At 60.6% G+C, this 57217-nt stretch carries 55 protein-coding genes and 1 tRNA gene (1 of these 56 cut by a window edge); 39 read left to right on the plus strand and 17 right to left on the minus strand.

Annotated features, from left to right (window positions below):
• Positions 1–453 precede the first annotated feature (453 nt).
• On the plus strand, positions 454–1929 hold the full coding sequence (locus tag QMG56_RS18105) for a lipopolysaccharide biosynthesis protein (RefSeq protein ID WP_281823830.1): 1476 nt from the start codon (positions 454–456) through the stop codon (positions 1927–1929).
• A 6-nt stretch (positions 1930–1935) separates the two neighbouring features.
• Here QMG56_RS18105 and QMG56_RS18110 read toward each other — a convergent pair whose 3' ends face one another.
• Positions 1936–2364, minus strand: coding sequence for a CBS domain-containing protein (locus tag QMG56_RS18110; RefSeq protein ID WP_230190186.1), 429 nt, complete (start codon positions 2362–2364; stop codon positions 1936–1938).
• An 87-nt stretch (positions 2365–2451) separates the two neighbouring features.
• Here QMG56_RS18110 and QMG56_RS18115 point away from each other — a divergent pair, with 87 nt between their 5' ends.
• Both QMG56_RS18115 and QMG56_RS18120 read left to right on the plus strand, forming a co-directional pair.
• Positions 2452–2751: a hypothetical protein gene (locus tag QMG56_RS18115; protein ID WP_230190187.1), complete on the plus strand. Its 300-nt coding sequence runs from the start codon at positions 2452–2454 to the stop codon at positions 2749–2751.
• Positions 2744–3115 carry an acyl-CoA thioesterase gene (locus QMG56_RS18120; protein ID WP_230190188.1) on the plus strand — a complete coding sequence of 124 codons (372 nt, stop codon included), beginning with the start codon at positions 2744–2746 and terminating at the stop codon, positions 3113–3115. Before QMG56_RS18115 ends, QMG56_RS18120 begins: the two co-directional genes overlap by 8 nt.
• Before the next feature lie 112 nt (positions 3116–3227).
• Here the strand turns inward: QMG56_RS18120 and QMG56_RS18125 are convergent, their stop codons facing one another.
• The 4 genes from QMG56_RS18125 to hisS all read right to left on the minus strand — a co-directional run bounded on the left by QMG56_RS18125 (position 3228) and on the right by hisS (position 7960).
• Positions 3228–4223, minus strand: coding sequence for a DUF4167 domain-containing protein (locus QMG56_RS18125; protein ID WP_230190190.1), 996 nt, complete (start codon positions 4221–4223; stop codon positions 3228–3230).
• A gap of 341 nt (positions 4224–4564) precedes the next feature.
• Positions 4565–5389 carry a peptide chain release factor N(5)-glutamine methyltransferase gene (gene prmC / locus QMG56_RS18130; protein WP_281823834.1) on the minus strand — a complete coding sequence of 275 codons (825 nt, stop codon included), beginning with the start codon at positions 5387–5389 and terminating at the stop codon, positions 4565–4567.
• Positions 5390–5531: 142 nt separating this feature from the next.
• Positions 5532–6629, minus strand: coding sequence for a peptide chain release factor 1 (prfA, locus tag QMG56_RS18135; protein ID WP_281823836.1), 1098 nt, complete (start codon positions 6627–6629; stop codon positions 5532–5534).
• Entirely contained in the window at positions 6626–7960 is a 1335-nt protein-coding gene (hisS, locus tag QMG56_RS18140; RefSeq protein ID WP_281823838.1) for a histidine--tRNA ligase, read from the minus strand. Before hisS ends, prfA begins: the two co-directional genes overlap by 4 nt.
• A 271-nt stretch (positions 7961–8231) precedes the next feature.
• On the opposite strand from hisS, the gene QMG56_RS18145 reads away from it, so the two are divergent.
• Positions 8232–10154: a M61 family metallopeptidase gene (locus QMG56_RS18145; RefSeq protein WP_281823840.1), complete on the plus strand. Its 1923-nt coding sequence runs from the start codon at positions 8232–8234 to the stop codon at positions 10152–10154.
• A gap of 40 nt (positions 10155–10194) precedes the next feature.
• Entirely contained in the window at positions 10195–10743 is a 549-nt protein-coding gene (ppa, locus tag QMG56_RS18150) for an inorganic diphosphatase (protein WP_230190195.1), read from the plus strand.
• Between the two features lie 80 nt (positions 10744–10823).
• Here ppa and QMG56_RS18155 read toward each other — a convergent pair whose 3' ends face one another.
• Together QMG56_RS18155 and QMG56_RS18160 are read right to left on the minus strand one after the other, a co-directional pair.
• Positions 10824–11333 (minus strand): hypothetical protein, encoded by a 510-nt coding sequence (locus QMG56_RS18155; protein WP_230190196.1) that lies wholly within the window; start codon positions 11331–11333, stop codon positions 10824–10826.
• A gap of 61 nt (positions 11334–11394) precedes the next feature.
• Positions 11395–12897: a PLP-dependent aminotransferase family protein gene (locus tag QMG56_RS18160; RefSeq protein ID WP_281823841.1), complete on the minus strand. Its 1503-nt coding sequence runs from the start codon at positions 12895–12897 to the stop codon at positions 11395–11397.
• A 61-nt stretch (positions 12898–12958) separates the two neighbouring features.
• On the opposite strand from QMG56_RS18160, the gene QMG56_RS18165 reads away from it, so the two are divergent.
• Positions 12959–13561: a YitT family protein gene (locus QMG56_RS18165; RefSeq protein WP_281823843.1), complete on the plus strand. Its 603-nt coding sequence runs from the start codon at positions 12959–12961 to the stop codon at positions 13559–13561.
• Positions 13562–13581: 20 nt separating this feature from the next.
• Here the strand turns inward: QMG56_RS18165 and QMG56_RS18170 are convergent, their stop codons facing one another.
• Entirely contained in the window at positions 13582–14091 is a 510-nt protein-coding gene (locus tag QMG56_RS18170; RefSeq protein WP_375713724.1) for an outer membrane protein assembly factor BamE, read from the minus strand.
• Between the two features lie 197 nt (positions 14092–14288).
• Here QMG56_RS18170 and QMG56_RS18175 point away from each other — a divergent pair, with 197 nt between their 5' ends.
• Together QMG56_RS18175 and QMG56_RS18180 are read left to right on the plus strand one after the other, a co-directional pair.
• A complete protein-coding gene (locus QMG56_RS18175) occupies positions 14289–14819 on the plus strand; it encodes a ubiquinol-cytochrome C chaperone family protein (RefSeq protein WP_281823844.1) in 531 nt (176 codons plus the stop codon).
• Positions 14816–15343 (plus strand): DUF177 domain-containing protein, encoded by a 528-nt coding sequence (locus QMG56_RS18180; RefSeq protein WP_230190200.1) that lies wholly within the window; start codon positions 14816–14818, stop codon positions 15341–15343. The genes QMG56_RS18175 and QMG56_RS18180 overlap by 4 nt, the downstream gene beginning before the upstream one ends.
• On the opposite strand, the gene QMG56_RS18185 is transcribed toward QMG56_RS18180, so the two are convergent.
• Positions 15292–16395, minus strand: a complete 1104-nt coding sequence (locus QMG56_RS18185; protein ID WP_281823847.1) for an acyltransferase — start codon at positions 16393–16395, stop codon at positions 15292–15294. The genes QMG56_RS18180 and QMG56_RS18185 overlap by 52 nt on opposite strands.
• A gap of 92 nt (positions 16396–16487) precedes the next feature.
• Here QMG56_RS18185 and QMG56_RS18190 point away from each other — a divergent pair, with 92 nt between their 5' ends.
• A complete protein-coding gene (locus QMG56_RS18190; RefSeq protein WP_281823848.1) occupies positions 16488–17543 on the plus strand; it encodes a glycosyltransferase family 2 protein in 1056 nt (351 codons plus the stop codon).
• Between the two features lie 33 nt (positions 17544–17576).
• Positions 17577–19013: an oligosaccharide flippase family protein gene (locus QMG56_RS18195; RefSeq protein ID WP_281823850.1), complete on the plus strand. Its 1437-nt coding sequence runs from the start codon at positions 17577–17579 to the stop codon at positions 19011–19013.
• A 39-nt stretch (positions 19014–19052) separates the two neighbouring features.
• On the opposite strand, the gene QMG56_RS18200 is transcribed toward QMG56_RS18195, so the two are convergent.
• The gene (locus tag QMG56_RS18200) at positions 19053–20432 is read right to left on the minus strand and encodes an O-antigen ligase (protein ID WP_281823853.1); all 1380 of its coding nucleotides are present in this window, start codon (positions 20430–20432) and stop codon (positions 19053–19055) included.
• 15 nt (positions 20433–20447) lie between these two features.
• On the opposite strand from QMG56_RS18200, the gene QMG56_RS18205 reads away from it, so the two are divergent.
• From QMG56_RS18205 to QMG56_RS18275, 15 genes are all read left to right on the plus strand, one after another.
• Positions 20448–20678 carry a hypothetical protein gene (locus tag QMG56_RS18205; RefSeq protein ID WP_281823855.1) on the plus strand — a complete coding sequence of 77 codons (231 nt, stop codon included), beginning with the start codon at positions 20448–20450 and terminating at the stop codon, positions 20676–20678.
• Between the two features lie 125 nt (positions 20679–20803).
• A complete protein-coding gene (locus QMG56_RS18210) occupies positions 20804–22207 on the plus strand; it encodes a hypothetical protein (RefSeq protein ID WP_281823856.1) in 1404 nt (467 codons plus the stop codon).
• Positions 22208–22297: 90 nt separating this feature from the next.
• Positions 22298–23134, plus strand: coding sequence for an alpha/beta fold hydrolase (locus tag QMG56_RS18215; RefSeq protein ID WP_281823858.1), 837 nt, complete (start codon positions 22298–22300; stop codon positions 23132–23134).
• A gap of 138 nt (positions 23135–23272) precedes the next feature.
• Positions 23273–24496, plus strand: a complete 1224-nt coding sequence (locus tag QMG56_RS18220) for a glycosyltransferase (protein WP_281823860.1) — start codon at positions 23273–23275, stop codon at positions 24494–24496.
• The gene (locus QMG56_RS18225) at positions 24493–25452 is read left to right on the plus strand and encodes a hypothetical protein (RefSeq protein WP_281823862.1); all 960 of its coding nucleotides are present in this window, start codon (positions 24493–24495) and stop codon (positions 25450–25452) included. Before QMG56_RS18220 ends, QMG56_RS18225 begins: the two co-directional genes overlap by 4 nt.
• Positions 25449–25979: a DUF2141 domain-containing protein gene (locus QMG56_RS18230; RefSeq protein ID WP_281823863.1), complete on the plus strand. Its 531-nt coding sequence runs from the start codon at positions 25449–25451 to the stop codon at positions 25977–25979. Before QMG56_RS18225 ends, QMG56_RS18230 begins: the two co-directional genes overlap by 4 nt.
• A gap of 4 nt (positions 25980–25983) precedes the next feature.
• Positions 25984–27153 (plus strand): glycosyltransferase, encoded by a 1170-nt coding sequence (locus tag QMG56_RS18235; RefSeq protein WP_281823864.1) that lies wholly within the window; start codon positions 25984–25986, stop codon positions 27151–27153.
• A 118-nt stretch (positions 27154–27271) separates the two neighbouring features.
• Positions 27272–28360: an endonuclease/exonuclease/phosphatase family protein gene (locus QMG56_RS18240; protein ID WP_281823866.1), complete on the plus strand. Its 1089-nt coding sequence runs from the start codon at positions 27272–27274 to the stop codon at positions 28358–28360.
• A complete protein-coding gene (locus QMG56_RS18245) occupies positions 28357–29511 on the plus strand; it encodes a TonB-dependent receptor domain-containing protein (protein ID WP_281823868.1) in 1155 nt (384 codons plus the stop codon). The genes QMG56_RS18240 and QMG56_RS18245 overlap by 4 nt, the downstream gene beginning before the upstream one ends.
• A complete protein-coding gene (locus QMG56_RS18250) occupies positions 29501–31006 on the plus strand; it encodes a glycosyltransferase family 39 protein (RefSeq protein ID WP_281823870.1) in 1506 nt (501 codons plus the stop codon). The genes QMG56_RS18245 and QMG56_RS18250 overlap by 11 nt, the downstream gene beginning before the upstream one ends.
• A gap of 69 nt (positions 31007–31075) precedes the next feature.
• Complete coding sequence (locus tag QMG56_RS18255; protein WP_230190214.1) at positions 31076–31885, plus strand: hypothetical protein; 810 nt, start codon at positions 31076–31078, stop codon at positions 31883–31885.
• Positions 31886–32012: 127 nt separating this feature from the next.
• Entirely contained in the window at positions 32013–34502 is a 2490-nt protein-coding gene (locus QMG56_RS18260) for a TonB-dependent receptor (protein ID WP_375713725.1), read from the plus strand.
• 50 nt (positions 34503–34552) lie between these two features.
• On the plus strand, positions 34553–35779 hold the full coding sequence (locus tag QMG56_RS18265) for a YdcF family protein (RefSeq protein ID WP_281823871.1): 1227 nt from the start codon (positions 34553–34555) through the stop codon (positions 35777–35779).
• Positions 35776–37728 (plus strand): glycoside hydrolase domain-containing protein, encoded by a 1953-nt coding sequence (locus QMG56_RS18270; RefSeq protein WP_281823873.1) that lies wholly within the window; start codon positions 35776–35778, stop codon positions 37726–37728. Before QMG56_RS18265 ends, QMG56_RS18270 begins: the two co-directional genes overlap by 4 nt.
• Positions 37729–38305: 577 nt before the next feature.
• On the plus strand, positions 38306–39553 hold the full coding sequence (locus tag QMG56_RS18275; RefSeq protein WP_281823875.1) for a site-specific integrase: 1248 nt from the start codon (positions 38306–38308) through the stop codon (positions 39551–39553).
• 48 nt (positions 39554–39601) lie between these two features.
• Here QMG56_RS18275 and QMG56_RS18280 read toward each other — a convergent pair whose 3' ends face one another.
• Positions 39602–40282: a hypothetical protein gene (locus QMG56_RS18280; RefSeq protein WP_281823877.1), complete on the minus strand. Its 681-nt coding sequence runs from the start codon at positions 40280–40282 to the stop codon at positions 39602–39604.
• A gap of 267 nt (positions 40283–40549) precedes the next feature.
• Here QMG56_RS18280 and QMG56_RS18285 point away from each other — a divergent pair, with 267 nt between their 5' ends.
• From QMG56_RS18285 to QMG56_RS18320, 8 genes are all read left to right on the plus strand, one after another.
• Positions 40550–41179: a hypothetical protein gene (locus tag QMG56_RS18285; protein WP_281823879.1), complete on the plus strand. Its 630-nt coding sequence runs from the start codon at positions 40550–40552 to the stop codon at positions 41177–41179.
• Between the two features lie 114 nt (positions 41180–41293).
• Positions 41294–41482, plus strand: coding sequence for a helix-turn-helix domain-containing protein (locus tag QMG56_RS18290; RefSeq protein ID WP_281823880.1), 189 nt, complete (start codon positions 41294–41296; stop codon positions 41480–41482).
• A gap of 3 nt (positions 41483–41485) precedes the next feature.
• Entirely contained in the window at positions 41486–41668 is a 183-nt protein-coding gene (locus tag QMG56_RS18295; RefSeq protein WP_281823882.1) for a hypothetical protein, read from the plus strand.
• The gene (locus QMG56_RS18300; protein WP_281823884.1) at positions 41661–41957 is read left to right on the plus strand and encodes a hypothetical protein; all 297 of its coding nucleotides are present in this window, start codon (positions 41661–41663) and stop codon (positions 41955–41957) included. The genes QMG56_RS18295 and QMG56_RS18300 overlap by 8 nt, the downstream gene beginning before the upstream one ends.
• Positions 41954–42853, plus strand: coding sequence for a CHC2 zinc finger domain-containing protein (locus QMG56_RS18305; RefSeq protein ID WP_281823885.1), 900 nt, complete (start codon positions 41954–41956; stop codon positions 42851–42853). The genes QMG56_RS18300 and QMG56_RS18305 overlap by 4 nt, the downstream gene beginning before the upstream one ends.
• Before the next feature lie 41 nt (positions 42854–42894).
• The gene (locus QMG56_RS18310; RefSeq protein ID WP_281823887.1) at positions 42895–44058 is read left to right on the plus strand and encodes an AAA family ATPase; all 1164 of its coding nucleotides are present in this window, start codon (positions 42895–42897) and stop codon (positions 44056–44058) included.
• Between the two features lie 149 nt (positions 44059–44207).
• Positions 44208–44519: a hypothetical protein gene (locus QMG56_RS18315; RefSeq protein WP_281823889.1), complete on the plus strand. Its 312-nt coding sequence runs from the start codon at positions 44208–44210 to the stop codon at positions 44517–44519.
• Between the two features lie 41 nt (positions 44520–44560).
• Positions 44561–44941, plus strand: coding sequence for an HGGxSTG domain-containing protein (locus tag QMG56_RS18320; RefSeq protein WP_281823891.1), 381 nt, complete (start codon positions 44561–44563; stop codon positions 44939–44941).
• Positions 44942–44997: 56 nt separating this feature from the next.
• On the opposite strand, the gene QMG56_RS18325 is transcribed toward QMG56_RS18320, so the two are convergent.
• The 5 genes from QMG56_RS18325 to QMG56_RS18345 form a co-directional block, all read right to left on the minus strand.
• Positions 44998–45414 (minus strand): hypothetical protein, encoded by a 417-nt coding sequence (locus QMG56_RS18325; RefSeq protein WP_281823892.1) that lies wholly within the window; start codon positions 45412–45414, stop codon positions 44998–45000.
• Between the two features lie 120 nt (positions 45415–45534).
• Entirely contained in the window at positions 45535–46827 is a 1293-nt protein-coding gene (locus tag QMG56_RS18330; protein ID WP_281823894.1) for a hypothetical protein, read from the minus strand.
• A gap of 23 nt (positions 46828–46850) precedes the next feature.
• The gene (locus QMG56_RS18335; protein ID WP_281823896.1) at positions 46851–47288 is read right to left on the minus strand and encodes a DNA-binding transcriptional regulator; all 438 of its coding nucleotides are present in this window, start codon (positions 47286–47288) and stop codon (positions 46851–46853) included.
• 9 nt (positions 47289–47297) lie between these two features.
• Positions 47298–47600 (minus strand): DUF4258 domain-containing protein, encoded by a 303-nt coding sequence (locus tag QMG56_RS18340; RefSeq protein WP_281823898.1) that lies wholly within the window; start codon positions 47598–47600, stop codon positions 47298–47300.
• Between the two features lie 474 nt (positions 47601–48074).
• Positions 48075–48166, minus strand: a tRNA-Ser gene (locus QMG56_RS18345).
• 263 nt (positions 48167–48429) lie between these two features.
• On the opposite strand from QMG56_RS18345, the gene QMG56_RS18350 reads away from it, so the two are divergent.
• On the plus strand, positions 48430–49206 hold the full coding sequence (locus QMG56_RS18350; protein WP_281823899.1) for a DUF1134 domain-containing protein: 777 nt from the start codon (positions 48430–48432) through the stop codon (positions 49204–49206).
• Here the strand turns inward: QMG56_RS18350 and dinB are convergent.
• Complete coding sequence (gene dinB / locus QMG56_RS18355; RefSeq protein ID WP_281823901.1) at positions 49203–50297, minus strand: DNA polymerase IV; 1095 nt, start codon at positions 50295–50297, stop codon at positions 49203–49205. The two genes, QMG56_RS18350 and dinB, sit on opposite strands and share 4 nt — an antisense overlap.
• Before the next feature lie 134 nt (positions 50298–50431).
• Here dinB and QMG56_RS18360 point away from each other — a divergent pair, with 134 nt between their 5' ends.
• The 5 genes from QMG56_RS18360 to QMG56_RS18380 all read left to right on the plus strand — a co-directional run.
• On the plus strand, positions 50432–51616 hold the full coding sequence (locus QMG56_RS18360) for an acetyl-CoA C-acyltransferase (RefSeq protein WP_281823960.1): 1185 nt from the start codon (positions 50432–50434) through the stop codon (positions 51614–51616).
• A 12-nt stretch (positions 51617–51628) separates the two neighbouring features.
• Positions 51629–52390: an SDR family NAD(P)-dependent oxidoreductase gene (locus QMG56_RS18365; RefSeq protein WP_281823962.1), complete on the plus strand. Its 762-nt coding sequence runs from the start codon at positions 51629–51631 to the stop codon at positions 52388–52390.
• Positions 52390–54180 (plus strand): copper resistance system multicopper oxidase, encoded by a 1791-nt coding sequence (locus QMG56_RS18370; RefSeq protein ID WP_281823903.1) that lies wholly within the window; start codon positions 52390–52392, stop codon positions 54178–54180. Before QMG56_RS18365 ends, QMG56_RS18370 begins: the two co-directional genes overlap by 1 nt.
• Entirely contained in the window at positions 54177–55085 is a 909-nt protein-coding gene (locus QMG56_RS18375; RefSeq protein WP_281823905.1) for a copper resistance protein B, read from the plus strand. Before QMG56_RS18370 ends, QMG56_RS18375 begins: the two co-directional genes overlap by 4 nt.
• A 92-nt stretch (positions 55086–55177) precedes the next feature.
• Positions 55178–57217 carry the 5' portion of a TonB-dependent siderophore receptor gene (locus tag QMG56_RS18380; protein WP_281823906.1) on the plus strand. The gene runs 474 nt beyond the window's last position, so only the first 2040 of its 2514 coding nucleotides appear in the window; its start codon is at positions 55178–55180; its stop codon lies beyond the right edge, outside the window.

A 57217-nucleotide genomic window follows, 5' to 3' on the forward strand; every position in this document is an offset into this window, starting at 1 on the left:
CGGAATAAGCCACGTCAAAGGCTGCCATTTCATGGAGCCATTCCTGCACAAATTACATTCACTGTGGATATGTAAATTGAGACATATAGGAACGGCCTAATTTTAACTGATCTCGCACGCCATAAAACCGTACGAAACCAGAGCCGTCGCCCACATGTCCCTTCATCAAACTAACAATGTCAAAGAACCGTTTACACCGACACAAGAGGCGGACAACTAGTGTTCCCCGCTATTGCTATCGGGGGACAGGCTGTCCGTTTATGGTGGCGACCGTAGAGAGCGCTGTCTGTAGGCAGCGCCCCGTCCGGTGAGAGGGCATATATGGGGGAGGCGCCGACCCGTCAAACGGTTTTTGCAATTTTATTTCAAATTAATTTCAGCCACCCCCATTAGGATGGTCTTCAACATAGCTGTGTATACCTCCCCCATCAGTTTACTTTAGTCAGGAAAATCATGAGCTTGGATGACGCCGACGCCACTGATGCCCGCTTTGCTGCGCGCATCCGCAGCGCGGTATTCTGGCGATCCGGGAGCCAGATCGTCGCCCAGATGGTGAGTTGGGCGTCGACTTTGGCGGTCATTCGCCTGCTCGATCCGTCGGATTATGGCCTGTTTGCCATGACCCAAGTCATCCTGAATTTCATGGGTTTTCTTAATGGATACGGCTTGGTGAGCGCGCTTGTGCAGTCCGAGACTCTCGATTCGCATAAGCTGCGTCAGGCTTTTGGCATCATGCTCCTGCTCAATGGTGCGCTCGCGCTGCTGCAATTGGCAATCGCGCCAGTCGCAGCGGACTATTACGAACAGCCGATGATTGCGGATCTCCTGCGCGTGCAGGCCCTCATCTATCTCGCAACGCCCTTTATCGCGATTCCCGAAGCGGTGATGGGACGATCGCTGGACTTCAAACGACCTGCCGTCGTCAATCTTGTTGCCGCAGCCGCAGCAGCAGCGATGGCCATCGGCGGCGCGCTGGCCGGTTGGGGGGTATGGACGCTGGTGTTCGCGCCTCTCGCCCTCTTCTGGGTCAAGGGCATCGGGTACAGTATCGCGACTCGGTTCTTGCCGGTCCCCAGTTTCAATTTCCGCGGTACAGGGGCGATGGTCGCTTTCGGCGCATCCTTGCTGGGGTCACAGCTCTTCTGGATCGTGCAAAGCCAGGCCGACATATTCATCGCCGGACGAGTCCTCTCGCCTCATGCGCTGGGTCTCTACGCCGAAGCGCTCTTCCTGACGCAGATATTCGTGAGCAAGTTCATACCCCCGCTCAACGAGGTCGCCTTTCCCGCTTATGCGCGGATGCAGAAAGACCCGGAGCGAATCGCTGCCTCTTTCTGTAAGGCCGTCCGCCTGCTTCTGCTGGTTTCCTGTCCGATTTATTTCGGCATGGCCGTTGCTGCAGAGCCGCTCGTTGCCACGCTATTCGGTGAAAAGTGGCTGGGGATGGCACCATTCGTCACGGTCCTGGCTTTTGCCATGCCCTTCATGACCCTGCAGGTGATGTTCGCGCCGGTTTCCAATGCGCTGGGCCGACCGGGCGTTACCGCGCAGGTATCCATGGTGGGGGCGATCATCATGCCGGTGGCATTCTGGATCGGGATTCGCTTTGGCGCGATCGGCCTTGCCTGGGCGTGGCTGCTTGCCTTCCCGCTCCTGACATTCGCGACAGTCAGACTTGCCGGAAAGCCAATGGGCCTGCGCTTCCGCGACCTTGGTACAGCCATATTGCCCGCCATTCTTTGCGCAGCCGCAATGGCGTTGGTGGTGGCTGGGATCGACCGGATTTTACCTCCGCTGGCGGCACCCGTTCGCCTCGGCGCACTGGTGAGCGCCGGTGGCGCAAGTTTCGCCGCCATCCTCTTTCTATTCGCGCGTGCCACGATGGACGAACTTATCGGCCTCGTCGTTCATCGCACGGCACCCGCCTGAGCATAATCACGCGCTCTGAATATAGTCCCGCATCGCGGCAGCTTCCGATTCGATGCGATCGATCCGGTATTTTACCAGATCGCCAATAGAAACGAAGCCGACCAGCTTTCCACCATCCACTACAGGCAGATGCCGCATCCGGCGTCGCGTCATGAGCGATAGCGCTGACATAACGGGCGTATCGGACGTGATCGTTACCGCAGGCGACGTCATCGCGCCGCTTACAACGGCATCAAGCATGGCCGGTCCGCCCTGACCGAGCTGGTACACCACATCGCGCTCGGAGAATATTCCGACGACTTCACCGCCGTCGACGACCGGCACACAACCGATCCGTTTCTCCGCAAGCATCGCTACCACCGATAGAACCGTGGCATCGGGTGCCACCTGCAACACGTCATTGCCCTTGGTCTTGAGAATTGCCGCTATCGTCATCGCTCTCTCCCTTCTTGCGGATGCTTTTTCATCCGCTCATTGGTTGGGGGGCTTGATGATCCCATGTCCAGCCGCCAAAGGGAAGAGATGAAGCAGCCTCAAGCGCTCGATAATCCAGAAATTGCCGCAACAGCCTGGGCCCGCTACCGGCGGTTGATGATATGGATGGCGTTGGGCGCACTGCTGTGCGTCGGCGCAGCTATTGCAGCGCTGTGGTATTGGACCGGGCCCATGCCGATCCACATGATCATCGCCACGGCGCTGGGCGTGTTTTTCACCTTCATGCTGGGCACGGCGCTCATGGGCTTGCTCTTTTTATCGAGCGGCACTGGCCACGACGAGCAGGTCGAGGACCGGATGAAAGGGATGATCGACATCGATGACTGACCGAAATCCTATTTTGCGCACGGTGCCCCGACCCGGCGATATCAACGCCAACGGCCACATCTTCGGTGGATGGGTGCTGAGTCAGATGGACATCGCCGGCGGCCTCATCGCGCATCGCGCCGCTGGCGGCCCGGTGGCCACCGTCGCAATCGAAGCCATGGAGTTTCTGGCACCGATCCTCTTGCATGATGTCATATCGGTCTACGCGAATATCGAACGGCGCGGGCGTACCTCTATGGCGATTCGTATCAGCGTAGTGGCAACGCGCGGCCCTGCCGATGAACAGATCCCTGTGACGAGCGGGCTGTTCACCTTTGTTGCGCTGGATGAGAATCATCGGCCCAAGGCGCTACCGTCCGTCTGACGTTGGGGCGCTCGGCCCCAGGGTCATTCGCCATTCGCACGGCAAAGCAATGGCCAAAACGAAAAGGGCGGCACCCTTCGGCGCCGCCCTTTTCGTTTAGTTGCTGCTCGATTTATTCGGCAGCTTCAGTCGCGGCAGGGCGTGCCCGGCGGGTACGCTTGCGCGGTGCTTCTTCGGCCACTTCCGGCACACTGTCATTATCCGCCTGCACCGGTTCAGGGCGTGCAATTGCGGGCGGCAGAACAGCCAGATCGATACCCGCTGGCTCATCCTGATCCACAGCTTCCTCGCGCGGGCGACGCTGACGCTGCGCGCGACGCGGGCGCGGCGCTTCCTCTGCTTCGGTCACCGCTACAGGCGCTTCCGCTTCGAAAGGCGCAGCAGCTTCGGCCTGAGCCGGCACCGCGGTACGATCGCGCGGAGGGCGGCCACGTCCGCGGCGCGGTTCGGCAGCCACCGGAACAGCAGCAACCTCTTCACGCGGCGCAGGCGCGGCTTCCGCCTTCACCTCTTCGCGACGTGGCTGATAAGGCTGCCGGTCGGCGCGACCATTATCGCGGCCATTTTCACGACCGTTCTCACGATTGCCGTCCCGACCATTTTCGCGATTACCATCGCGATTATAGCCTTCGCGACGGTTGTTGTTATCCCGGCTACCCTGCTCACGCTGGGCCTGCTCGCGGTTACCGTCACGATTGCCATCCCGGTTCCCGTTACCCTGCTGGGCATAGGCGTTCCGGTCTTCAAACTCATTGCCGCCTTCGACAGCGTCGAAGTCGTCGCCATCCGATTCGGGGTCCCAGGGGCGCTGCGGCTGCGGCTGACGCTGCTGGCCCTGCGCTTCTTCCTGACGGGCGCGGTTATCGGCCAGCACGCGGAAATAATGGTCGGCAAACTGCAGATAATATTCCGCGTTCACCCGGTCGCCGGACAGTTGCGCATCGCGCGCCATGTTGCGGTATTTTTCCAGCAACTGGGCGGCATTGCCACGCGAGCGGTTATCGATGCGGTTGCCGTTGTCACTGCCGCCGCGGTTCTGGCCACCGGGACGACCATTATTGTTGTTCCGGCCACGATTGCGGCGGCCGGCCTGACGATTATTAATCAATGGTGGTTCCTAGTATCAAAGTAATCCCTAGAAGCGTCCGCGAACGGATACGCCCGATCCCCTGTTCCTTTTACGATTATCGAGCGGGTTATCTATACGCGCCTGAAATCGTTCACTGCACCGCTCCAGTCGTTTCAGGCATAGCTGCGCCGGGCCGGGCTGCTCCAAGATGGAGACCCGAACCCCCAGCCTGCCGACAGCGCGAAATTAACTGCGCCATCATGACTTTGGGAGCAGGTATCGGCCAGTCCCATACGGACCACGGCTTTCCCTGAAGCCACCTCCTAAACGGTCAAACAGGGGAAACCAAGGAAAATCGCATTGCCGCCCTGTAAATAAGGCTATTGTGGCGTAACTTCCAGACAACGGTCGCGCCCAGCCAAATCCTGACGGACGGCCACGTTCAGTCCAGCGTCGCGGAACAGTGCCGCTGCCGTTTCGCCTTGGTCGAACCCTATCTCGATTGCCGCAATCCCGCCGGGTGCAAGCAGTTGGGAAAGTTGCGGGGCAATGCGGCGATAATCGTCGAGCCCGTCCGCACCGGCGAACAGCGCCATATGGGGTTCGTGGTGCAGCACATCGCGCGGCAGCATTGCCGATGTCATGATATAGGGCGGATTGGCCAGAATGAGATCGAACCGCTCGACGATACCCTCCCCCCAATTGCCCAGCCGAAATTCCGAGCGGTCGGCCATAGCGGTGCGCTGCGCATTGTCGGCGGCCACCGCCAGCGCCCGTTCCGACGCATCGACGCCAAGGCCGGTCGCGCTACGCCATTCATCGAGCGCTGCGAGCAACAGAGCGCCCGACCCAGTGCCGAGGTCGAGGATGCGCTCTGGCGGCGGACGATCCTTGAAATGGTCCAGCGCCGCTTCGATCAGCGTTTCGCTGTCAGGGCGGGGAATGAGGACATCCGGCGTCACGCGCAAAGTAAGCGTCCAGAAGTCGCGCGTGCCTACGATATGCGCAACAGGTTCGCCCGACGCCCGGCGGTCGATGAGAGCATCGAAGGTTTCGGGAATAGATATGTCGCGCAGTTTCAGGAGCAAATCGCTGCGTTCGATCCCCAATGTATGAGCCAGGAGCAGTTCAGCATCGAGACGTGGCGTGGCGCTCGCTGCGGTGAGCCGCGCGGTGGCGTCTCGGAGGGATTCTGCGGCAGTCACAACACACTCCTCTCCCTTCTAGGGAGGGGTTGGGGGTGGGTGCGCCGCGTCAGCGGCGCTCCAAGCATCGACATCAGGTGCTCGCTACGCTCGCCACCCACCCCTAGCCACTCCCTTGCAGGGAGGGGAACATAGAGTCGCTTCACGCCGCATCCAGTTGCGCCAGCCGTGCCGCTTCATCCTCAGCGATCAGCGCCGAGATGACTTCGTCCAGCCCCGGCCCCTCCAATATCTCGGGCAAGCGATGCAGCGTCAGGTTGATGCGATGATCGGTCACGCGGCCTTGCGGGAAGTTGTATGTGCGGATGCGTTCGGAGCGGTCGCCCGATCCCACCATTGCCTTGCGCGCGCCAGCCTGCTCGCTTTGGGTGCGCTCGCGCTCCGCCTCATAGAGTCGGGTGCGCAGTATCTTGAGCGCCTTCGCCTTGTTCTTGTGCTGCGACTTTTCGTCCTGCTGCGTCACGACAAGGCCGGTGGGCAAGTGGGTGATGCGCACCGCGCTGTCCGTGGTGTTGACGTGCTGCCCGCCCGAACCCGACGCGCGATACACGTCGATGCGCAGGTCGGTCGCTTCGTTGATCTGGATATCCACATCCTCCGGCTCCGGCAGCACAGCAACCGTCGCGGCGGAGGTGTGGATGCGCCCGCCGCTTTCGGTGGTGGGGACACGCTGGACGCGGTGGACGCCGCTTTCGAACTTCATCCGCGCGAACACACCGGTGCCGGTGACCGACGCCACGACTTCCTTGAAACCGCCGACATCGGGCGCGTTGGCGGAGATCATCTCGACCTTCCACCCCTGCTCCTCGGCATATTTGGTGTACATGCGGAAGAGGTCACCTGCGAACAACGCCGCTTCGTCGCCGCCAGTGCCTGCGCGGATTTCGAGCATCGCGGGACGCGCATCGGCGGAGTCGCGGGGTAGCAGTTGCAGCGCCAACGCCCGTTCGGCGGCCGGAAGCTGCTCTTTTAGGATCTGCATTTCCTCCTGCGCCATTTCGCGCATCAGGGGATCGGCCTCAGGATCGTCCCCGCCCCCCGCCATCGCGTCGAGCGCCATCAGCTCCTGCCGCAACCGGCGAACCTCATGCGCGGCGCGCGCGACCGGCTCCAGCTCGGCATATTGCTTCGACAGGCGGACGAATTCCTCCGGCGGAAGATCGGCACGCGACATATTCGCCTGCACCTCATCGCGCAGCCGCTCAATCTGGGCAATGCGTTCGGGGGAGATGGAGGTCATCTGGTCTGCCGAAAGGAAGCTACAAGTAGATCATCATCGAGTTCTGGATAATCATCGCCCCGGATTATCTTCGCCTTGGAACGCAAAAGGGTATCCAGACGCAGTTGCACTTCTCGCTGCGCATCGCCTTCCCAGTTGGCCATTCGCCTTATCGACAGGCTCACCTCTTCCCGATCAGATTTAGCTTCCAGTAACAACGTAATGGCTGGCTGCTTCGACTTCATGCGATTCCAAGGCTTGGAGAATCCTTCCTTGCTCGAAAGCTCGACGCTCAAACCTCCATGCCTCAACATCGCACATAGAGCATGAGCCTGCATATCCGCATCTGAGCCAGAAAATAGAACTCCTACTTCCGGACGAAAATTGATTGGCGCATCGATCAGCATCCCCAACCGCTCGATACCCGCAGCCCAGCCCACGGCAGGCGTCACCGGCCCACCCATATTCTCAATTAGACCATCATAGCGCCCGCCACCCAGCACGGTGCCTTGCGCGCCCAAGCGATCCGTCACGAACTCGAACGCGGTGTGGCGGTAATAGTCCAGCCCCCGCACCAGCCTTGCATTGCGTTCCCAGGCGACGCCTGCGGCATCCAGACCTTGCGTCACCTTCTCGAAGAAGGCGCGCGCTTCGTCGGTCAGGAACGCGTCGATGTCGGGGGCGCTGTCGGCGATGGGGCGGTCGCGGGGGTCTTTGCTGTCGAGGATGCGGAGCGGATTGCGGGTGAGGCGCGCGCGGCTATCTTCACTAAGGTCGCCCATATGCGCGTTGAAGTGAGCGACCAGCGCCTCGCGCCATGCGTCGCGGCTGGCGGCGTCGCCCAGCGTGTTGAGCGTGAGCGTCACACCTTCGCTGATGCCCAGTTCTTTCAGTAATTGATCGGCAAAAACAAGGAGTTCTACGTCGGCACCCGGCTCCGCCGCGCCGATGATTTCCGCGTCCAACTGATGAAACTGGCGGAAGCGGCCCTTTTGCGGACGCTCATAGCGGAACAGCGGCCCGTGGGTCGCGACTTTGAGCGGCGCATATTGCTGCCACCCCTCGGTGATGTAGGCGCGGGCAATGCCGGCGGTAAATTCGGGGCGCAGGGTCAGGCTGTCGCCGCCGCGATCCTCGAACGTGTACATTTCCTTCGACACGACGTCGGTGCTTTCGCCCAGCGACCGCGCGAAGACGGCGGTGCTTTCAAACACTGGGACTTCGATCCGCTGAAAGCCGTACAAGCGGCGGACCTGGTCGAACGTCGCGACCACATGCGCAAAGCGGTCTGCGCTGTCGCCCAGCATGTCCTGGGTGCCACGGATCGGTCGGGGTGTTTCGATTTTCGCCATGGGGATGGGCGTGTAGCGGCATTTTAGGACGAAGGGAACGGGGTTGAAGGGTCGGAAATTAACCCCGTCGCCAATCCCAATTTTCCGTCATTCCCGCAAAGGCGGGAATCCGTCTCCTACCCTGCCGTCGCGGATCGACGTGGGGAGATGGATTGCCGCTTTCGCGTGAATGACAGGATTTGGACACAGCACTGGACGTCCACACAATCACGCGGCATGTAACACAGCAACACTCTACCGTTTTTCCCCTTCTCTTTCGGAGACTTCCGCCATGCGCCGCAGGTTTGCCGCCGTTCTTCTGTTTTCCACTTTGCTGACCGCCCCCGCCGCTGCGCAGGATGCCAATCGCTCAAAGCCCGTCGCCATCCCCCTGCCGGAAACGACTGCGCCCAAGGACGTTCCCTATCCCGGCGGCACCATCAAGCTGGACGTGGACGCCACCGACACGGTGCAGCGCATTTTCCGCGTGAAGGAAACGATCCCTGTCGCGGCCTCTGGCAAGCTGACGCTGGCAATGCCTGCATGGCTACCCGGCAATCACGCGCCGCGCGGGCAGATCGAAAAGCTCACCGGCCTCATCTTCACCGCCAATGGCAAAGTGCTGCCATGGATTCGCGATCCTCTGGACGTGTTCTCCTTCACCATCGACGTGCCGAGCGGCGTTAAGAATGTCGTCGCGGAATTTCAATTCCTGTCGGCGACCGCAGGCAATCAGGGTCGCGTCGTCGTGACGGACAAGATGCTGAACCTGCAATGGGAAGCCGTGTCGCTCTATCCGGTCGGCTATTATACGCGGCAGATCCCGGTGCAGGCGACCGTGACCTATCCGGACGGCTGGCAGGCGGCGACTGCCTTGCGCGGCAAGAAGACCGGATCGACCATTGCCTATGACACCATCGATTACGAAGCGCTGGTCGATTCGCCGGTGTTTGCGGGGCAGTATTTCAAGGCGGTCGATCTGGGCCAGAACGTCACGCTGAACATGGTCGCGGACAATCCCGGCGAGCTCATTTACACCCCCGACCAGATGGCCAAGCACAAGAAGCTGGTCGACGAGAGCCTCGCGCTGTTCGGCGCCATGCATTTCGATCATTACGACTTCCTGCTGGCGATCACCGACGAAATGGGATCGATCGGGCTGGAACATCACCGCAGCTCGGAAAATGGCGTCGACACCGGATACTTCCCCAAGTGGAACGACGGCGTAGGCGAACGCAACCTGCTCCCCCATGAATTCACGCATAGCTGGGACGGCAAGTTCCGCCGCGGCGAAACGCTGTGGACGCCCGATTTCAAGACGCCGATGCAGGACAATCTGCTGTGGGTCTATGAAGGGCAGACTCAATTCTGGGGCTATGTCCTTGGTGCGCGGTCGGGGCTCTACAGCAAGCAGGAAACGCTCGACGCTTATGCGCACATCGCCGCGCGGCTCGACACCACGCGCGGCCGCGAATGGCGCGCGATGGAGGATACCACCCACGATCCAATCATGTCCGCCCGCCGTCCCAAGGGCTGGTCGAGCTGGCAGCGGTCAGAGGATTATTACAACGAAGGCCTGATGATCTGGCTGGAAGCCGATGCGATCATCCGTCAGCAGACGCGCGGCGCCAAGGGGCTGGACGATTTCGCCAAGGCCTTCTTCGGCATCAAGCCGGGCGACTGGGGTCAGGTGACCTACAACCGGCAGGAAGTCATCGACACGCTGAACGGCATTGCGCCCTATGATTGGGCGGGCTTCTTCAAGACGCGCGTCGATATGCCGACCCGCGAAGTCACCAAGAACGGCCTGACGATGGGCGGCTACCGCCTTGTCTATGGCGACACGCCGGGCGCGCAGACCAAGCAAGCGGAAAAGGCGCTGAAGGGCGTGGATCAGGGCTTTGGCGTTGGATTGCTCGTCAAGAATGACGGCGACGTTGCGGGCGTCATCTGGAACAGCGCGGCGTTCAAGGCAGGATTGACCGTCGGCACGAAGGTTCTGGCCGTCAATGGTCGCGAGTTTTCCGGCGACGCCTTCAAGGAAGCATTGACGCTGGCCAAGGACCCCAAGCGACCAGTCGAACTGATCGTGCGACAGGACAAGAATTTCCGCACTATTAAACTCGATTATTCGGGTGGCTTGCGCTATCCGCGCCTCGAAAAGACGGGCGCGGGCGACGGTAGCCTCGATAAGCTGCTGGTGCCCAGAACATAAGAATTGCCGCATTCACTTTGTGCAGACCTGAGGGAAATCCATGAATATCGAACTGATCCCGGTTGGCGACGATCCGCCAAACAGCTTGAACGTCGTCATCGAAGTCCCTGTCGGCGGTGAGCCGGTGAAGTATGAATTCGACAAGAAGTCGGGCGCATTGTTCGTCGATCGCATTCTGCACACGCCGATGCGTTACCCGGCCAATTATGGCTTCGTGCCGCACACCCTGTCGCCCGATGGCGATCCGCTGGACGCGCTGGTCATCGCCCGCTCGCCCTTCGTGCCGGGCTGCGTCGTGCGCGCACGGCCAATTGCCGTGTTGAACCTGGAAGACGAAGCGGGCGGCGACGAAAAGCTGGTCTGCGTGCCGGACAACAAGACGTTCCCCTATTATTCCGACGTCCATCAGAAGGACGATCTGCCCGGCATCGTGATGGAGCAGATCGAGCATTTCTTCACGCACTACAAGGATCTGGAAAAGACCAAGTGGGTGCGAATCGGCACGTGGGGCGGCGCGGAAGAAGCGCGGCAGATCACGCTGGAAGCGATCGCACGGTACAAGGCTGACAAGGCCGACAAATCCGCCTGAACGCCGGTTTGACCGAATAGAAAAAAAGGGGCGTCGCGGCCATGCTGCGACGCCCCTTTTCGTGTCAGCGGCGGCGCACTCTATTTGGCGCTGAGCGTGATCGCGCCTTGGGTTGTGTTGGCGGCGGCGGGCTTCAGGTCGATGCGGAAAGGGTCGCCATCCTTCTGCGTACCGGTGAGCAGATTGCCGTCGGCAGCGACCGACAGCCCCTCTTCCTTCAGCGCATTCACGAAATATTCGCGGACCGAATCGGGCGACGCGGGCGCCGTGAAGGTCAGCGACACGCGACCTGTATCCTCGGTCTTGCCGGCATTGACGTTGATCGAACGAATGGACGAGCCGGGGTAGAGCTTCACCCCGTCGATATCGAAATTATCGCTATCCAGCCGGATTTTCGGCAAAGCGATCTTGGCATCGAGTCCGGGTATCTGGATGGACATCTTGCCGTCCTTGCCATTGGCGGCGGCAACCACATTGCCCTCGTCATCGCGGATGCTGATATCGGTGCCGGGCTTACCGTCATCCTTGCTATCGCAGGCCGCCAACAGAACAAGCGGTACAATCAAAGCGGACATGGGCAAGCGGATCATCGGCAGTCTCCAAAGAGTATTGCTGATATAATACACCTTGCACGACCTCACGCAAGTCCGGTCAGATAATCCGTTCCGCCTCCATCGCCCATGTCGCTACGTTCGCCATCGGACGGACGCGCGCGTGGAGCCTGTCCGCGGCGCTGGCAAGACGGTCGATCGCAAGCATCAGTTGCGCCGGCGGCAAGGTGAAAGGCAGGCGCACGAACCGCTCGAACGCGCCATCTATGCCAAAGCGCGGCCCCGGCACGATGCGCAGACCGTGCGCCTGCGCCATCGCTGCCAGCGCCGATGCTTCCGCACGGGGCATTTCGACCCAGAGGTTCAGCCCACCGGCAGGCACCGGGACGCGCCAGTCAGGCAAGCGGTCGGTCAGGGCCGCCACCAGCCGGTCGCGCGCATCGCGCATCTCCGCGCGGCGCGCGCCGTCAATCTCAACGCTTCCTTCCAGCAGGGCGGCAACGGCAAGCTGTTCGACCACAGGCGTTGCCATATCGACGGTCGCGCGGATGCGGCCCAGCGCGGCAATCGTCTGTTCGTCCGCGCGAATCCAGCCGATACGCAGCCCGCCCCAATAGCGCTTGCTGGCCGAGCCGATGCTGATGACCGTCCCGTCCGTATCGAAAGTCGCCACTGGCACGACGGCGCCGTCCGCCCCCTGCCCGAACAGATCCGAATCGAGCGCAATGTCCGCCATCGTTTCATCGATGACCAGCGGCGTGCGGGTGCGCGACGCGGCCTCCACCAATTTGCGCCGGGTGTCGCTGTCCATGTGGCGGCCCGTCGGGTTGTGATAATCGGCAATGATATAGGCGAAGCGCGGTGCGGTCTGCCGCATGGCGGCGTCCATCGCCTCCATGTCCCAGCCCTGTGCAGGCAAACTGACCGGCACGGCGCGACAATTGTTGCGGGCGATGGCGGACAGCGCGTTGTGATAGGTGGGGTGATCCACGACGATGCGATCCCCCGGCCCCGTCAGCAAGCGCAGGATCAGCATCAGCGCATGTTGCGCACCGCTGGTGACGAGAATCTGGTCGGGCCGAGTGGGACAGCCGCGACGGGCATAGTCCGCCGCTATGGCTTCGCGCAGACGCGGGATGCCTGACGCTTCATAACCAAGCCCCGAAAGCCAGGCGGGTAGCTGCGTGAGCGCAGCCTCATACGCCTGCCACACCCCCGCCGGCGCAGGCAGCGCAGCGGCGGTCCAGTCGATCATGCCATCCTGATCGACATCGGATTCGACATCCGTCGCAGCCGCACGGCCGCCCGGAACGCGCGTGACTGTCCCCGATCCCTGCCGACTGAGCAAATAGCCTTCGTCGCGCAACTGGTTGAACGCGGCGGCGACGGTCGTGCGGCTGATGCCCAGCGCCAGCGCCAGTTCCCGCTCGCCCGGCACGCGGATGCCCAGCGGAATGCGCCCGTCCATCACAAGGAGTTTCAGCGCGCGAGCAAGCTGCCGATAGGCCGGATCGCCCGCACCCTCGCTACGCCATTGCCCCAGATGCCGCATCAGGGACGCTGCGCCGAGCGCGGATTGGCCAAAAGCGGATTGAAGTGCCATGAGGCCAAATATGCATAAGTGGCCCTAACATTCAATGCCACATTGGCTCATTGGTTCGGGCATGATGCTGACACACCGCCTGTTTCAACTATTCTGGGGCCTTTGCCTCTATGGCTTTTCTATGGCTTTGATGCTGCGTGCCAATCTTGGGTTGGACCCGTGGGACGTGTTGCATCAGGGAATTGCGCCATCGCTGGGCCTCAGCTTCGGCATGACCGTCAATCTGGTCGGGCTGGTCGTGCTGCTGCTGTGGATACCCTTGCGACAGAGGCCCGGCGTCGGCACCGTCCTTAACATCGTCGTCATCGGGACGGCGGTCGACCTGTCGCTGCTGATCCTGCCGACGCCGGAAGGCTATGCGGCGCGCTTCGCGTTTCTGATCGGCGGTATCGTGCTGAACGGCATCGCTGGGGGCGCGTATATCGGCGCGGGGCTTGGGCCGGGGCCGCGTGACGGGCTGATGACCGGACTATGCGCGCGGACTGGCTGGCCAGTGAAGATCGTGCGGACCGCCATCGAACTTGCGGTGCTGACCATCGGATGGATGCTGGGCGGAACCGTCGGTGTGGGCACCGTCCTCTATGCAGTCAGCATCGGGTGGGTGGTGCACCATGCCCTCCCCGCCCTTCAGATCAAGCCGCGCAAAGAGCCTGCCGCCCCTTGATCGCCGTTCTCGTATAAAGATCAGCTACCGTTCGGGCCGGGGCCGGAGCGTGTACCCGGCGCGCCGCCTGCGCCCACCGCACCGATATTGCCAAAGATTTCGTCGAACAGGCTGCGATTGCGGCCAAGCGTCGGTGTCTTGTCACCGCTGGGCGAAATGCGCGCGATCTGATCCAGCCCGGTGCGATCCACCGCGACGACATTGCCCGCAGGATCGAAGCGCACGCGCAGCACTGTCTGTTCGACAGGGCGGGGCGACGCGAACGCAAGCTGCCGCATTTCGCGCGAGACATAATACCAGTCGGCCTGCCCGAACTGCGCGGTAAAGGTCGGACGACCCAGCGTCGCTTCCACCGATGCGCGATTGTCGATACCCGGCTGCACCGAATCGACGAGCAGCTTGTCGACCTGATACCCCTGATGCGTGCGGATGCGCGTGCATCCCGACGCGCCCAGCACCAATGCCAGCGCGCCGACAACCATCGGGACTCGGCCCAGATAACGTGCAGGACCGGGGCGAGTATCGCGCATGAAATTCTCCTGGCGGCAACGTGCCGCGAAACATCACATAAATTGGCAAGGACATTGCCACCGTTTGGCCATTGCATTGCGTGGCCGCGCAATCAATATGGAATTGCACGGCGGCAGACAAGGCCGCTGCGGCAGGCGACCGGCTTTGGTTGCCGATATGACCCGGTTTCACTCCTTTCGTCTGGCCAATATCCTTCATGTCCTTTCTCGATCGCCTCTTCCCATCGCTGTTCAACCGCGACGATCCGCGTAGCCAGATGGCACCGCTCTATACCGCCATCGTCGCGCGCGGGCGGGAGCCGCACTGGTATGCGCAGGGGCAGGTTCCCGATACGCTGGACGGTCGGTTCGACATGATCGCCGCGATTTTATGCGCGGTCCTGCTGCGGCTGGAAGGCGAAGACGCCGCGCGGCAGCAGAGCGTGTGGCTGACCGAAGTGTTCATCAACGACATGGACGGGCAATTGCGGCAAATCGGCATCGGCGACATGATCGTGGGCAAGCATATCGGCAAGATGATGGCGGCGCTGGGCGGGCGCCTCACCGCCTATCGCGAAGGCTTGGCCGAGGGTGGCGATCTTGAAGGCGCGCTGGTGCGCAACCTCTATCGCGGCGAATCGCCTGCGCCCGATGCGCTGGCGCATGTCGCGCAGACCATGCGCGCGCTATGGGCGAAGCTGGGCACCACCCCCACCCCTGCCATCCTTGCCGGAGCGTTGCCGCAATGAGCCTGCCGCCGCCTGAATTTTCGCGCGTCATCCGCCTCGATCAGGCTGTCAGCAATGCCGCTGGCGCACATATCGTCGCCACGCCGCAAGAATGCGCGGCGCTCGCCAAGCGATTCGGCTTTGCCTCGGTGGACCGGCTGGATGCGGACTATACGTTGGCCGACGAGCATGGCAGCCCGATCGCGCGCGGCGTGCTGCGGTCTGCCCTGTCGCAATTCTGCGTGGCGACCGCTGAGCCAGTGGCGGAAAAGATCAACACGCCCTTCGTCATCCGCTTCGAACGCGAAGGCGAAGTGCCCCAGGACGAAGAGTTCGAGCTGAGCGCCGACGAATGCGACACGCATTTTTATGACGGCACCACCATAGATATCGGCGAAGCAGTGGCGCAGACGCTGGCGCTATCGGTCGAACCCTATCCCCGCGCGCCCGATGCCGACGAATGGCTGCGCAAGCGCGGCGTGCTGACCGAGGATCAGGCCGGCCCCTTTGCGGCGCTGGCGGCCCTCAAAGCAAAGAAGGACTGAAGCCGACGCAATATCCAGCGCTCTACAGTCCAGTGCAGCGCGACGGCCACCGCCACGGCGACGACGGCGGACAGAACGAACGCCATCTCCGGCGACAGCGCAGGCAGGCGATTAAGCACGCGCATGATCACCGACAATAAGGGCTGGTGGATCAGGTAAATGAGGTAGGACGCGCCGCCCAGCAGCTTCCACAATGCCGGGAACGGCAAAGTCCAATGCTCCTCCGCTTTCGCAAGTCCGTAGATCAGCACAGCCGACGCGACGAGATAGCCCACATCGCCCAGCGCGCCCAGCACCGACACCGAAAGGTCGGTGTGATGGCCCAAAATCCATTCCATTATGCCAAGCCCAAAGAGCAATCCCCCGCCCAGCAAGACCCATAGCCACGGCGGCGCGACCGAGGGCCGCGCCAGCATTGCGGCGGTCACTATCCCCAGCCCGAAACCCAGGTTGAGCGAACTCGCTACCACCGACCATGCGCCCAGCCCGTTCTGATCGGGCGGCCAGACCAATCCCAGCGCAAAGCTGACCACGATCCACAAAAGCAGGGCCGCAAAGGCGCGCCGCCCCAGCCAGATTGCCAGCGCGAACAGCGCGTAGAACATGATCTCATGCCGCAACGTCCACGATATCGACAGGATCGCATCGCCATGCGGCAACAGCAGCAGATCGCTGACGACGCCCGCCGGAGACAGCGCCCGCTCACCCCCCAGCCCCGGCGCCACCAGAAAAGCCGCAAGCATGGCAAAGGAAATCATCCAGAACATCGGATAGATTCGGATGAACCGGCGAATGGCAAAGCGCCCCAGCGCACCCGGATGGCCGATGTCCCGCCGATGCACATGGAAAATGATGAAGCCGCTCAATACGAAGAAATAAGGGACGCCGACATGGCCGGGGCGGAAGACATCGTCGAACACCACGACGCCCCGGAAATTGGCGACGATGCTGGTCAGGTGATACAACAGCACCGCCAGCGCCGCGAAAAAGCGCCCCGCCTCCAGCGTCAGCAGCTTGCCGCCCGTCCCTTTCGCCGACGCTTCGATAGTCACCCCATGCGTCTCCCGCCCCGGTTCTGGTAAACGCAACTGACACAGGCGCTTATTTTAGTCTATCGGCATGAGGCAGGAAGTGGAGCAAGACTATGGTGCTGCCCGATGGGCCAACGACCGCCGTCACGGCAGGGCAGCCCGCCATGGCGGAACCGCGCGTAGCGGTCGTCATCCTCAACTGGTGCCGCCCGGTCGAAACCATGGCCTGCCTGCGCAGCGTCATGCGCCTTGACCATGGCAATATCGACGTAGTGGTGTGCGACAATGCGTCGGGCGACGGCTCACTGGAGCGCATCCTGAGCGACGCGGCGGAGGCCTTGCCCGGCATCAATGCGGAACGGCAGGCACGCGGCTTTGCACCCTTCGCGCTGCACCAGACGCCCTCATACGAGAATGCCGCGTCAGGCCAGCGGCTCACCATCGTCCCTACGGGCCGCAACGGCGGCTATGCGTTCGGCAACAATGTCGGCATCCGCATTGCCCTGCAAGACCCGCGCATCGAACATGTCTGGGTCCTCAACAACGATACGCAAGTCGATCCCGCGTCGCTGTCGCATCTGGTCACACTGATGACGCAGCGCCCGGATGTCGGCATCTGCGGCGCGAAGGTGCTCTATGCGTCTGAAAACAGCCGGGTGCAGACGCTGGGCGGCGGGCATTTCATGCCCTGGCGCGGGCGCAGTATCCAGATCGGCGAAGGTCTGGCAGCGGATGCGCCGGTCGATGCTGCCAATGTGGAAGCGCAACTCAGCTATGTAAACGGTGCCGCCGCCTTCGTCCGTCGCGCAGTGATCGATAAGGTCGGCTACATGAACGAAGGCTATTTCCTCTATTGGGAGGAAATCGACTGGGCCATGCGGATGCGGACGCACGGCCAATATCGCCTCGGTTTCTGCCCGGATGCGCGTGTCTATCATCAGGTCGGCAGTTCCACCGGATCCAGCGACCATGACATCCCGTCGCTCGGATCGACATATTGGATGACGCGCAGCAAGTTTCGTTTCCTGCGTTTGCATCGTCCACTAACGTTGCTGACTGCCTATCCGCTGCTTTTCAGAACCGTGCTGAAGGAAATGCGCGCCGGTCGCGGGCCGCGTGGCCGTATCATGCTGCGCGCCGCCTTCGGCCTTTCCATGCCGTCCAAGTAACGTTCCCTTTTTCCGTCAACGCTGCCGAGGTTTATGTCGATCAAGAAATCGCTGATGTGGATGGGGGGCGCGCAGGTCTTGTCGCTGGTCCTGCAATTCGCCTCGACCATCGTCCTCGCGCGCTATCTCTCCCTGCATGACGCAGGCATCTATGCCGTCGCGCTGGCGCTCGTTGCGGTGTTGGCGCTGGTCCAGCATCTGGGACTGCAGGCGCTGATCGTGCGCGAGGAAGTGCTGACCCCGGAAATCTCGACGACGGCGTTCACCATCAACGCGCTCATATCGCTGGCGCTTGCGGGGGTCATCGGCGCCATCGCGACTTTCGGCGGTGCGTATCTGGGCGATCCGGGGGTGCAGCGCGCCTTGTCGTTGCTGGCGATCACACCGCTGTTTCAGATTTTCATCTTCCTGCCCGCCGCCACGCTGGAACGGCATGGCCAATTCAAGGAAATCGCGCTGGTCGGCACAGCGGCCACCGTTTGCGGCACCATCGCGACCATCGTCTTCGTGCTGCTCGGCTACAGCTATATGAGCGTCCCCTATGCGCAATGGGTGAACGGCGGCGTCAATGCCGTGCTGATGACCATCGTGGGCTTTCACCATGTCAGCTTCCGCATCGGCTTTCGTGCGTGGCGGCGGATCGGCGATTTCGGGTTGCAGATGCTGGCCGTGTCGGGGATCAATTCGCTGTCGACCCGATTGTCCGACATCATATTGGCCCGCACTTTGGGGCTGTCGGCGCTGGGTCTCTACAGCCGCGCAAGTAGCCTCAACGGCATGATCTGGACCAACGTGCATCTGCTCATCGGCCGCGTGATGCTGGTGGATTACGCCGTTCTCTACCGCAGCGGCACGTCGCTGCGCAGCCGCTATCTGCAGACGGTGGAGATCGTCACGGCGCTATTGTGGCCGCTGTTCATCGGCTTTGCCGTCATCGCCAAGCCGTTCATCTTCACGGTGTACGGCGAACGCTGGGTCGGCGCAGCGGTGCCGCTGGCGCTTATCATGCTGGGCTCGGCGATACAGGTTGCGATCACCATGACGTGGGAGCTGTTTGCCGCGACCGGCCAGTTGCGCACCCAGACGCGCATTGAGTTCATCCGCAGCGGCGTGGCGCTGGGCGCGTTCGCAATAGGCTGCATGATCAGCATAGAGGCAGCAGCAGCGGCGCGAGTAATCGACGCGATCTTCGCGCTCATCCTCTATCGCCCGCATCTCAACCGCATGACCGATACGCAGCTTGCCGACTTTCACGGCATTTATGGGCGTAGCTTGCTGCTGACGCTGCTCGCCTGCGGCCCTGCCGGCGCGCTGAGCATCGCTTATGGCTTTTCCGCCGACATACCGCCTTTATATCTTGGCGCGGCCATCGGCGTAGGCATCGGCTTATGGGGCGGCGGTCTTCTGGTGCTGCGACACCCGATGCTCACTGAACTGCGCAGACGGCCCAAGACACCTGCCGCGTCCTGACGGGCATAGGGGCCGTGCCGCAATGACGAGGAGGCAAGCCTATGTCTTCGGACTCTGATCTCGGTCGCTATCTGTATCTGTATCTGGATCGGTCATGGTCAGTGGGGTGTAGTGATCCGCGCCATAAATGCGGCGATGCCGGATGCTGACAACCGCCATCACGCGCTGCATGACTGTTCCCTGATCGGTGGAGACAGCTTCGAACCATAATTTCTCGAACTGGAATACCCGGAACAGCGGCCCGTCTCTCAACCGCGCCACGATCAGCATCATCAGGAACACCGCATTGGGCTCCAGTAACAGCGAAGGGCTGATGACCCCGAACGCCGCGCAGGTGAACGCCGTCAACTGCACCCCTCGGAAGCCCGACCCGTCATGCCGCCCAAGCGACGGGACCATGCACAGATAGGTTGCCGCGATGAACACCAGCAGGCCGGGAATGCCGAACAGGATCAGCGGGCCCAATATCCCCAGATCGGAGGGATAGAGCGGCAGATACTCGCGGGTTTTGAAGAATATCTGCTGCGCATCGAAATTATTGGCGATGCCGACGCCCAGAAACCAATGGTCCTTGATGACTCGCATCGCCACTTCATATTCCAGCGACCGGGCAAAACCCGACCCGTCCGACGACATCTGCGCAAACGGGTTCCAGCCGGGGACGAGCAGACCCAGCATCACCAATCCGCAAATAATCATGACGATGGAAAACAGCAGCACGCGGGTCGCCATGCCGAACAGCCTGATCGACGACAGGACCAGCACCAGCATGAATATGACGCCGTATGTGCGCGATCCGCTCAGCACGAGAGCATAAAAGGCGACGACGAAGATGATCGCGCGTACCACGATTGGTATCGATTTGTTCGTGACGCTGTAAAACGCGACGAAAGCCACGAACACCGTGGCCAGGTACAGCCGCGCGCCACGAGCGAAATCTCCGTCCTTGATCGCCCGGTTATCGCCAAGCGATCCACTCAGGATGCGGTCATAACCCACAACATAGGTAAATATATAGATCACGCATATCCAGAACAGGATCTTCGAAATCGTGTTGATTGAGACACCACTTTTATACAGCGGTAGAAAACTCAGGAACGGTAGATAGAATAACAGAGAATTAAAGTTATAGGACTCATCCGCCATTACGCAAAATCGGATATGTTCCACTATCAGGAATATCAGTATTATTATCGCTGAACCCACAACCGATGGACGAATACGTGACAGCGGCAGTATCAGATAGAAGAGGAAAACCGCCGCCTGTATCCAATAGCCGACATAGGTTGCCGCAGGCCAGAACAGGTCGAATATCATCGCCGACTGAATGACGATGGCACTCAGCAACGCCGTGATCATGATGTTGTTGAACAGCGGCGACCGGCGCCACCGATGCCTGCGTCTGATGATCACCAACATTGCGCGGTCTTCATCATGGAGCGCAAGCAGGGCAGGATCGAAACTCCCCGCCAGGGCGGTCTGATAAATGGTCTGGCGGCCATCTCTTCTGTGCAAAGGGCCACCGATATCTCGGCGTCATATGCGCGACTTAGCAGCAATCGCCCAATGCACAAATGGCTGGCGTCAAAATGCGGTAAACTGATCGCCGAACATTTTCACGTGTCGACTTATTTGCTCCGGCTGGCGCACCTCACCAAAGCATAGCGCGCTTCGACCTGTCCAAAGTGGAGATACTGTCGTACCCTGCGCCAACGAACGCGGCATATCCCGAAACCAGTTTTTACGTATCGACTTATTTACGCCCGCCCTATGATGACATGGACCATGAAATGCGAAAAAAGCAGGTGCGCAAAGTGGCGCTGATCGGTCTGGCCGCCGCTGCGGGCATCGCGCTGCTGTCCCTCGGTCTGGCAACGACACCCATCGGCTTTTCGGGGTCGCCGCCGGAAGAGGCCAGCGACATCATCGGCGACGGGGCACCGCCGCCATCCGACCTTGCGCCGGTCGCGATCCCACGCCCCCAGCCGCTTGGCACCTTCGCGTCCCGCTCTGCCCTGCTGGTGCCCGACGCTGCAGTGACCGATGTGTCCGGGAAAGCAGGCAAGCGATCAGCGGTGCGGCTCACGACACGAGGGGCAACGGTTTACACCATTGCGCCAAAGGAGGTTCTGGCCACCCCCGTCGATATACGCCGCGGTTTCGTCATCCTCCCGTTCCGGCCAATCTCATATGTCGAACATGCGCTGCGCTGGTCGCTGCAGTTCCATTCCGCAGGTACCCCTGCCTCGCCCACGGGCAATTATCATGAAATGGACGCAGTACGGGACGGCCCCAGCGCGCTACGCAGCGTCCTGACATCGCAGGCGAAGAACGCCGCGCCCGGTCGCTGGCAGAATTTCGGCGTCAGCGCGAACGATCTCTACAAGGTCGGCACCGGCGCAGATCTGGCGCATATCGCCTTCGTGCGCCTGATCGTGCGTGGCGGCGCGGAGCCGATGGTCATCGAACTGGGCAACCCCTATTTCCAGCCCTCGGCGCTCGACAAGGCCAAGGCGATGATCAGTTTCGACGACGGCTATGCCAGCGTCGTAACCAATGCCTTGCCGCTGTTCGAAGCCAAAGGGTTTCGCGGCATGTACAATCTGGGCGCGCTGCAGAATACACTGGGCACGCCCGGCCATCTCGACCTTTCGCAACTGAAGCAGCTACGCAAGGCCGGATGGCAATGGATGCAGCAAGCTTACTCCACTGAAGAAATTGCGCCCTATGTCTTGATGACGCCCGCGCAACGTGACGCCGACATGCGCAAGCAGGTGCAATTTGCAAAGGACGACGATCTGGGCGAACCCGGCTTCGGTTCCTATTTCAGCCAGGTCAATCAGGCGCAACTGGATGTATTCCCGATGTTCGCGCGCAACCAGCGTGCAACCCGTGCCTACTTCACGGCGCGCGGCGTCGATGCGCCGGACTATCCGATATTGTACGGCGAAAATTATCCGTTCATCGACCCGTATCTGGTCAAATCGCTCGCGGGCGATGTCCCCACCGCCAACTTTGCGCGGCTGACGCAACATGCCGAACAGGCCATCGCGACGAACGGTGTCGCGATATACACATTCCACAATACGCTCGATAACTTGCCTGCGCTGCTCGACTGGCTCGATCAGAACCGCGACCGGATCGACGTTGTGACCGAAGCCGATTTGAACGCGGCAAGTAGAAAGCCCAAGTAGCTACGCTGCCCTTCATTCGAGGACAGGGCAGGTAATATCCATGACACGAACTGCATGATAAGATGTAACCACTAACGACGGAGCATGATCATGGCCTATGTCACCACCACCGACGGCGTAGAAATTTTCTTCAAGGACTGGGGGCCAAAAGATGCCCAGCCGGTCATGTTCCATCATGGCTGGCCTTTGTCCTCTGACGACTGGGACGCGCAGATGCTGTTCTTTCTGGCGAACGGCCACCGCGTCGTGGCGCATGATCGCCGCGGTCATGGACGCTCGTCGCAGGTAGATACGGGCCATGATATGGATCATTACGCGGCAGATGCTGCGGCGGTCGTGGAGCATCTGGACCTGCGTAACACGGTGCACATCGGCCATTCGACAGGCGGTGGCGAAGTCGCGCGTTATGTGGCCAAGTTCGGAGAGCCGCAGGGGCGCGTGGCCAAGGCTGTATTGGTCAGCGCTGTGCCGCCATTGATGGTGCAGACAGAGGCAAATCCCGGCGGCATCCCGATCGCCGTGTTCGATGGCTTTCGCAAAGCGCTTGCCGACAACCGTGCCGGCTTTTTCCTCGATGTCGCGTCCGGTCCGTTCTACGGATTCAACCGTCCGCACGAAACTCCATCGGAAGGCGTTATCCGCAATTGGTGGCGTCAGGGGATGATGGGGAGTGCGCTGGCGCATTGTGAAGGCATCAAGGCTTTTTCCGAAACCGATCAGACTGCAGACCTGAAGGCAATTACCGTCCCGACACTCGTAATGCAGGGCGATGACGACCAGATCGTTCCCTATGCCGAAGCGGCGCTGCGCCAGATCGAACTGCTCGCGAACGGCACGTTGAAAATTTACGAAGGCTTTTCGCACGGTATGTTGACCACGCAGGCCGACGTCATCAACCCGGACCTGCTGGCGTTTATACGCGGCTAAACATGAACCAGGCAGCGGCCAACCCGCCGCCGCTGCCTGGTTCAAGCATATCGCTCCGAGCGGTAAATACGCGACCGTCACGAACCCGTCACTGAACTGGCATCAGGATGTTACATTCTGCGCCCATTGGCGATCGCCATGGCGCGCACAGTTGCATCGGTCGGCCCCGATATCGCGGAGGCATCGGACGGCGCGGAAACGCGCGTGTTGTTGTACCTCAAGGGTTTCGGGCCCGGCGGCGTAGAACGCATTGCCCTACGTCTGGTCGATGGCTTGCGGTCGGCGGGGATCGACATCGCGGTCATAGTCGGCGCAGCGACTGGGCCGATGCAGTCCCCATCCGGGCATTGCCGTATCGCAAAGCCTTGGCCGGTCGTTGGAACGCGCCTCCCTATTGTGCGCATTTCGGTGTCGCTCTGGCGGCAGATACGGCGTGCCCCGCCCGCGCTGCTATTCTGTCCGGGCAATGCCTATACGGTTGTTGCCGTCCTGTTGAAGCTCCTACTGGGCAATGCCTGTCCGCCAATCGTCGCCAAGATCAGCAACGACCTTCAGAGGCGCGATTTGCCCCGTGCGGTCCGTCCGCTCTATCGCCTCTGGCTACGAATTCAGGGACGAACCATCGATCATTTCGCCGTGCTGTCGCGCCCGATGGCCGAGGAAGCGATGGCTTTCCTGCATGTCCCTTCGCATCGCGTCCATGTCGTACCCAATCCGGTGCTGGACAGCATGGAGCCTCCTTCCGAACGCTCCCGGCACCGCTTAGAGGTTTCTGGCAGACGCTTCGTCGCTGTCGGACGGCTGGAGCGGCAGAAGAATTATCCGGCCATGCTGCGCGCCTTCGCCAAGGGCGCACGCGATGGCGATAGCCTGACCATTTTCGGCGAAGGGCGTGAACGCGCTGCGCTGGCCGCGCTGGCGACATCCCTTGGCATAAGCGATCGAGTGGCAATGCCGGGGCATTGCTGCGACGTCCGTACGCAATTGCGGGCGTTTGACGTGTTGCTGCTATCCTCGTCTTATGAAGGCTTGCCCGGAGCCGTGATCGAAGCGCTGTCGGCTGGTCTGGGGATCATCGCTACGCGATGCTGCGCAAGCATATCCGACCTGCTCGAACAGGGCGCGTTGGGCAGCCTTGTGGATTGCGGCGACGAAGCAGCCTTTGCTGCAGCCATCGAGACGGTCAGCCCCGGCACGCCGGACCGCCAGACCGCCATGCGCAAGGTTCGAGACTGCACGATAGAGGCAGCCGTACCTGCCTATGCCGCACTCTTTGCCGCCGTCATCGCCGAGCGCCAGATGCCCATAGGTAAACCGCGCCACACGCCCCTATTTGTTCCAGCGACCACGAGGCCCGCATGAGCACTGCCGATATCGCCGCAACACGCCGGATAGAGGCAGCACCGCTGATGGATGGAACGACCATCCGGGATTTGTATGTCACGACCCCACTGATGAAGTCCGGCCGAAACTGGACAGCCTGGTTTGGCCCGCTCATCTCGCTCGCCCTGCTTGCGGCGGTGTTCGTGCAACTGGGCAGCGTGGACTTCCCGATGCTGCTTGGACTGGTCCCGCGCACATTCACGTTCTGGGCGGTTTTCGCGCTGACATATAGCCTGACGCCGCTGTTCGACTGGTTCATTTTCAATCGACTGTGGTCGATCCCGGCGGGTGGACTTGCCGCACTTTTCCGCAAGCGGCTCAGTAATGAGTTGCTGCTGGGCTATGTAGGGGACGTCTATTTCTACGCATGGGCGCGTCGGCATGTGCGGATGGACGGATCGCCTTTCGGTGCCGTCAAGGACTCCGCGATCCTGTCCGGCGTGATGGGTAATGTCGTGACACTGGCGATGCTGTTCTTGACCTTCCCGCTCTTGTCCTCGCTGCAACTGGCCATCGATGGCCGCACACTCGGCATTTCGCTTGGTATCCTCGTTCTGACGTCGCTGGTGCCGATGCTGCTGGGTCGCCGCATCTTCAGTCTACCGGCGGCGAAGCAGCGGTTGGTCGCCGCAGTGCATTTCGCCCGGATCGTCGCCAATCTGCTTCTCTATGCGCTGCTCTGGCACCTGATGCTGCCCGATGTCGCCATTAGCTGGTGGGTGATGCTTTCCACGGTGCGCCTCGTACTGTCGCGCCTTCCTCTGGTCCCCAACAAGGACGTGCTGTTCGCCGGGGTGGCGACGTTCCTCGTCGGTCGCGAAGGAGAGATCGCCGAGATACTCGCGCTGCTCGCCAGCCTGCTGTTGGCAACCCATTTGCTGGTAGGCCTGCTGCTGGGCGCTAGCGGCGTCATCCGGCGGAGGATTGCCGCATGATCTCGCCACTCCTTCTTTCCTCCGCGCTGGCGCTGTTGTCCGTTGTCGGCATTCCATCGACGCCCAATCTGGGCAAGGCGGAAGCGCAATGCCGCGCCAACGAAAGCGGACCGGCCTTCCTGATCGACATCGTCGGCCTGAAGGATCGCAAGGGTAAGCTGAAGCTCGAAGTCTATCCCGCGAACGACACCGATTTCCTTCAGGACGACAATATCCTGATCGCGCAGGGCAAGACCTTTCGCCGGGTCGAAGTGCCTGTGCCCAGCACCAATCCCGTAACGCTTTGCGTCCGCTTGCCCGGCCCGGGACGCTATGCCGTGACCGTTCTTCATGACCGCGACGGCAATCGCAAATTCGGCCTCTCGGTCGACGGCGTCGGCTTCGGCGGCAATCCGAAGCTGGGCCTGAGCAAGCCCAAGGCCATGAAGGCATCGATCGTCGCAGGCGGCAGCCTGACGCGCGAGCGGATCGTAATGAACTATCGCCGGGGTCTGATGTCCTTCGGCCCGACAACGAAGGGGCTGTAGCGGCATGCGCATCGTCGACGTCTGCGCTTTCTATTCCGACCGGGGCGGCGGGGTAAAGACCTACGTCCGGCATAAGATGCTGGCAGGTCCGAAGGAACATCACGAGATCATCATTCTCGCGCCAGCAGCCGAAGCGGGCGTGGAAATCATCAACGACCACGCCCGGATCGAGTTTGTACGCGCACGCCGGTTTCCGTTGGATGGCCGTTACCATTACTTCCACGACGAGCCAGCGCTGCACGCCAAGCTCGACGCGCTACGCCCCGATCTGGTCGAGGCGTCTACGCCTTGGGCCAGCGCCTCGATGGTCGCCAACTGGCGCGGATCTGCGCCGCGCAGTCTCATCATGCATGCCGATCCACTGGGGAATTACGCCTATCGCTGGTTTCGCGCGCTGGCTCCGCGCCCGGTGATCGACCGCGGTTTCGACTGGTTCTGGCGACATTTGCGGCGGATGGATGCACGGTTCGACCATATCGTGTGCGCCAGCGACGATCTTGCCGCGCGGCTGATCGCGGGCGGACTGCGCCATGTCGTGACCAATCATATGGGCGTGCAGCCGGGGATATTTTCCCCGGCCCATCGCGATCCCGAATTGCGCCGGAGCCTGCTGGCGTCCTGCGGATTGCCTGAGGAAGGGGTACTGTTGCTGGGTGCAGGACGTCATGCCCCGGAAAAGCGGTGGCCAATGATCATCGACGCGGCCACAGCCAGCGGCTTTGCCCGACCGGTAGGACTGGTAATTGCAGGCGACGGTCGGGCGCGGGCCAGCGTGCAACGCGCTGCGGCAGGCAATCCCCATGTTCGCCTGATCGCGCCCATCACCGACCGGGCTGCCTTCGCCAATGTCCTCGCCAGTGCGGATGCCCTTGTCCATGGCAGCGAGTCCGAAACATTCTGCATGATCGCGGCGGAAGCGCGCGCCAGCGGCATTCCCATGTTCTTGCCCGATAGCGGCGCAGCAGCCGATCATCTGGTGCCGGGCGCAGGCTATCATTATGCTGCGGCGGATGGCTTGAGTCTGGTCGACCGGCTCAACCGGTTCGTAACCGATGGACCGGCATCGCATCTTGCCACCGCGCGTGCCGCCGCCGCCGGTACGCGGACGATGGACGCGCACTTCGCGGACCTGTTCGCACTATATGCCCTGCACGGTCAGGCCTTGGCAGCATGACAGAGTGGCGTCGGTTCGATGACGCCTATGCAGCGAAAGTTTAACTGCACTGAAGCATAACCGAAACGCTGACGACTCATTGCTCCCTTATGCTCGCGACAAACGGGGGGCCGTCATCATGTACCGACCAATTCGCGCATTGCTTTTCGCCGGGCTTGCTTCGCTTGCTGCAGCGGGATCGACGCAAGGTGGCATACATGCCGCCGCGCAAAGGGAAAATGCGCAATCGATCCCGGCGGACGGCCGCCTGTCGGTGATGACCTACAACGTCAAGGGGCTGCCCTGGCCTGTCACGATGGGACGGGAGGAGGCGCTGGACGCCATCGCCAACCGGTTGGCTATGTTGCGTAAAACCGGGCGCCAACCGCATGTCATTCTGTTGCAGGAGGCCTTCACGCCCGAAGCCATGCGGATCGCGGCGCGCGCAGGCTATGTGCATGTGGCGCAGGGACCGGACGCGATCCAGCTATCCCGCGCGGCGGGCGATCAGGCAGACAGAAGCTATCTCGCGCAGGGGCGCTGGGATCGCGGCGAGGGGATCGGCAAGCAACTGGGCAGCGGCCTGCAAATCCTGTCGGACTATCCCATCGCGCGGGTCGATCGCATGGCTTTTCCCGATTTCGCCTGCGCAGGGTTTGATTGTCTGGCCAACAAAGGCGTGCTGATCGCGCATCTGAAGGTGCCGGGCTTCGACCTGCCTGTCAGCATCGTCAACACGCACCTGAATGCACGTACGGCCGCCGGTGTGTCGGTCGAGCGAACCTACCGCGCCTTTTCCCGGCAAGTCGATTTGATGACGCAGTTCGTTGCGTCCCATGTTCCCGCAACACAACCGATGATCCTGGGCGGCGACATGAATATTGGCAAAGACGCACGCAGGGCGGAGGCCTTCTTTGCTCGCTTTGCGCGCGCGGGAATGCCCTTCATTACGCCGAACCTGGGGAGCGCGCGCCGCGCGCTTGCGCAATCCGCCTGTGCCGATCCGGCGATGCGGCACGACCTGGCCTATTCCAGCGGCAGGGCAAAGGACTGGATGTTCGCCCGTGATGCACGGCAGCAGCCATTGCAGGTCGTGGCGGCACGCGTTCCCTTCGGCTCGGAACCAACGGGCGCGCCCCTTTCCGATCATTTCGGCTATGTCATCGACTACGCACCGCCCAGCCGCACCCATCTTGCCCAACGAACCGAGGCGGGAGAAACGCTGTGAAACGGGGCTACGCGTTGTTTGCGCTGCTAGCATGGGCCACGCAGTCCGCGCAGGCGCAATCCCTTCCACTGGAAGACGGCATTCGCTTCTCGCTGCAACGCCATCCCGGTCTGTCCCCGCGATCGCGCCCGCTCAGCGCCTCCCCCGCCTTTCGCGCGCGCATGGATACGATCGATACGGTGAACGCCGATGACCGCGATCAGGACATCCTGATCGGGGTACAGCGGACTACGCAGCGCTTCTTTGAGGATAGCCGCGCAGCCTCGCTCGCCCCCCACGCGCTCTCGCGCAGTCGGATGACGCGTTACATGATCGAGGATCGCTTGCCCGTCGGCGAACAGGCGATCGTGACCTTCGGCTGGCACGGTATCAAGGTCAGCAATCGCAGCGCCAATGTCACCGTTGGCCCGGAAAGCGACCGCTTGCGGACCCGGGACTGGTTCCTGCCGCGCGCAACTCTTGCCATACAGGCAGGCCGCGATCTGCGTCTTTCGGTCGGCTACGCCGAAAAGCTGCGGGCTTATGGCGACACCGGAACGAACGGACCGATGGGTCTGACGCACGATGCCTATTTGTCACTCCGCCGGACGCTGAAGCCGGAGACGCAGAGCCGGACGCAGGTACGCGGAGACTGGTCCGCCACGTCCGCCATAGATGTGTCGCTTGCCCTGATGAGCGGACGGCTGGACGATCAGTTGAGCTTTGCGGGCCGGGGGGTTTTGCCGATCAGCAGCGGGTCTGCGCGGATCGAAGGGGCAGTGCTGGAAGCGCAACATAGATTGACGCCGCGCCTTTCATGGTCGGTGCGTTATGGCGACGCGCGCGTTCACATATCGGGCGGCGATATGGTACGCGAACGAAGCCTGTCTGTCGGCTCCAAATGGCACAGCGGCCCGTGGAGCGCGGCAGTATCGTTCGCGCGCAACAGCGCCCCGGCGCTCGTTTCTGGCGAGCGCCGGGCGCTGCGGATCGCGGGAGGCATTGATTATGCTCTTGCAGGAATAGGCGGTCGACCCGTTACCCTGTCTTTCCATATGACCGACCCGGATCGTCTGGCGAGCACAAGCTTTGCGCGTGACGATCTGTCCGGCCCGCTCCGTGCGTCCGATCAGGTACGCACCGTGATGGCGAGCGCGCGGTTTGGCTGGTAAATTCGCCGGTTACGGAGGGCGGTTAGGGCTGGTGCTGCTGTGCACCGTCCTCATGCTGGTTTTTGCCCTGTTCGGCCCGGTCGACCATGACGAAGGTCAATATGTCGGTGCCGTGGCGATGATGCGCCATGGCCTGCCCTATCGCGACTTCGCCTATCTCCAGACGCCTTTGCAGCCTCTGCTGTTCGCGCCGTTGGCATGGCTTGCGGAAGGATGGCTCTTCCTCACGCTGCGGGTGACCAACGCGCTGCTGGCGACAGGCGCAACGGCTTGCGTGTGGCTGGCGGCAAAGCGCGCGGGGGCATCGGACCGGGGTGCGGTGATCGCCGCAATTGCCCTGTTTTCCAGCCATGCGCTATTGTTCGCCGGCAGCGTCGCACGCAACGACGCGCTTCCCCTTCTATTGACCACGGCAGGCCTTGCGGCCTTCCTTGACGTCGTGGGCAACAGCCGAAGGCACTGGACGGCGGTGCTGGCGGGCGTGCTGCTGGGCGCGGCAGCGTCAGCGAAGATCAGCTACGGGCTGCCTGCCGCCGCTGTCGGCCTGTTCGCGATGCTGCATTGGCGGAGCCTTGGTGCGAGAGCGGTCTGCGCCCTCGCGGTGGGGGGCGCGCTGGGTGGATTGCCGACCCTATGGCTGGCGCTTCTGGCACCCGATGCTGCGTGGTTCGGGGTCATGGATTACAGCCTGAAGGCGCCCATCGAATGGCGGACTTTGAACGGGCAGGCGTTCATGTTCGACTGGCCGCTGAGCCTCGCTCGGCTCCTGCGCTATCTGGCGCAAGGCTGCGGGCTCATCGCGCTAGTCGCTGTGCTGCTGGTCGCGACACGGCGACGCACGGCCACCGAACGACTGCTCGACATGATGATTGTCGCAGGGCTTTTCGCCGCATGGCTCCCGCGCCCTATCTATGTCCAATATCTTGGACCACTCTTGCCTGCACTGTTCGTTCGCTTTGCTTTGCTGACAGACGCCTCCTTCTGGCGCGCGCATTTCCTCGGTCGCGCGCTGATTGCTGTCGGCGTTATTGCCGGTGTTGCGCAGTCCGTTATCACGACCGGCCCCAATATCTGGGGGCAGATCAGTCCAGTCCTCGCAATCACCGACGATGCCCACGCGCTTAGTGACATAGCCGCTGCTGCCCGCATATCCGGCACCATCGCCACGCTGTCGCCAGAGCGGGCGGTAGACGCCAGTCTTCCAATAGATCGTCGCTTCGTTACCGGGCCTTTCCTCATGCGGACACGCCATGTCCTGACGGCCGATCAGGCGCGCGCCTTTCACGCGACGACATCGGCTACGCTGGTGGCGGATTTGAATGCCGCGCCGCCCGCCGCCATTCTCGTGGGTGGCGAAGCGCAGGCCAGCTTAGCCTATCCGCACGGGCTGGACGCGCCGCTGGTAGAGTGGGCACAGACCAATCGCTATCGCGCGGTCGCTCTGCCTTCCGGTCTGAGCCGGGTTTTCCTTCGGCCAACCAAAACGGAAGAGTGAGCTTGCGCGTTGCCATGTAAAGGTAGCACTCCCGTCTTATCAGTGCCGTCCCTGTTGCATTTTGAGGTCATGATGCCCCGCCTGTTACCGACCATCGCTAGCTTGCTCCTCACTCTGGCTCCGGTGCACGCGCAGGAGAGTGCCCCCGCGCCAGCCCCGATCACGCTCCGCCTATCCGCTGTCGAAGCGCATCAGGGGGTCGCGTCGGACGGCATCCATGCCTACGCCATCGACAACGACCGGATCGGCAAATATGTCATCGCCACGGGCAAGCGGATCGCCCAGTGGCAAGGCGAACGACGCCTGTTCCCGCACATGAACAGTTGCACCGTTGCGGGCGACGATCTCGTCTGCGCTGCATCCAACTATCCCAAGGTACCGCAAACCAGTGCGGTCGAGATTTTCGATACGCGCACAATGCAGCACAGGCGCACGGTCAGTCTGGGCTTCGGTCCCGGTTCATTGACGGCGCTGGACCGGCATGACGGGAAATGGTGGGCGGTTTACGCCAATTATGCAGGCAAGGGTGGCGAACCCGGCCGGGATTATCGTTATACAGTGTTGGCGCGGCTCAATGACGCATTCCAGCAGGAAGCGGCATGGGCATTCCCCGCCGATGTTCTGGCCCGCTTCGCGCCTTTCAGTTGCTCGGGGCTAAGCTGGAGCAACGACGGTCGCCTATACGCGACGGGCCATGACCGCCCGGAAATGTACGAACTGGCGCTTCCCGCTGCAGGGTCGGAGCTAGAACTGCGCCGTACGATCGGCATAGCTACACCGGGGCAGGCAATCGATTGGGATCCGGTGCAGGCCGGTCGTCTCTGGTCCATCGATCGGCAAGCCAGCGCAATGGTTGCAAGCATTATTCCCGATCGCTGATAGTCCGTCGCCAAGCCAATCGACGTTCAAGAAAATACCTGAATTTTCTGCAATCGCATGATCGAACTGTCACGGGTCTGTCGCTAAGCGCCCCTATCCGCCCCTCATCCAACGGGGGAATCGCACAATGCAACGCACATTCAAGAAATCTCATACTGCCATTCTGCTTACGTCGCTAAGCGCGCTGGCGTTATCGATGCCCGGCATGGCTGCCGCTCAGGAAACCGCGCCAGCGGCCGCGCCGGATGCGGACGCAGAACCGCAATTGGACATCGTGGTAACCGGCAGCGCGCGCGCCCAGCGCCGCTTCGACGTATCCTATGCAGTCAATTCACTCAGCGTTGACGAAGTCCAGCGGATCGCGCCCAAGAACTTCGCAGACCTGCTCGGCACCGTTCCGGGTATTCAGGTGGAAGCGACCGGCGGCGAAGTGCAGAACATCACCCGCGTACGCGGCATTCCCACCGATCGCGGTTACTTGATTTTCCAGCAGGACGGCCTGCCGCTGTATCACGAAATTGACGGCGTGTTCTTCAACTCCGGCGATGGCATGAACCGCTACGACCTGATGACGGAGCGGGTTGAAATCGTCCGCGGTGGCCCCGCACCCATTTATGCGAGCAGCGCCGCTGCCATCGCCAACAACATTACTGTGACCGGCGGACCGGAATCACGTGGCAAAGCACAAATCACGCTGGGCGACACCGGGCTGTACAGGCTGGACGCGATGCAGTCCGGGCCGCTTGGCGAGAACACCTATTACGCAGTCGGCGGCTTCCTGCGTCAGCATGACGGGTATCGCGACGCAGGGTTCCCCAACGACAAAGGCGGTCAGATCCGCGCGAACCTGAAGCACGATCTGGACAACGGTTTCGTCAAGGTGACGATGCAGTACACCAACGATCACAACCTGTTCTATCTGCCAATCCCCATCGCCGATCCGCGCAACCCGTCGGTCTCGCTCGATAAGTATATCGACTATCACACCGGCACCATGAACTCGCCGTCGCTTCGCAACGTCAACATCAAATATCGCGATGGCGCAGGCGTGACGCAGGGATTGACCCGCGATCTGGCCGATGGTCGCCACATGCGCTTCTTCAATGCGGGCCTCCAGTATGAAGGCGATTTCGATGGCTGGCTCGTGTCGGCCAAGGGCGGTTTCACGAAGGGCAAGAGCAGCTTCGACGCTTTCTATTCGACGACCAATCCGGTCGACGGCAATGCCTTCATCGCCAGCAATTTGGCCGCAGCTCAGACAGCGTTCGGAACAAGCGTGGCGCGCTTGGGCTACGCCATCGCCGGCACGAACGGCGCGACGGCTTACGATCCCTATTCCGCATCCGGGCTGGTCATGTCCGGCCAGTACCGTGTTTCAGAATCGAAATTCTATTCAGGACAAGCCGATCTGAGTGTTACCCGCAAGTTTGAGACGGGCTTCGGCACGCATGACCTACGCGTCGGCACATATGGATCATTTTACGGCAATACGCTGTTTCAGGTCTATCAGGACATGCTGATCGAAGTACGCAACCGGCCGCGCACGCTGGATCTCGTTGCCTATTCGGGCACGGGTGCTGTTCTTGGATCGGTCACGCAAAATGGCGTGCTTCGCTACACGACCACGCTCAATCAGGGCAAAGCCGACGCAAAGATGATCGCCATCTACGCCAATGACACCTGGGACGTGACCGACGGGTTGAAGATCGATGGCGGCATCCGCAAGGAATGGTATGATTGTGAAGGCTACTCGCTGCTTTCGGGGACCGCCAATCTGGGCGACGCCACCACATTAGCCGACAATAATACCCGCGCCTTCACGGGTGCCATCGTTTCGCGCACTCTAAAGCCTTCTGCGACCAACTGGACGCTTGGTGCCAATTACGACTTTAATGGCAATCTGGGTGCTTACGGACGCATCTCCAATCTGGAAGTGCCACCGCAGATGGGCGTGGTGTCCACGCCTGCGCCTACCATCATCAAGACCAAGGCTCGCCAATATGAAATGGGCGTCAAGGCAAGCTACGGTCCGGCCTATGTCTATGTAACGGGATTTTATACGAAGTTTAACCCGTTCAACGCTTCGTTCATCGCCTTCAATCCGGTAACGGGCCGCAACGATCAATCCGTGCCTTTCATCGGCGAAGCTGTTGTTAAGGGCGTGGAAATCGACGGTAAGATTGCGCCGGTTCGCTGGTTCGAACTGGCGGGGTCGGTCACCTATTCCGATGCGCAATATCGCAACCTCCAGAACTCATCGGGAGCCGACCCCAGCGCCGTGAACGGCAACCAGATCATCCGTGAACCAAAATTCTTCGGCAATGTGCGCCCTTCCGTGCGTTTCCCGGTCGGCGGGAGCGAAGTTGAGATCGCGGGTCGTTATGAATGGGTCGGACGTCGTTATGTCGACCTCTTCAATCTGACGGCGCTGCCCGCCTATCAAACAGTCGGGGCAAGTGCTTCGGTCACTTATGGCAACTGGCGCTTTCAGGTCGCCGGCGACAACCTGACCAACGCGAAGGGATTGACCGAAGGTAATCCGCGCACCGATCAGCTTGCCGGTCAGGGCGCGAGCGATGCGATCTATGGTCGCCCGGTGTTCGGGCTTCATCCTTAGCCGGAGCTGGTAATTTGCGTCTGATGCGTACCTCTGCCTTGGGAACCTGCGTGGCCCTAGCCCTGTCGCTGGCGTCGGGAACGGCGGCGGCGCAGGAACCTGCGGGCTACGCATCGCCTTTTGCCGATACGTTGCCGACCCGTGTCTTTCCGCTGTTCGCCATGATGCGGACAGCGGATGGCTGGGAAAAGGCATTGCGCAACGATAGCGTCCTTCAAACGCTGACGGTCCAGCGCGCGGCACGGATACCCCAAGGCACATGCACGCCGTTGCCGCAATGTCTGGCCGATGCATGGGTCTGGACCGACGCGGACATTGCTTTGGTCCAGACGCGGTTGCGACTGTTGATGGGCGATCCAAAGCTGGCGCAAACGCTGGTGGCGCGGCAGATGCGGCCTTCCGGTCGCTTCGCGCGATATTCGGCTTTGTCCGACGCCGACCTTGTGGCGACGGCCTGGGCAGAAACGGCGGCCGCAACGAATCGGGTTATCGCTGTCTATGCCAAGGGGGTCGCACCGCGCTATCCCGTCATAGACTCGATCATATTCAACACGGCCCTGCCGCAGATGGCTGACATCTTAAGCGCACATGGCGTCGCCACTGCAGCACAGGTAAAAACCGACGACCTGTTTTTCGACCCGTCGCTGCGATATGCGGCAGGTTTGCTGCAAATGAACGAGCGTATCGACGCTGGAAATTTCCGGCCTTTGCTGGACGGAGAAAATGCCCAAGCCGTTCGCGCGGTTGGCAGGATGAACTGGCGTGCCAAGCCCTATACCGCGCTGCTGGTATTTGGGCATGGGCCGGAGGACACGCAATCGCACACCGGCGTGATGGGACATATCCGCTTGTCGATCGCAGCGGACATGTTCGCACGGGGCGTTGCGCCTTTCATCGTCGTGTCGGGCGGGAATGTGCATCCCAACCGCACGCCATTCAACGAAGCGGTGGAGATGAAGCGACTGCTCATTACGCAATATGGCGTGCCCGCCGACCGCATCCTTATCGAACCGCATGCGCGGCACACCACCACCAACCTGCGCAATTGCGCACGCCTTTTGCTGGCGACAAAGTTTCCGACCGACCGACCCGCTTTGGTCGTGTCGGATCATCGCACTATCCAGTATATCGGCAGCGATGTGCTGGCCCAGCGCAATCTTGTGGAAATGGGTGTTCAGCCCGGTCGTTTGGCACCGGGACCGGATCAGTTCACGCTGTCATTTACACCTGACCCAATCGCTTTCCACGTCGAAGCAACCGATCCGCTCGATCCATGAACCGGATGGTGATTGCCCTGCTGGCCGCGTTGGTATTCGGCAACGTTGCACAAGCCGCCCCGGCGCGCGAACCAGCGCGGATGGTCGATCCTTTCGTGGGGACGCTCGCGGATTTCGGACAGCTCAGCCCGGCGGCGGTGGCGCCTTATGGCATGGTGCAGCTTGGCCCCGATACCACGCCAGCCAATCATGCGGGCTATGACTATGCCGCCACGCAACTGACCGGATTTTCGCACACGCGCGGCGTCGGTGTCGGCTGTGGCGGGGCGGGCGGCGATGTGAAGGTGATGCTGGCCTACGGCGATCCTGCGCCTTCGGCGCCCATCGACAAACGGCGCGAGCACGCTCATGCGGGCTACTACAGCGTCCGCTATGGCCCCGGCATCGTAGCCGACATGACCGCCACGCGCGGTGCAGGCAGCTTGCGTTTCACTTTGCCGAAGTCCGGGCAGGTCACCGTGGTCGTAGCTTTCGATCGCGGCTATTCCAAACGCATCGCGGCCCGCTGGCAGGCGCAAACGGACGGCGATCTCCGCGCGAGTTTTTCGGCAGGCACGGTATGCGACGTCGGCACCTATCACCTCCATTCCGCGACCCGCCTGACACATAATGGCAAAGCCGTGGCAGCCGTCTGGCAGGGCGACGCAGCAACGGATGCGCGCGTGATGCTCAACGTGCGCGGCGGCGACATAGTCGAGTTGCGTACGGGTCTTTCGTCGGTCGATCCATCTGCCGCAGCAGCCGTGCGTGACAGCGAATTAGGCAATCGTCCCTTCCAGGCTATCGCCGCCCAGACGGTGGCCGATTGGAACAGGCAATTGTCGCGCGTCACCATTGGCGGCCCGCCGAAGCAGCAGGCGCTGTTCTATACATCGCTGTTCCGCGTAATGCAGTCGCCGGTCGCCATCGCCGATCCCGACGGTCGTTTTCGCGGCAGCGACGGCGTCGTCAAACAGCTTTCTCGCGGCGATCAGCATTATACGAGCTGGGCATTGTGGGACAATTATCGCACGCAGATGCCGCTCCTTGCGCTGATCGATCCGGAGCGCGCCGGACAGATCGCACGCTCCCTCGTTCGGCTTTATCAAAGCGGCAAGAAACGCTGGGCCACGCAGACTGAGCCGTTTCTGACCGTTCGTACCGAACATGCGGGGATTGCCCTGCTGGACTTCCGGCGCAAGGGCATCGTCGATTTCGACGCGAAGGCCGCGCTGGCGGGGATGGTGACCGAAAGCGCAACGCTTGCCCGCAAGACGCCTGACGAACAGATAGAGGCAGCCTATGACGACTGGGCCATTGCTGAACTCGCATCGGACCTGGGTGAAACTGCCATCGCGCAGGATTTCCGGACGAAGGCGCTCAGCTATCGTTCGATGTGGCGCGCAACCTTCCGCGACCTTGGCGATGACGCCGACATCGTTAAGGCGCGAGGGCTTTATCAAGGGACTTTGGCGCAATATCGTTGGGCTCCCGTATTCGACCTGCCGTGGCTGGCACAGACATTGGGACCGAAATTCCAGCCCGAGCTGGAGCGCTTTTTCGCTGATAATCTGTTTAACATGACGAACCAGCCGGACATTCATGTGCCCTATCTCTTTGCGTGGGCCGGCGATAAGGCCGAGACAGAACGGATCGTGCGCCGCTACATCACCCAATCCGTACCCCATCGCTATGTCAATTCGGGCGTCCGACCTCAGCCATGGGTGGGGCATAGCTTTGCGCTATCGCCGCAGGGTTTTGCCGACGGGATGGATGACGACGCCGGCACAATGTCAGCGTGGTACATCTGGGCGATGCTTGGCCTTTATCCCTTGACGCCGGGTGAGCCGCGTTACGTCATCACCACGCCAATTGCGCAAAACATCCGGATCAACGGCAGGGCTTTGGCCGATATGGCCTTTCAGCAATCGATCTTCCTGTCATCGCTCCGTTCTTTAGGTGGTCGATGATAATGAAGTGCGCCGCGGGCCAGATGGTTTAACGCCCAAAACAATGGGGCGGCAGACCTTTAGCGCCGGAATCCATTTCGCAGAGCGCCCCGTCATATTCGGACTTTGATAAGCCCGTGGCAGCGGAAGACACGAACATTTAATCGAGCGTTCAGCCAGCAAAAACAATGTTGGTTATCTGGCGCGCGGGCAAGGTGATGGTCTTTTCCAGTTCCCATTCGGACGTGAATCGGCTGATGCCTTGAGGTTGTCGGAGGTCAGATGGGTATCATTCAATCGAAGTTGCGTCTCCGCCACACATTGCGGGGAAAAGCCGGCGCAAGCTCAGTGCGCACTCAGGGAGCGAAATGGCGGAGACGGAGTCCGCCTAACTAGCGTCCAGCCGCATCCGTATGCCGCCACAATAACAGCTAAAATAGGCGGGTTTAGTGAAGTTCCGGCCCTTTTCCGTCCGAATGCGTCCCGTTGCGTTCCCATAAAACCGCGCTATTATAGGGGAGCGGTTATGGGAACGCTCTGCTCTTGGTGCCATGGTGGCTCCACTTAGGCAGGTTCGGTTCCCGGACAGGGAGCCATAATGCCTAAGAAGCTCAGCAACGCGCTCACCCCCTTGGCGGTGAAGAATGCAAAGCCCGGTCGCCATGCCGATGGTGGCGGGCTGCATTTGCTGGTGAAGGAAAGTGGTGCCCGGTCATGGGTCTATCGCTTCATGCTCAGCGGCAAGTCGCGGGACATTGGCCTTGGCGCGGCTGGACCGGATGGCATTTCCCTAGCCGATGCACGCGACGCCCGCGACGCGCTGCGCCTCAAGGTGAAAGCCGGGATTGATCCCCTTGAGGAACGCCAGCGGGAAGCCGCTGAGACACTGGCTGCGGCTCAGGCGGCTCAGGTCGCCGGAATCACGTTCAAGGCCGTGGCGGAAACCTACATCGGTGCGAATGAGGGAAGCTGGCGCAATGACAAGCACCGGCAGCAATGGAAGAACACGCTGGCCACCTATGTCTATCCAGTGATCGGGGAATTGCCCGTTGCCGAGGTCGGCACTGCCCACGTCCTGCAAATCCTTGAGCCGATCTGGAAAGCCAAGGCCGAGACTGCCAGCCGTGTGCGAGGCCGGATGGAAACGATCCTCGATGCCGCCAAGGCGCGTGGATACCGGGAGGGCGAAAACCCGGCCCGGTGGCGCGGCCATATCGCCCAAATCCTGCCTGTCCGTTCCCGCCTCACACGCGGCCATCACAAGGCTATGGTCTATGATGCGATCCCAGCATTTGTGGGAGAACTGCATAAGCGGGAGGCCGTCGCGGCGCTGGCGCTGGAATTTACCGTCCTGACCGCTGCTCGCACCGGGGAAGTAATCGGCGCGAAGTGGGATGAGGTTGATCTGGACAAGGCGATCTGGAGCATCCCGGCCATCCGCATGAAGGCGGGCAAAGAACATCGCGTGCCCCTGTCGCCGCGCGCCGTGGAGATATTGCAGTCCATGCAAGGACTGGGCAAGGAATGGCTATTTCCGGCAATCAAGGGCGGGAGCATGTCGGGCATGGCAATGTCGATGCTGCTGCGCCGGATGAAAGTTGACGTGACCGTGCATGGCTTCCGTTCGGGTTTCCGCGATTGGTGCGCCGAATGCACCGGCTATGCCCATGAGGTTGCGGAAATGGCCTTAGCGCACACTATCGATAACAAGGTTGAGAGGGCTTATCGGCGCGGCGACCTATTCGACAAACGGCGGCGGCTCATGGACGATTGGGCTAATTATTGCGCCACGATCCCGGCGGCTGGTGCCAACGTGACGCCGATCAGGAAGGTGGAAGCCGGATAACGTTGCACCGAGCAAATAGGCGCGATGAGAGCGGGCCAACTCGGCATATCATTCTCCCGGAAATATCACTTTGATCCTTGTATCGGGAGGAAGGTCGCCATAGTCAGTTTGACTGAACGCCCAAGTGCGCAAAAACTCTGTGACAGTCTTGCGTGCGCTTTCGCGAGCAAAGTCTTTCATTTTCTGGCTCTTAGCCAGCTTTTCCAATTCAGGACTAATCGACTTTAATGCCCGGTCACGCGTGCCCCGATCCGGCATGAACCAACAGCTTTCTTCAGCGCCTTTCCGCAGCTTCGCAGAATTGAAAGCTACTGGCAAAGATGGATCGAGATCAGGAACGCGCGCAATCAAAGTTCCGTCATAGTAGCGAAGGGGCCAACGCTCCCCCAGCCTCAAACGATAGGTGATTTTGTAAGGAGCATCCCAGCTTGCCTTTTCGCGACAATAGGGGATAGCTTGTCCTAGAACAGTCGGGTCAGACGATTTAGGAAATGACCGAATGCTGGTGACTGACGCAACTTCAAGCATCCCCCCTTTGATGCGAACCACAACTGGAAAATCGACGTCGCTTGATTGCCCTTCCGCAGGCACGTCTTTCGAAGAGAAAAGGTCCGGGACTAGGCGCGAGATTGCGAATGGCAGCGCAAGAAGTGCGATAACCCCAATTGCCAAGACAGCGACGAGTCTCTCGAACTTTTTCAAAATGGTGCCCCCAATCTCGCGCGACATAAGTATGCTAGGCCCCTTGGCCTTGGCAACAAAGATTGCGAAAGTGATGCCATGCCCAACCGTGGCGCGGACTATCCGATCACCGATCCCGGCAAATATGAGGATGGTTTCTGCGTGCGGCTGGTAAGCCGCGACATGACGTCATAGATTGAAGGCGGGGATAGGACGGCCATCCGACAAGCACGCTTCCCACGTGCTTCCCCGTCACCTTTCGGGAATCGCTAGGGAGGCGGCTGCATGTTGGACGAGTGGACCCCGATACAGAATGTGCAGATTGAGGGCGGCCCCCAAGCCATCGAACGTCGCCTGCATGACGGCTTGCTAATCGCACGGGCCAAGCTCGCCATGATCTTCTATTATCCGTTGGATGAAGAAAAAGGCGGCATTGATTACGCCAACCCAGTCACAGAACGATATGACGACCACGATTTGCCCGCGAGTGCATGGGGAAGGCCGCCGCTAGATCACAAGTCGAGTTTATGGGCCACGGGAGAGGCAACGTGCACTTGGTCGCTTGATCCTGCGTATGATGTAGAGCGCACCACGTTGTATCAGGTTGAGTTACGCATCGCTGAGGCTGGATCGCTTCCGCCCCCTCCCGCCTTGAGAGTTGCCCCCGCTCCTGCCGCCGATCCCCAGCCGCAAGCCGTAAAGCGCAATGAGGGTGGCCGCCCCCCTTTGTATGATTGGGAGCGAGCCGTTGCGGCCATCGTATTTCAATGGGCAGACGAAGGCAGTTGGCAACCTGTCTCGCAGGCCGACGTAAAGAATAGGCTAGAAGAATGGTTTGCGGCGAAGGGCGGATACCCTTCAGATAGTTTGCTCAAAACCCGCGCTCGGTGGCTTTTTGAGGAATTTCAGCACCGCAAAGGCGAGGCCAATAACTTCGCCACCTGAAGTTTCTGGCCGGATACTGCCCCCTTACAGGCCGACAACCGAGGGCGTTCGCCAGCATCCTTTCGCATATCGCCGGGCATCCCGCCACGGCCAGACTGCGAAAGGAAATGCCCCATGGCGGCCATCCAACACGAGCCTCCCAAGATCGCCTACAGCATCAAGGAGGCCTGCCGGGCCTCCAGCCTTGGCCGGACGACGCTTTACAATCATATTTCGGCTGGTCGCCTTCGCGCCGTTCGCGTCGGTGGACGGACGATCATTCCCGCCGCAGCGCTGCACGCTCTGATCGCTGGGGAGGCATGAGCCATGAAAAACAAAACCCCTTCCATTACTGGAAAGGGCTTTGACGCAAGCTTGGCCGGCACCGCGTTGAAGCCTTCTAACCTGTATCACTATCAAACTCAATTCGTGATGCTGGCTCATGCCATCCGCCCGGAGTTGGCAGCAGTCATTGCCGCGCTCGCTTTCACCGGAGGCGCACATGGCTGAGGACAATTATCCTTTTGCGCCCGGACATCGTGGCGTGGAAACCAGCATGGCTATGGCAGCCGTTATCGCGCCCACGTTGCGACACAAGCAACGTGCTGCGCTGGACTGTATCGAAAATGCAGCCGATGGTCTCAACTCATGGGAATTGGCGAAAGCTATGATGTGCCGGGTCAATCAAATACAGCCGCGCACATCGGAACTGGCGCGCATGAATTTGATCCGGGACAGCGGCAAACGTCGCCCAAATGAATGGGGCAATCTAAGCATCGTTTGGGAGGCGGCGCTATGATCGACCTTCATGCAATTCGCCAAGCCAATCCATTGCCTACCATTGTGGGGGCATCGGTGAAGTTACAGCGTGCCGGGAATGAGTTTAAGGCATGTTGCCCGTTCCATCCTGATCGTTCCCCCAGTTTCACGATCTTTGCGGATGGCGAACGCTTCCATTGCTTCGGCTGTGGCGCGTCGGGTGACGTGTTGGACTATGTGCAGCGCCTGCATGGTGTTGGACTGATTGACGCCGCCGAGATTCTGGGCGAAAGCAATCTGCCCATTGTCACCGTGCGTGTCGCAGATACCGCGCGCGTGAACCGCACAAGCGAGGCAGTCGCCATCTGGAATGGTGCCAAAAATGCCGCAGGGAGTCCCGTAGAACGCTATCTGACGTCGAGGGGCGTAAACCACCTGCCATCGTCAATTCGATTCCAGCGACTCTCCTACGGCAAATCTGAGACTATCCCTTGCCTCATTGCCGCCGTGCAGGATCTTCATGCGCATATCGTCGGTATCCAGCGCACCTATCTGCGTTCCGATGGCAAGGGCAAAGCTGATGTGCCGAAACCAAAACTATCGCTGGGAAAGGTGTCAGGTGGGGCTGTTCGACTTGGCCAGATTGGCGAGAGTGGTATCGTCACAGTCTGCGAAGGGCTTGAGGACGGATGCACCCTTACTCAAGAATTGGGTGGGCCTGTCTGGGTTGCCGCTGGTGCGAGCATGCTGCCTGCCATGCAATTTCCTTCTGGCGTCCGTTCTGTTGTTATCGCTGCGGATAATGACGATGCAGGAACAATTGCTGCGAACAAAGCCGCTGAAGGCTTCATGTCACGCGGGCTTGTGGTGCGGATTATCCGGCCACTGGAGGGCTTCAAGGACTTCAATGCCGAGTTACAGGGGAATAGGTCATGAACACTCTGTCGCTGTCTGACAGGCTGGAAAATGCCCCTGCCATGGTGCTGGATGGCGTTACGATCCGGGCGACACCATACAGGTGGCGCGATCCTACAAGCATTCCCGTGCGCCCATGGGTCTATGGCCGATGGTTCCTACGCGGTACCGTCGCCTGCCTTATTGCTCCCGGTGGTGTTGGCAAATCAACGCTGATTGCCGGAACGGCTTTAGCAATGGCGAGCGGCGATCCATTATTGGGAAAAACCGTGTGGGATGGCCCTAAGCGTGTTTGGCTATGGAACCTTGAGGATGATCTGGACGAACTTTCGCGCTCGATTCAGGCAGCGGCTATCCACCATGACATTGCCGCATCGGTTCTTAACGATAAGTTGTTTGTGGATAGTGGGATGGAAGGCATGGCGCTTTGCACGGCCACCGAGACGAACGGGCAATTCAAGCTCTTGGTTCCAGTTTACGAGGCACTGTCGGCGGAACTGGTAAGGCGTGGAATTGACGTGCTGATCGTCGATCCGTTCGTTTCGTCCCATGAGGTTGAAGAAAACGCTAACAGCAAAATCGACAAGATTGCGAAGGCGTGGGGGCGTGTCGCCAAAGCAGCCAATTGCGTCATCATTCTGGTGCATCACACCAGCAAGGCCGGTTCCAGTGAGGTCACTGCCATGTCAGCACGCGGTGCCGTGGCGCTGATAAACGCGGCACGTACAGCACTCGTCATCAATCGGATGGACGAAAAGCAGGCTGAGCGGCTGGGCATTCCCGACAATGAACGCCGCCGCTATATCATGGTGCAGGACGACAAGCATAACCGAGCACCAGCCGAGAAAGCAGATTGGTATCGCCTCGCCTCCGTCGATCTGGGCAATGGTGGCGGTGGAAACATTTTGCCCGGTGACAATATGGCCGTGGTCGAGCCTTGGTCGTTACCTGATCCATTCGAGAATGTGACATCTCGCCATATCGCGGAAGTACAAGCGCGGGTGGCTGTGGGCGCATGGCGGCAAAGCCCTCAAGCTAAAGATTGGGTGGGCCATGTCGTCGCGGACGTGCTTGGCCTCAATGCCAGTGACAAGGCGGACAAGGCACGCATTTGCGCGCTCATGAAAGCCTGGATTGAAAACGACAAACTCAGAATTGAGCAGATGCCCGATAGCAAAAGGGAAATGCGTCCATTCGTCGTCGTCGGTGAGCCGGTGAAGCTATGAGTTGCCGCACCCAAAACAGGTGGGGCGCGGCAAGGTGGGGCGGCGGAACATACCAGACTGCCCCACTACCCCACCCCCCTTTATAGGGGTGGTGGTGGTGCGGCGGGGCGAAGGCAGAAAAACAGGTGCGGCTAAATCGAGGTACTGACATGACGGCGAAGGTTTATGATCCCGACTTTGGAAAGACCGGCTTTGCGCGCCACCTTTTCCGGCTCCGCTTCCGACGGCTCAAGTTGAGCCAACGCGAATTTTCGGAACGGTTCGCGCTGTCCTATTCAGTCGTCCGCGACGCTGAACAGGGAGCGAAGTCCACGCCATCTCTCAGGCTGATCGTTGCTGCCATAGCACGCGATCCGGTATTCATGGCAGCGACGGCCAATGACGCCCGGCGTCCCTGTACCTGTGGCGAAGGGGAGCCTTACGACTGTTGCGAAGGGACGGGCGATACCGGGGGACGGTAATTTCTACACCCCAACGCGCGTGCGCGCGAGAGGAAGGATATATGGGCAGGCACTACAAGGGCGTGGCCGATATGCTGGCGCTGTTCCATCGGGCTGCTGAGGTAGAGCGCCAATGGGCCGAACACGCGGCCACCTTGCCCGACGATGACAAGCGGCAACTGTTCCGGGAATGGTGGGCCGAGGCCGAGGCAGCGCAAGCGGCTGGCCGATATGTCCGAAGCTGCCCCCGCTACCTTCGCGGGCTGACTTGCGGGGCGCGGAAAAAGGACGGGACGCGCTGCCGGTCGGCCACGCTTTGCGCCAATGGACGATGCAAATTCCACGGCGGCGCATCCACCGGGCCTCGCTCGCCAGAGGGCCGCGCGCGGGCGCAGGAAAACCTCAAATTGGGTCGCTTGAAACGCGGGGACTCATGGAGTTGAAAAAATACAGGGATTGTTTGACGCATCCCGCGCGCGCGTATCTGCGCAACCGACGATCAGAGGCGACGCTTCGGCTGTGGCATCGGTACGTGCTTTAGCCCCGCCAAACCCGGATTTAGCACAAGCGTATCAAGGTCGAACTCTCCGAGTGGGGACATGCCATTATGCTTTAACATAGCTTGGAAATAGTCGGCTTGGTTCTGCCATTCGCCCTTCGCATCGAGGATGACGTAGGGAATCGAACTGCGCGCTTCATCATCGGATATGTGGCGTCCTCTTTCTTCGGCGGAAGCCTTGGCGTGGTCGATTATCTCCCACGATGCTGACTCGGTCATTTCGTCTATTTTCCGGGCGCACCAGTCAGAAAAATGAATGAACAGGTGCCGCACTATCATGTGCTTGCGGTAAATCCGCACCAATCCCGCCAAGGTAATGATCTCCGCGACGGACAGCGCAATTTCCAGATTGGTCATACTGCCCCCATTTCTTCACATTGCCCTAGCAGGCTGGGGCAAGATGCCAACTGTAGGCCGCATCGCCAAGGCTGCGGCCCGATGCCTATTGGAAGTTGCACGACTGGTGCGGGAGACTGACTAGCCCCGCCACATCACTGCCACAGCCAGCGCCCCAATAAGCCACGGCAATAGCGTCGCAGCCTTTTCGACGACTTTCATCCGGTCGGAAAGGTTCCTGAGTTGCTGCTCAATTTTGCTTTCGTGCGTCTCGGTATCCTCGTCCACCATCCATTCGGCTGTCGGGCGCGGATCAAACCATTTCCAACGCTTGTGAAGCTGTTCGCACCGCCGCTGATAGCGGTGCAAGTGACTGCCGTTCAAGCATTCTTCCTCGAAGATTTTCCGCTGCTGCTTGTTCATCAACACATCGTCATTGGTCATCGCGGCGAACACGAATGCCTCTCCGTCCTTTTCATGGCCCTCTGTAATCGCCTTCGCATCAAGCTTCGCATTCCCATAGTATGCGCAGCGCCGCGCAATATCGTCTGCATCAGCCGTTCCGTGGATAACGACTTCTTTCTTGCCGTAACTCTTTCCGTAAAGCGCCGCGATCAGGCACCGAAATTCCGCCCGCTCAGATAGGCCGGTGTCAGTGTACTTGTCCCGGTCGCTTGGCTTCTCTTCCTCCCCGTTCTCGTCGAGAATCCACCGCTCAAGAACCGCATCAATGCTTTCTTCGTTGCTGACTTGATCGGGAGCGAGTTGCTTCAGAAGGTAACTGAGGCTCCATAACCATTTATCCGAAGTGGGAACGGTGCCCAGCATTGCGAAAATGGCCTTGTGGAGGTAGTAATGGCCCATGTCCGGGCCATGCTCATCGTCATTTCGCGTATGCAGACGTTCATTGCGACCGCTCATAGAAACGAGCTGTCGCCGCCGATCCTCGTCCATCCCTTCGCAGAATTTGTCCCCTCGGTAGAGGGCAAGCAGCACATCATCAGCGATAGTCGGATTCAGGATCAAGGTTTCCGCTTCGATCCAATCGCTACTGGTCATTACAAAGGCCAGTTCCGCTTCCCCGATTGTGTTTTCGGGGAACCGGCTCAAAAACCCTTTGCTGTCGATTGTTTCGTTTGCGAGGACGGCCAAGCGTAGGCCTTGCCTGTATTGCCCATCTGCCCCGTCAACTGGGGGAGATTTACCCTTACGGTACAACTCCCCAATGGTTTTGTGCGACGCCCCAAAGCTGGCTATGGCTAAATCAATGAGAGGATCGTTCCGTGCGGCCAGGCTGGCTTCAAGCTCTTCGCTGGCAGCTGTGTAGGGCGATGCTTGAACGTCTGCGCTGTAAGATTTGAGTTCCTCGTAAACAATGGCAGGAGGGGCGATCAAAAGCCGGGCTAAGCGCGTTCGCTGTTCAATTTGGCCCATTCCCGACTTCCCCCGCAATACGTCTACGCAGCAACCTTCCAGCCGCCGCTATCTTGTTCAAGCGTAATGCGGGCGTCGCTTTCCTCAAAGTCGGAATCCACCAGCCGCTCGATCATGTCGCGGATATGGGCGTTGCCCTCATTCAATTCCCGGTAGATCGCACGAATGAAGCGATCAGCAATCTTCGGCTGGCCTCCCCGCTTTTCCCATAGAGCAACCGTCTGAGCCTCATTGCCAAGCATGGTGGCCAACTTCGCTTGGCTCAGGCCCATCTCTTGGCGAATGAAGCGCAATTCCGTCCCGGTCAGCTTTCCGCCCTTGTTGACGATCCCATGCGCAATGGCACGATGCAGGCCCTCCATGTCATGGATGGCGATACCCGGCCCATAGGGCGTGTCGTGCTCATCGTAGCCGTTCGCCAGCCAGACGTTGCGAAGGCCGCACTCCCGATAATGATACATGCTCGCCTCCTAGAAAACGGTGATGACGATTGCCCGCTTGGGAACGTCAATCGCCACCGCCACGTCCAAATCCTTACCCGCGACGCGGTGCGTCACAGTCAGTTTCCAATTCCCGTACACGTCCAGCGCCACCGGCTCGCTTGCGATCCCGCGTTGCAGGCAGGTCAAAACCTGCACTGGGGAAACCTTGCGTTGCCGCATTCGCTGCCGGGCGTGATGCGTGAAGATCACTTGGGCACTGTCCTGTGCAATCTCTCGAAGGACTTTGAGCGCCGTTGCGTCGTTCATCCTCAGGGGAACCGGCTCTGCCATAACCCATAATTATTATAGGTTGCTTGCTTTAGCAAGCGGAGAGGGAGGTGGCTTGCAAGCAAGTCACAGTAATCCGCGCAGTTTGTATCGCGCTGCGCGGCTAGAATCGCAGGATTCAGCCAATGTCACGGCGGGTGACGTTGAATTGATTTGCGGTTGCGCAAGGCAAGTCAATCTGACTGAGAAGTGACCATCGGCCAAGGGGCGCACAAATCTGCCATTTCTGGCCGCGATTTGTCGCGTACGGTGTGAGGCCATTTATTCACCCATGCGGACCGGAAACACGGCCCGAATTGGACTGCTCGACCTGCACTGCCAATCATTCGGGATAGGGCGAGCGGCTGGCGCGCATGGTCCCTGCCATGGAAGCCGATTTGTCCGAAGGCGTCCGGCTTCAAGCAAGCGTTCTATCGGGGAGCGGTTTTGGGAACAGAGGCCTTGATTTGAAAAAATATCAATAAAATCAAGGCAGGGTGGCGGAGACGGAGGGATTCGAACCCTCGGTAAGGAATTATCCCTACGACGGTTTAGCAAACCGTTGGTTTCAGCCACTCACCCACGTCTCCGCATGGCTCGAAAGAAGCGCGCTGGGTGCTTCCGGGCTATCGAGCGTCGGGCTATAGCGAGCGTCATCGAGCATGGCAACGGCGTCCCAGCATTTTTCATCATATCGTGTGTCGCCGGTTAAAACGACAATGTCCCAGTACAAAAGGATTCGTTCCGGCGCGAAATCGACTCATGTTGCCGTTCGTTCATTGCCGTTTCATGTGCAGGCCCTGATAGCATAGGCCTAATGGGCGCACCGGGTGCGGTTGGGGAGAATTGTAACATGCGCAGTTTGACGATGCTTGCAGGCGCAATTGCCTTGATTTTGGCCCCAGCGGCCACAGCGCAGATTCGAAACGTCGATCCCAATACACAGATCGACGCGGATTTGGCGCCCGTTCCCTCCGGGCGAAACGACAATAGTCCCCCGCTGGAGGTCAACGACCCACCAGCCGATGCGATAGGCTCGGCAACCCCGCCCCCCCCGCCCGCCGTCGTGACCGAAGACGGCGCTCCCGCTACTGCGACGGGTGCGCCCGTTACGCCGAACTCTCCCCCGGCCGCACCGTTGCCAACGGCATCCTACCAGAAAGACGATCTGATCGGGGCAGCCGAAGGCGTTTTCGGTAAGGGTGCCGCGGGCCTTGCCGGGATCATCGAAAAAGTTCTGAAAGATCAGGGCCAGCCCAATGCCTATATTGCCGGACGCGAAGCTTCCGGCGCGTTCGTGGTAGGTTTGCGCTATGGCTCAGGGACATTGACGCACAAGATCGAAGGAACACGTGACGTCTACTGGACCGGTCCGTCGATCGGTTTCGACGTGGGCGGCAATGCGTCCAATACGTTCGTCTTGGTCTATAATCTCTACGATACGCAGGATCTCTATCATCGCTTCCCAGCGGGAGAAGGCGGCGCCTATCTGGTGGGCGGATTTACTGCCAGCTATCTGCGCTGGGGCCAGGTGGTGTTGATCCCGATCCGGCTGGGCGTGGGATATCGGCTTGGCGTCAATGCAGGCTATATGAAGTTCAGCGAAAAACGAAACTGGCTGCCGTTCTAAATAGCGAGCACCAACTGGGCCGGGGCAGTGTCCAAAACCCCGGCCACAGGTTCCAGATTATGCACCCCAAGCCCCAATAGCCGCGCGCCCATGCGCAGAGGTAACTCGCCTTCGAGCAAGGCGCGCCCTGTCGCGGCGAGTGAGGAGGGATCGGCTACGGCAGCGGGGAACGACCGCGATCGCGTGATGATCGCGAAATCCGCGAACTTGATTTTCAACGTCACTGTGCGCCCCCGCATATTGGACGCCTCGATCCGTGGCCACAGTCGTTCCGTTATAATATCGAGCTCGGCGATCAGCGCGTCGCGGTCCGTCAGGTCGGTGCCGAACGTATCTTCGACGCTGATCGACTTTGCGACTTCGCGCGCACGCACCGGGCGATGGTCGATCCCGCGTGAGGCACCGTGGTAATAGTCCGCCATGCTGCCGAAATGCTGTTTCAGGAAAGGGAGCGGTTGCGCTCTTAAATCCGCGCCGGTTTCGATCCCCAGCTTTTGCATCTTGGCCGCGGTTACCGGGCCGATGCCGTGGAACCGGCGCACAGGCAGCGTGGCCACGAACGCTGCGCCCTGATCGGGCCGGATGACACAGATGCCATCGGGCTTGTTCTGATCGGATGCGAGCTTTGCGATCAGCTTATTATAGGAGACGCCCGCAGACGCCGTCAGCCCCGTTTCGGCGCGAATCAACCGGCGGATTTCCTCGGCAATCTGCGTTGCCGTGCCCAAACCTGCCTTGTTTTCCGTGACGTCCAGATAGGCTTCGTCGAGGGACAAGGGCTGGATAACATCGGTGAATTGCGCGAAGATGGATCGAATCTGGCGCGATACTTCGCGATACACATCGAAGCGTGGGCGGGCGAAAATCAAGTCAGGACACATGCGGCGTGCCCGTGCACCGGGCATTGCGGATCGCACGCCGAATGTCCGTGCTTCATAACTGGCTGCGGCGACAACGCCTCGTACGCCACTGCCCCCCACGGCAACGGGCTTGCCGCGCATTTCGGGATGGTCGCGCTGTTCGACCGATGCGTAAAAGGCATCCATATCGATATGGATGATCTTGCGATTTTGAGGAGTGCCCTCGTCCATAGGAGAAATTATGGCACAGATGGCGGAAGAACAAAAGCAATACAGTGCCATCGACCATTGCGGCCACTGGTGTTGACGATATGCCCGCAGGGTGCGATTTGGCGCCCCAGAGAGTATTCGTGCGAGAGGAATATATAATGCCCGATCCAGTAGTTATCGCCAGCTATGCGCGCACACCGATGGGCGGGTTTCAAGGTGCGCTGTCGGGATTGAAAGCGACTGACCTCGGTGCATTCGCCGTGAAGGCTGCGATTGAACGCGCAGGCGTGCATGGAGCATCGATCGAACAGATTTACATGGGCTGCGTGTTGCCCGCCGGTCTGGGGCAAGCGCCTGCCCGGCAGGTCGCTTTGGGCGCAGGTCTGCCGGAGTCGGTCGAGGCGACGACTGTCAACAAGATGTGTGGATCGGGCATGCAGGCCGCGATCATGGCGCATGATGCGTTGAAGGCCGGGAGCGCCGATGTGATCGTTGCCGGTGGCATGGAAAGCATGACCAACGCGCCTTACGCACTGCCCAAGCATCGCTCCGGCGCGCGGATCGGGCATGACCGGATCATCGACACGATGATGATGGACGGCCTGGAGGACGCTTATACACCGGGTAAGGCAATGGGCGTCTTTGCCGAAGACGCCGTGCGCGATTATCAGTTCACCCGCAGCGACCAGGACGATTATGCGCTGCGGTCGCTGGAGCGGGCTAAGGCAGCCATCGCGAGCGGGGCTTTCGTCAAGGAAATCACGCCGGTTACGATTGCGGGCCGGGGTGGCGACGTGACCGTCGATACCGATGAACAACCGGGCAAGGCAAAGCCGGAGAAGATCCGCGATCTAAAGCCTGCCTTCGCCAAGGACGGTACGATCACCGCGGCCAACGCCTCCTCCATTTCCGATGGAGCCGCCGCGCTGGTGATGACGCGGCGGAGTGTTGCCGAGAAGCTGGGCTTGCCGGTGGTGGCGACCGTGGTTGCCCATGCAGCCCATGCCCATGCGCCGGGCCTGTTCACGACTGCGCCGGTCCCCGCCATGCGCAAATTGCTGGCCAAGGCAGGCTGGACCGCCGAGGATGTGGACCTGTTCGAAGTCAACGAAGCCTTTGCCGTGGTCGCCATGATCGCAGCGAAGGAACTGGCAATTCCGCCCGAAAAGCTCAACGTCAATGGCGGCGCGACGGCGCTGGGTCATCCCATCGGCGCAAGCGGCGCGCGGATATTGGCGACGTTGATCGGGGCTCTTGAAGCGCGAGGATTGAAGCGCGGCGTGGCGAGCCTGTGCATCGGTGGCGGGGAAGCAACCGCCATGGCCATCGAACTCAACTGATAAGGACGCATGATGGACATCAACGGACTGGCAGCGATTGTGACCGGCGGCGCATCGGGACTGGGCGGTGCGACGACCGAGCGCCTCGCCAAGGCGGGCGCGAAAGTCACGATTTTCGACCTGAACGTCGAGCAGGGCAACGCCCATGCCAAGGCAATCGGCGGGCATTTCGTCAAGGTCGACGTGACCGATGAGGATTCGGTGGAAGCGGCACTGACTGAGGCCGAAGGCGTGCATGGCAAGGCGCGCATATTGGTCAATTGCGCGGGCGTCGCCACACCGGGCAAAGCGTTCGACCGCGAAGGCAAGCCGGCACCGCTCAAGGATTTTGCGAAGGTTGTGACGATCAACCTGATCGGCACGTTCAACGTCGCGTCCAAATTTGCCGCGCGCATTCACAAGGAAGAGCGGATCGGCGAGGAGTGTGCCGTTATTATCAATACGGCCAGCGTTGCGGCGTTTGATGGGCAGATCGGTCAGGCAGCCTATGCCGCGTCGAAGGGCGGCGTGGTGGGGCTTGGTCTGCCGCTGGCGCGCGAGTTTGCCCGTTTCGGCATAAGGGTGATGACGATTGCGCCGGGGATTTTCTGGACGCCTATGCTGGCCGGGTTGCCGCAGGAGGCGCAGGATTCGCTCGGGACGCAGGTGCCCTTCCCCAGCCGTCTGGGCAAACCCGAGGAATATGCTCAACTGGTGGAGAGCATCGTTAACAACCCGATGCTCAACGGCGAAGTCATCCGGCTGGACGGCGCGATCCGCATGGCGCCGAAATAGTGAATAAGCCGACACGTATCAATCGACGCACCGTGTTGCGCGGGGCTGCGCTGGCAGGCGGCGGCCTGTCGCTGGCCAATATGTTTCCGGCGTGGGCGCAGCCCGTTTCGGCAGGGATTGTGCGCGCCCTTCCAACGTTGAGCGGCACCGACATTGCGCTCAAGATCGGGCATCGGATGATGACGGTCGATGGGCGGCCCAGCCATGCTATCGGTATCAATGGAACCGTACCCGCGCCATTGATCCGGTTGAAGGAAGGGACGACCGTCCGCCTGTCGGTGACCAACGATCTGAACGAAGACAGTTCGCTGCACTGGCATGGGCTGCTGGTGCCGTTCCAATATGACGGCGTTCCCGGCGTCAGCTTTCCGGGTATCAAGCCGAAGTCGACGTTCGTGTATGAGTTCCCCATCGTTCAGGCGGGGACATATTGGTATCACAGTCATTCGGGATTGCAGGAGCAGATGGGGCTTTACGGCCCCATTGTGATCGACCCGTTGGAAACCGATCCCGTACAATCGGATCGCGAGCATGTCATCCTGCTGTCCGATCACAGCCCGCTGCATCCGCACGCAATCTTCAAGAAGCTCAAGCAGCAGCCGGGGTATTTCAACTATCAGCGGCAGACGCTGGGCGGCCTGTTATCGGGCAACGACCAGCCGCTCAAGGAGCGGATGGCCTGGGGCGGGATGCGGATGGACCCGGCGGATATCTCGGATGTGACCGGCTCTACCTATAGCTATCTCGTCAATGGCTATGGCCCGCAGGATAACTGGACGGCGCTGTTCAAACCGGGGGAGCGCGTGCGGTTGCGCGTCATCAATGCGTCGGCCATGACCATTTTCAACGTCCGGATACCTGGCCTGACGCTCACCATCGTGCAAGCTGATGGCCTGAATGTGCGGCCGGTCGAGGTGGACGAGCTACAGATTGCCGTCGCGGAGACGTACGACGTCATCGTGACGCCGACCGAGGACCGCGCCTATACGCTGGTCGGCGAGGCCGTCGATCGGTCGGGCATGGCGCGGGCCACTTTGGCGCCGCGTGAAGGGATGATCGCGCCGGTGCCGCCGCTGCGCAAACGCCCGCTGGCCACCATGACCGACATGGGCATGGGCAGCATGGTTGGCGGGCATGACATGAGCGGGATGGATCATGCGGCAATGGGGCATGACATGGCGGGCATGGACATGGCAGACATGAATAAGTCGACACCTGAAATGGATCATGGCTCCATGACAATGCGCGATGGCAGCAATGCGCCGCAGGTGAGAATGGGGCCAGGGGTGCAGACGATATCCCCTATGCCGACCGATCGCACAGGGGAGCCGGGGCAAGGTCTGGACAATGTGGGGCATCGCGTGCTGGTATATCGCGACCTGATGGCGCTGGAGCGCAATCCCGATGTCCGCGCGCCGGATCGGGCGATGGACATTCACCTGACCGCCAATATGGAACGCTATATGTGGTCGTTCGACGGCGTGAAGATGAGCGATACGCGCGAGCCGATACCGTTCATTGAGAACGAGCGAGTCCGGGTGACGCTAATCAACGACACGATGATGTCGCACCCGATCCATCTGCACGGGCATTTCTTCGAGCTGGTGACCGGGCATGGCGACTATGCGCCGCGCAAGCATACGGTCAACGTCGCGCCGGGGGGCAAGGTCAGCTTCGACCTGACGGCGGATGCGCTGGGCGACTGGGCATTCCACTGCCACATGCTGTACCACATGCATGGCGGGATGATGCGGGTCGTGTCCGTGCGACCGAGAAAAGCCGACGCATGAAAATGCTTTTCCTTTTGCCGCTCATGCTGGCGGTGCCAGCCCAGGCGCAGGATGCCCATGCGGGGCACGACATGTCGGCCATGGGCGACGACGCGCAAAATAAGTCGACACGTAAAAACATGTCGGCGATGCCCGATCATAGCAGCAGTGGCACTGGCCTGCCGCCGGGCGATGCCCCTGCCCCGCCGCCGCCGAGCGACCATTATGCCGACCGTATCTTCCCCGATGGAGCGATGACGGCATCGCGGGAGGCGCTGTTTCGGGAGCATGGCGGCGGCACATTCAGCCAGATCATGTTCAATCTCGCCGAGGTGCAGGTCCGCAACGGGCGGGACGGCTATCGCTGGGATGGCGAGGCGTGGTTCGGCGGCGATATCCATCGGCTGACGATCAAGACCGAGGGCGAAGGCGCGTTTCGCGAAGGCGTAGAGGCGGCTGAGGTACAGGCGCTGTATAGCGGGGCGCTCGATCCCTATTGGAACGTGCAGATCGGTGTGCGCCATGATTTCGAGCCGGGTCCGTCACGCACCTATGCGACCGTCGGGTTCGAAGGACTGGCGCCTTATTGGTTCGACGTGGAGGGCGCTCTTTTCCTGTCGGACAAGGGCGATGTGCTGGGACGAGTCGAGGCCTATTACGATCAGCGGATCACCCAGCGCCTGATCCTGCAGCCGCGAGTAGAAGTGAACCTTGCAGCGCAGGACGTGCCGCAGAACCGAATCGGGTCAGGCGTGACCGATGCGGAAGTCGGATTGCGGTTGCGATATGAGATCAAGCGGGAGTTCGCGCCTTATATCGGCGTGTCCCATGACCGGAAGCTTGGCCAGACGGCCGACTATGCAAGGGTGGATGGGGAGGATGTTAAAGCCACTAGCCTGGTAGTGGGTATCCGCATCTGGTTCTGAACCGCGGCCGCAAATGCGAATTGATCGCAAAAATGTTTTGACAGTGCGAATGACTCGCAATAACAGACCTCCATCGTCCATGGGGGATTTCAATGTCTGTTATCGTAAAAAACCATCAGTCCGTTCCGGCATTTCTGGCGCTGTCCTGCGTGGGTGCCCTGATGAGCGGTCAAGCGTTCGCCGCGGAAGAGCCGACTGCAGCAGCAGAGACAGCGGCCGATGCTGAAAACCCCCGCGATCGCATTCTGGTGAACGGTCAGCGTATCCCCGCCGACAGTAGCCCGAAGGCGACTGCCCCGCTTATCAACACGCCGCGCTCCATTACGGTCATCGACAAGCAGATCATCAAGGACACCGGATCGGCGACGCTGGTCGAAGCCTTGCGGACGGTCCCCGGCATCACATTCGGCGCAGCGGAAGGCGGCAATCCTATCGGCGACCGCCCGTTCATTCGCGGCTTCGATAGCCAGGGCAGCACCTATCTGGACGGCGTTCGCGACATTGGCGCGCAGAGCCGCGAAGTGTTCGCCGTCGAGCAGATCCAGATCGTGCGCGGATCGGACAGCACGTTGGGCGGTCGCGGCAGCGCAGGCGGAACGCTGAATATCGTATCGAAGATGCCGCAGAACGATAATTTCGTATCGGGTGCGCTCAGCGCCGGCACGGCAGACTATAAGCGGATTACCGGCGACGTGAACTATGTCGTCGGCAGCAACATCGCCGTGCGCCTGACCGGCATGTGGCACGATCAGGACGTCGCGGGCCGCGATGCGATCTGGCAGAAGCGCTGGGGCATTGCGCCCTCCATCAAGATCGGTGTCGAAGGTCCGACCAGCCTGACGCTGTCTTATTACCATCTGGATACGGACGAGTTGCCCGATAGCGGCATTCCGTTTCTCTACAGCATCGCCAATTCGCCGCTCGGCACGATTTACAACGAGCCGATTGTCGGCACCGTCACCACGGCGGGCGGTGTGACCGGCAAGGTCGACCGCGATACGTTTTATGGCCTGACCGCCCGCGATTTCCGCACGTCGAAAACCGATCAGATGACGATGCGGTTCGACCATGACTTCGGCAACGGCATCCGGTTCCGCAATACGTCGCGGTATAGCCATACGAGCCAGAATTTCATCTTCCTGCTGCCCGATGACAGCACGGGCAATGTGTTCGGTACGCCGGGTGCGGTCAACAGCCCGACCAATCTTGCGGCACAGGGCGGTTATGTGTGGCGTCGTGGCAATAGCCGCTTCGGTTATTCGGACAGCATGACCAACCAGACCGATCTGTATGGCAAGTTCCACACGGGCGCCAATATCGAGCATAGCTTTGCCCTGGGTGCTGAGTTCTCCACGGAAAAGACATCGCGCGGTGCCTATGTGTTCGCTTCCGGCAACACGGTATCGCCCCGATGCAACGAACTTACAGTCTCCCGTTTCTATTGCACGAGCATCTTCAATCCCAACCCGAACGATCCCTGGGTCAATTATAGCAGCGACGCTGCCAGTGCGACGTTGACGCCCATCACCCGCGGCGCATCCGGCACGCGGACCATCAACAACGCCAATACCAAGGCCGTGTATGCGTTCGATTCGATCTCGATCGGCTCATCGCTGATCGTGAACCTGGGCGCGCGCTATGACGATTTCCGGTCGAAGGCGACCCTGCCCGTGCTGAACGGCGTGCGCCCGATAATCCGGCGCAAGGATCAGATTTTCAACTGGCAGGCCGGTGTGGTGTTCAAGCCGACGAGCAACACGAGCCTCTACGCTTCCTATGCGACGGCTTCGACGCCGCCCAACAGCCTGCTGGGTGAAGGGCAGGAGTTCAATAGCCTGGGCACCGTGACGACCGCCATTACGCAGGCGCAGGCCGATGCCACTGCGCGCGCGCTGAAGGTCGAGAAGACCAAGTCGATGGAAATCGGTGCGAAGGCCGACCTGTTCGACAACCGGCTGTCTCTGACCGCCGCGCTGTTCCAGACGAAGACGGACAATGCGCGCGTGGTGGGCGACAACAACACTGCGCAGTTCATTGGCAAGCGTAAGATCAAGGGTGTCGAACTGGGCTTCAACGGCACTGTCCTTCCGGGCTGGACCGTGTTCGGCGGCTACACCTATATGGATGCCAAA

Source organism: Sphingobium sp. BS19, from assembly GCF_027925545.1.
Taxonomy (GTDB): domain Bacteria; phylum Pseudomonadota; class Alphaproteobacteria; order Sphingomonadales; family Sphingomonadaceae; genus Sphingobium.

What these genes read in the sequence shown, in the direction of transcription:
- QMG56_RS18105 (WP_281823830.1), top strand. Translation starts at nt 454, where the DNA reads ATGAGCTTGGATGACGCCGACGCCACTGATGCCCGCTTTGCTGCGCGC.
- QMG56_RS18110 (WP_230190186.1), bottom strand. Translation starts at nt 2,364, where the DNA reads ATGACGATAGCGGCAATTCTCAAGACCAAGGGCAATGACGTGTTGCAG.
- QMG56_RS18115 (WP_230190187.1), top strand. Translation starts at nt 2,452, where the DNA reads ATGAAGCAGCCTCAAGCGCTCGATAATCCAGAAATTGCCGCAACAGCC.
- QMG56_RS18120 (WP_230190188.1), top strand. Translation starts at nt 2,744, where the DNA reads ATGACTGACCGAAATCCTATTTTGCGCACGGTGCCCCGACCCGGCGAT.
- prfA (WP_281823836.1), bottom strand. Translation starts at nt 6,629, where the DNA reads ATGACCTCCATCTCCCCCGAACGCATTGCCCAGATTGAGCGGCTGCGC.
- hisS (WP_281823838.1), bottom strand. Translation starts at nt 7,960, where the DNA reads ATGGCGAAAATCGAAACACCCCGACCGATCCGTGGCACCCAGGACATG.
- QMG56_RS18145 (WP_281823840.1), top strand. Translation starts at nt 8,232, where the DNA reads ATGCGCCGCAGGTTTGCCGCCGTTCTTCTGTTTTCCACTTTGCTGACC.
- ppa (WP_230190195.1), top strand. Translation starts at nt 10,195, where the DNA reads ATGAATATCGAACTGATCCCGGTTGGCGACGATCCGCCAAACAGCTTG.
- QMG56_RS18155 (WP_230190196.1), bottom strand. Translation starts at nt 11,333, where the DNA reads ATGATCCGCTTGCCCATGTCCGCTTTGATTGTACCGCTTGTTCTGTTG.
- QMG56_RS18160 (WP_281823841.1), bottom strand. Translation starts at nt 12,897, where the DNA reads ATGGCACTTCAATCCGCTTTTGGCCAATCCGCGCTCGGCGCAGCGTCC.
- QMG56_RS18165 (WP_281823843.1), top strand. Translation starts at nt 12,959, where the DNA reads ATGATGCTGACACACCGCCTGTTTCAACTATTCTGGGGCCTTTGCCTC.
- QMG56_RS18170 (WP_375713724.1), bottom strand. Translation starts at nt 14,091, where the DNA reads ATGCGCGATACTCGCCCCGGTCCTGCACGTTATCTGGGCCGAGTCCCG.
- QMG56_RS18175 (WP_281823844.1), top strand. Translation starts at nt 14,289, where the DNA reads ATGTCCTTTCTCGATCGCCTCTTCCCATCGCTGTTCAACCGCGACGAT.
- QMG56_RS18180 (WP_230190200.1), top strand. Translation starts at nt 14,816, where the DNA reads ATGAGCCTGCCGCCGCCTGAATTTTCGCGCGTCATCCGCCTCGATCAG.
- QMG56_RS18190 (WP_281823848.1), top strand. Translation starts at nt 16,488, where the DNA reads ATGGTGCTGCCCGATGGGCCAACGACCGCCGTCACGGCAGGGCAGCCC.
- QMG56_RS18195 (WP_281823850.1), top strand. Translation starts at nt 17,577, where the DNA reads ATGTCGATCAAGAAATCGCTGATGTGGATGGGGGGCGCGCAGGTCTTG.
- QMG56_RS18200 (WP_281823853.1), bottom strand. Translation starts at nt 20,432, where the DNA reads ATGTTGGTGATCATCAGACGCAGGCATCGGTGGCGCCGGTCGCCGCTG.
- QMG56_RS18205 (WP_281823855.1), top strand. Translation starts at nt 20,448, where the DNA reads ATGGAGCGCAAGCAGGGCAGGATCGAAACTCCCCGCCAGGGCGGTCTG.
- QMG56_RS18210 (WP_281823856.1), top strand. Translation starts at nt 20,804, where the DNA reads ATGCGAAAAAAGCAGGTGCGCAAAGTGGCGCTGATCGGTCTGGCCGCC.
- QMG56_RS18215 (WP_281823858.1), top strand. Translation starts at nt 22,298, where the DNA reads ATGGCCTATGTCACCACCACCGACGGCGTAGAAATTTTCTTCAAGGAC.
- QMG56_RS18220 (WP_281823860.1), top strand. Translation starts at nt 23,273, where the DNA reads ATGGCGCGCACAGTTGCATCGGTCGGCCCCGATATCGCGGAGGCATCG.
- QMG56_RS18225 (WP_281823862.1), top strand. Translation starts at nt 24,493, where the DNA reads ATGAGCACTGCCGATATCGCCGCAACACGCCGGATAGAGGCAGCACCG.
- QMG56_RS18230 (WP_281823863.1), top strand. Translation starts at nt 25,449, where the DNA reads ATGATCTCGCCACTCCTTCTTTCCTCCGCGCTGGCGCTGTTGTCCGTT.
- QMG56_RS18235 (WP_281823864.1), top strand. Translation starts at nt 25,984, where the DNA reads ATGCGCATCGTCGACGTCTGCGCTTTCTATTCCGACCGGGGCGGCGGG.
- QMG56_RS18240 (WP_281823866.1), top strand. Translation starts at nt 27,272, where the DNA reads ATGTACCGACCAATTCGCGCATTGCTTTTCGCCGGGCTTGCTTCGCTT.
- QMG56_RS18255 (WP_230190214.1), top strand. Translation starts at nt 31,076, where the DNA reads ATGATGCCCCGCCTGTTACCGACCATCGCTAGCTTGCTCCTCACTCTG.
- QMG56_RS18260 (WP_375713725.1), top strand. Translation starts at nt 32,013, where the DNA reads ATGCAACGCACATTCAAGAAATCTCATACTGCCATTCTGCTTACGTCG.
- QMG56_RS18270 (WP_281823873.1), top strand. Translation starts at nt 35,776, where the DNA reads ATGAACCGGATGGTGATTGCCCTGCTGGCCGCGTTGGTATTCGGCAAC.
- QMG56_RS18275 (WP_281823875.1), top strand. Translation starts at nt 38,306, where the DNA reads ATGCCTAAGAAGCTCAGCAACGCGCTCACCCCCTTGGCGGTGAAGAAT.
- QMG56_RS18280 (WP_281823877.1), bottom strand. Translation starts at nt 40,282, where the DNA reads ATGTCGCGCGAGATTGGGGGCACCATTTTGAAAAAGTTCGAGAGACTC.
- QMG56_RS18290 (WP_281823880.1), top strand. Translation starts at nt 41,294, where the DNA reads ATGGCGGCCATCCAACACGAGCCTCCCAAGATCGCCTACAGCATCAAG.
- QMG56_RS18295 (WP_281823882.1), top strand. Translation starts at nt 41,486, where the DNA reads ATGAAAAACAAAACCCCTTCCATTACTGGAAAGGGCTTTGACGCAAGC.
- QMG56_RS18300 (WP_281823884.1), top strand. Translation starts at nt 41,661, where the DNA reads ATGGCTGAGGACAATTATCCTTTTGCGCCCGGACATCGTGGCGTGGAA.
- QMG56_RS18305 (WP_281823885.1), top strand. Translation starts at nt 41,954, where the DNA reads ATGATCGACCTTCATGCAATTCGCCAAGCCAATCCATTGCCTACCATT.
- QMG56_RS18310 (WP_281823887.1), top strand. Translation starts at nt 42,895, where the DNA reads ATGGTGCTGGATGGCGTTACGATCCGGGCGACACCATACAGGTGGCGC.
- QMG56_RS18315 (WP_281823889.1), top strand. Translation starts at nt 44,208, where the DNA reads ATGACGGCGAAGGTTTATGATCCCGACTTTGGAAAGACCGGCTTTGCG.
- QMG56_RS18320 (WP_281823891.1), top strand. Translation starts at nt 44,561, where the DNA reads ATGGGCAGGCACTACAAGGGCGTGGCCGATATGCTGGCGCTGTTCCAT.
- QMG56_RS18325 (WP_281823892.1), bottom strand. Translation starts at nt 45,414, where the DNA reads ATGACCAATCTGGAAATTGCGCTGTCCGTCGCGGAGATCATTACCTTG.
- QMG56_RS18330 (WP_281823894.1), bottom strand. Translation starts at nt 46,827, where the DNA reads ATGGGCCAAATTGAACAGCGAACGCGCTTAGCCCGGCTTTTGATCGCC.
- QMG56_RS18335 (WP_281823896.1), bottom strand. Translation starts at nt 47,288, where the DNA reads ATGTATCATTATCGGGAGTGCGGCCTTCGCAACGTCTGGCTGGCGAAC.
- QMG56_RS18340 (WP_281823898.1), bottom strand. Translation starts at nt 47,600, where the DNA reads ATGGCAGAGCCGGTTCCCCTGAGGATGAACGACGCAACGGCGCTCAAA.
- QMG56_RS18350 (WP_281823899.1), top strand. Translation starts at nt 48,430, where the DNA reads ATGCGCAGTTTGACGATGCTTGCAGGCGCAATTGCCTTGATTTTGGCC.
- dinB (WP_281823901.1), bottom strand. Translation starts at nt 50,297, where the DNA reads ATGGACGAGGGCACTCCTCAAAATCGCAAGATCATCCATATCGATATG.
- QMG56_RS18365 (WP_281823962.1), top strand. Translation starts at nt 51,629, where the DNA reads ATGGACATCAACGGACTGGCAGCGATTGTGACCGGCGGCGCATCGGGA.
- QMG56_RS18375 (WP_281823905.1), top strand. Translation starts at nt 54,177, where the DNA reads ATGAAAATGCTTTTCCTTTTGCCGCTCATGCTGGCGGTGCCAGCCCAG.